Below are 57,671 nucleotides of genomic sequence, written 5' to 3'. Positions count from 1 at the left end.
AATATATTTTAGAAGTTATTCCAACGAGTAAGTTGCTTCGTATTATACGCACGAAAAAAATAGAAGTGAATCATGAACTGACGTTAGAGAATGAAAAAAAGATTATTACAACGCGTATTCCGATATTAAAAGAAGGTGGAGAGGTTCAAGGGGCATTTGCGATTTTTAAAGACATTACAGAAGTTGTAGATTTAGCGGAAGAAGTTACAGACTTAAAAGAAATTCAAACGCTACTTGAGGCGATTATTAACTCATCTGAGGAAGCAATTTCGGTTGTTGATGAGAAAGGAAGAGGACTAGTTATAAACCCTGCTTATACGAAGTTAACGGGTTTGACTGAAGAAGAAATTATTGGGAAGCCGGCTACAACTGATATTGTGGAAGGTGAAAGTATGCATATGAAAGTACTTCGGACGCGCCGAGCGGTCCGAGGAATACATATGAAGATTGGGCAAAAAAAGCGAGATGTAATTGTAAACGTAGCACCGGTTATTGTCGATGGGATATTGAAAGGGAGCGTCGGGGTAATTCGCGATGTATCAGAAATTCAAAAGTTAACAAATGAATTGAATAGGGCAAGACAAATTATTCGAACGTTAGAAGCAAAATATTCATTTGATGATATTGTTGGTGATTCAGATGAAACGACGGCAGCTATTGAACAAGCAAAACTTGGAGCGAATACACCAGCAACAGTATTGCTTAGAGGGGAATCTGGTACGGGGAAAGAGTTATTTGCACACGCTATTCATAACAGTAGTAATCGAAAATACAATAAGTTTGTACGAGTAAACTGTGCTGCTATTTCTGAGACCTTATTAGAAAGTGAATTATTCGGTTATGAGGAAGGCGCGTTTTCTGGAGCGAAAAGAGGCGGGAAACGAGGATTCTTTGAAGAAGCGAATAATGGAAGTGTTTTTTTAGATGAAATCGGAGAGTTATCTGCAAATACGCAAGCGAAGCTCCTTCGTGTGCTACAAGAAAAAGAAATTGTGAAAGTAGGGGGAACGAAAGCGATACCTATTAATGTCCGGGTAATTGCAGCAACACATGTGAATTTAGAAAAGGGCATTCTAGAAGGAGAGTTCAGAGAGGACTTATATTATCGTTTAAATAAAATCCCGATTCAAATTCCTTCCCTTCGTCAGCGTAAAGGAGATATACCGGCGATTGCAGAAAGGTTAATTCAAAAAATTAATCAAGATTATGGTCGTAATGTAGAAGGACTCACCGATTCAGCCGTTTCGTATTTACAATCATATGAATGGCCAGGGAATGTTAGGGAACTTGAAAATATTTTAGGACGAGCTATTATCTTTATGAATTATAACGAAATATATATTGATGTACATCATTTACCGCCTTTACATAAAGAAGAACAAGTAGAGACGAAACGAAATAATTTATTACCTGAATTAGAAGAGAAGGCCCTTGAACACCTAGTGACAGAATTTGAGGGGAATATTATCCGTGAATATTTAGAGAAATTTGATGGGAACAAAACGAAGACTGCAAAAGCGTTAGGAATTTCAGTTCGAAACTTATATTACAAGCTAGAAAAGTATGACTGTGCAAAAAATAGCATGCAATAAATTGCGTACCGTGCAATTTATTGCGTGGTATACAAAAAGCGACAAAACGAGACAGAATATTTCGTCGTTTTCCAAAGTATTGATTTCACTGCATTTTGAATGCGTTTTCATTATTGGTAAGACCACTTTTGAAAGTTGGCACGGTATTTGCTTAATGAATAGACGAGGGACGACGGAAAGGGTTGATTACAAAATATGAAGTTAGAACACTTAATTGATCAAGCAGCAGGACAGCCTAAAAAAACTGTGGCTGTAGCAGTAGCTGAAGATCATGAAGTAATTGAAGCTGTAGCGAAAGCAATCAAGTTACAGCTAGCTCAATTTCGTCTATATGGAAATCAAGAGAAAATAATAGGGATGCTACAAGAGCATGGGTTACAAACTTCAGAACATATTGAAGTGATTGCAGCAGCGTCAAGTGCTGAGGCTGCAGAACTTTCTGTTAAATCTGTAAGCAATGGCGAAGCAGATGTGCTAATGAAGGGGAACATCCCAACAGCAAATATTTTGAAAGCTGTATTAAATAAAGAGTGGGGACTTCGTAAGGGCAGTGTGCTTTCACATGTTGCAGCGTTTGAAGTTCCAAATTACGATCGTCTTATTTTTGTTACAGACGCAGCGATGAACATTGCACCTGATGTAACACAAAAAGCTGCTATTATACAAAATACTGTAGAAGTTGCCCAGGCAATAGGAATTGATTTGCCAAAGGTAGCGCCAATTGCAGCGGTAGAGGTTGTTAATCCTGCGATGCAAGCGACAATTGATGCAGCGATGTTAACTCAAATGAATCGCCGCGGACAAATTAAAAATTGTGTCGTTGATGGACCACTTGCTTTAGATAATGCAGTATCACAAATTGCAGCAGAACATAAAGGCATAGTAAGTGATGTAGCAGGTAAGGCAGACATTTTACTCGTCCCAACGATTGAAGCTGGAAATGTGCTATATAAATCACTCGTCTATTTTGCAAATGCAAAGGTAGGAGCGATGGTTGCTGGCGCTAAAGCACCGATTGTTTTAACATCACGTGCTGATTCAGCAGAAACAAAAGTATATTCATTAGCATTGGCAGTTGCGACTGCTTCAAAATAAACCAAATAGGGTAAAACAATTAGGGGGAAACGACAATGACATTAGAAATCTTCGAATACTTAGAAAAATATGATTATGAGCAAGTGGTATTTTGTCAAGATAAAGAATCTGGTTTAAAAGCAATCATTGCAATCCATGATACAACACTTGGACCAGCTCTTGGTGGAACAAGAATGTGGACATATGATTCTGAAGAAGCGGCGATTGAAGATGCATTGCGTCTTGCAAAAGGGATGACATACAAAAATGCAGCAGCTGGTTTAAATTTAGGTGGTGCAAAAACAGTAATTATCGGTGATCCACGTAAAGATAAAAGCGAAGCGATGTTCCGTGCATTAGGACGCTACATTCAAGGACTAAACGGACGTTACATTACAGCTGAAGATGTTGGTACAACAGTAGATGATATGGATATTATCCATGAGGAAACTGATTTTGTAACAGGGATTTCACCATCATTCGGTTCTTCTGGTAACCCATCTCCAGTAACTGCATACGGTGTTTACCGTGGTATGAAAGCAGCTGCAAAAGAAGCATTTGGTACAGATAACCTAGAAGGAAGAGTAATTTCTATTCAAGGTGTTGGTAATGTAGCATATCACCTATGCAAACATTTACACGCTGAAGGAGCAAAATTAATCGTTACAGATATTAATAAAGAAGCTGTACAACGTGCAGTAGAAGAATTCGGTGCAACAGCAGTTGAGCCAAATGAAATTTACGGTGTTGAATGTGATATTTACGCACCATGTGCATTAGGCGCAACAGTTAATGATGAAACTATTCCACAACTTAAAGCAAAAGTAATCGCTGGTTCTGCAAATAACCAATTAAAAGAAGATCGTCATGGCGACCTTATTCATGAAATGGGTATTGTATACGCACCAGACTATGTTATTAATGCAGGTGGCGTAATTAACGTAGCAGACGAATTATATGGATACAATAGAGAACGTGCATTAAAACGTGTTGAGTCTATTTATGACACAATTGCAAAAGTAATCGAAATTTCAAAACGCGATGGCATAGCAACTTATGTAGCAGCAGATCGTCTAGCTGAAGAGCGCATTGCAAGCTTGAAAAACTCTCGTAGCACATACTTACGCAACGGTCACGACATTATTAGCCGTCGCTAATCATTCATATATAACTTTTACAAAAGGTGTGGTTACCTCTTATGAGGTTTCCACTTCCTTTTAAATTTATTAGTGGAGGTAGCAACATTGTCTGTAAATCGAATTCTTGTTATTAACCCAGGTAGTACATCCACAAAGATTGGTGTTTTTGATAATGAAAGACCCGTTCTAGAAGAAACTATTCGTCATGACGTAGAACAGATTGGAAAATATAAGCGAATTATCGACCAATATGAGTTTCGTAAAGAAACGATTTTAGAAGTTCTACATTCTCATGGCATTAACATTTCAAAATTAAACGCTGTTTGTGGGCGTGGTGGATTACTTCGTCCAATCGAAGGCGGTACGTATACAGTAAACGATGCGATGTTAGAAGATTTAAAAAATGGGTTTAGCGGTCATCACGCTTCAAACCTTGGAGGCATTTTAGCATATGAAATTGCTTCTGGATTAAACATTCCTGCATTCATTGTGGATCCTGTCGTTGTAGATGAGATGGAGCCAATTGCTCGTATAAGTGGTATTGCTGGTATGGAACGCAAAAGTATCTTCCATGCATTAAATCAAAAAGCAGTTGCTCGTAAAGTGGCAGATGAATTAAATCACAAATATGAGGATTTAAATTTATTAGTTACACATATGGGCGGCGGTATTACAGTTGGTGCTCATAAAAAAGGAAAAGTTATCGATGTGAATAATGGCTTAAACGGAGAAGGACCATTTAGTCCAGAGCGTGCTGGTACAGTACCAGTAGGACAATTAGTTGAAATGTGTTTTTCTGGTGAGTATTACCGAGACGAAATGGTTAAAAAACTTGTCGGACAAGGTGGACTTGTAAGTCTTATAGGTACAAACGATGCAATTAAAGTAGAACAAATGGTTGAAAAAGGTGATCCTGAAGCAACTCTTATTTATAAAGCAATGGCGTATCAAGTTGCAAAAGAGATTGGCGGAGCTAGTGCTGTACTTCACGGGAAAATCGATGCAATCGTATTAACTGGTGGACTTGCGTACAGTAAAATTCTTGTCGATGAAATAAAAGAACGTGTTCACTGGATTGCAGATGTTATCGTACATCCAGGAGAAGATGAATTACAAGCGTTAGCAGAAGGAGCACTTCGTGTATTACGTGAAGAAGAAGCTCCAAAAGAATATATTGTACGAGAAAAACAAACAGTAGCTAGGGGTTGAGATAATGGCAAGAGAATATGATTTAGTCATCGTTGGCGGCGGTACTGGTGGATATGTTGCTGCTATTCGTGCATCACAACTAGGGTTAAAAACTGCACTTGTTGAAAAAGAAAATCTTGGTGGTACTTGTTTACACAAAGGATGTATTCCTAGTAAAGCTCTTTTACGTAGTGCGGAAGTATACGCAACTGCTAAAAAAGGAGAAGAGTTCGGAGTTATTGCAAGTAATGTAGAACTAAACTTTGCTAAAGTACAAGAGCGTAAAGAGAAGATTGTAACGCAGCTTCATAAAGGCGTTCAGCATTTAATGAAACAAGGTAAAATTGATGTGTTTGAAGGTATTGGCCGTATTCTTGGCCCATCTATTTTCTCTCCAATGCCAGGTACAATTTCAGTTGAACTTGCAAGTGGAGAAGAGAATGAAATGTTAATTCCAAAAAATGTGCTTGTTGCAACAGGTTCTCGTCCAAATTCATTACCAGGATTAGAGTTAGACGGAGAGTATGTAATGTCTTCGGATCATGCCCTAAAAATGGAAACGCTTCCTAGCTCAATCATTATCGTTGGTGGCGGTGTAATTGGTATTGAGTGGGCATCTATGCTTGCTGACTTCGGTGTAGAAGTTACTGTATTAGAATATGCGAAAAACATATTACCACTAGAAGATAATGACGTTTCAAAAGAAATGCAACGTCTATTCAAGAAAAAAGGTATTAAAGTGGTAACTGGTGCAAAAGTATTACCAGAAACATTGGTAAAAGATAATGGAGTAACAATTCAAGCTGAACATAACGGTGAGAACAAAGCATTTAAAGCAGAAAAAATGCTTGTATCTGTCGGAAGACAAGCGAATACGCAAAATATGGGCTTAGAGAACACAGATATTGTTGTGGAAAAAGGATACATTCAAACAAATGAGTTTTATCAAACGAAGGAATCTCATATTTACGCAATTGGAGATGTAATCGGTGGTTTGCAACTTGCTCACGTTGCTTCTCATGAAGGAATTGTTGCAGTAGAACATATCGCTGGTAAAGAAGTTACACCAATTGATTATTCTATGGTATCAAAATGCGTATATAGTAGTCCAGAAGTTGCTTCTGTCGGCTTAACAGAACGAGAAGCAAAAGAAAAAGGCTATAAGTTAAAAGTCGGTAAGTTCTCATTCCGTGCAATCGGAAAGGCACTTGTATACGGAGAATCAGACGGTTTTGTAAAACTTGTAGTTGATGAAGAAACAAATGACATTCTCGGTGTTCATATGATCGGACCACATGTAACAGATATGATTTCTGAAGCTGGTCTTGCAAGAGTACTTGATGCAACACCTTGGGAAGTAGCACATACAATTCATCCGCATCCATCATTATCTGAGGCGATTGGTGAAGCTGCACTTGCTGTAGATGGAAGAGCGTTACACGCATAAAAATGTGGATTTAGGAGGTTATGAAAAATGGCAGAAGTAAAAGAAAAGCGCCATGAAGAGCTTGGCTTAAGTGATGAGCAAGTATTAGAAATGTTCCGTACGATGTTACTTGCACGTAAAATTGACGAACGTATGTGGTTATTAAACCGTGCAGGTAAAATTCCATTCGTAATTTCTTGTCAAGGACAAGAGGCTGCACAAGTTGGAGCGGCGTTCGCTCTTGATAGAGAGAAAGATTATGCATTACCATACTACCGTGATATGGGTGTTGTACTAGCGTTTGGTATGACAGCTAAAGAGCTTATGTTGTCTGCTTTCGCAAAAGCTGGAGATCCAAACTCTGGTGGTCGTCAAATGCCTGGTCACTTCGGTCAAAAGAAAAATCGTATTGTTACAGGATCATCACCAGTAACAACGCAAGTACCACATGCAGTTGGTATTGCACTAGCTGGAAAAATGGAGAAGAAAGATTTAGTAACGTTCGTTACATTCGGAGAAGGCTCTTCAAACCAAGGTGACTTCCATGAAGGAGCAAACTTTGCTGGTGTACACAAACTACCTGTTATTTTCATGTGTGAAAATAATAAATACGCAATCTCTATTCCAGTTGAAAAACAATTAGCATGTAAAAACGTATCAGACCGTGCAATTGGTTACGGTATGCCTGGATATACAATAGACGGAAACGATCCGCTTGCAGTATATAAAGCTGTAAAAGAGGCAGCAGACCGCGGCCGTCGTGGTGAAGGCCCAACTTTAATTGAAACAGTATCATATCGTTTAACAGCACATTCTAGTGACGACGATGATCGTGTTTATCGTGATAAAGAAGAAGTAGAAGAAGCAAAGAAAAAAGATTCAATTATAACATTTGCAGCTTATTTAAAAGAAGCTGGCGTGTTAACTGAGGAATTTGAAAAACAAATGTTAGACGAAATTATGCATATCGTAAATGAAGCAACAGAATATGCAGAAAATGCTCCGTATGCAGCACCTGAAGATGCATTGAAGCACGTATACGCAGAATAGGGGGGAACGTTTCATGGCTGTAATGTCTTATATTGATGCTATTACATTAGCAATGCGCGAAGAAATGGAACGCGATGAGAAAGTATTTGTTTTAGGTGAAGATGTTGGTAAAAAAGGTGGCGTATTTAAAGCGACACACGGATTATATGATCAATTTGGTGAAGATCGTGCGCTTGATGCACCGCTTGCAGAATCTGCAATTGCTGGGGTAGCAATTGGTGCGGCAATGTATGGTATGCGTCCAATCGCTGAAATGCAGTTTGCTGATTTCATCATGCCAGCAGTAAACCAAATTGTTTCTGAGGCAGCAAAAATTCGTTATCGTTCTAATAACGATTGGACTTGTCCAGTTACAATTCGTGCGCCATTTGGCGGCGGTGTTCACGGTGCATTGTATCATTCACAATCTGTAGAAGCGATGTTTGCAAACCAACCAGGTTTAAAAATTGTTATCCCTTCTACACCATATGATGCAAAAGGCTTATTAAAAGCTGCAATTCGTGATGAAGATCCAGTATTATTCTTTGAGCATAAGCGTGCATATCGCTTAATTAAAGGTGAAGTGCCAGAAGATGACTATGTATTACCAATCGGAAAAGCAGATGTAAAACGCGAAGGTGATGATATTACTGTTATCACTTACGGATTATGTGTTCACTTTGCTCTTCAAGCAGCTGAGAAGTTAGCACAAGATGGAATCTCTGCACACATTCTTGATTTAAGAACGGTATATCCGTTAGATAAAGAAGCGATTATTGAAGCGGCTTCTAAAACAGGTAAAGTTCTTCTTGTAACAGAAGACAATAAAGAAGGAAGTATTATAAGTGAAGTGGCAGCAATTATTGCTGAAAACTGTCTGTTTGATTTAGATGCGCCAATCGCACGTCTTGCAGGTCCAGATGTTCCAGCAATGCCATATGCACCAACAATGGAAAAATTCTTTATGGTAAATCCAGATAAAGTTGAAAAAGCAATGCGTGAACTTGCGGAATTTTAATCGGGGGGACTATACATGGCTGTAGAAAATATCACAATGCCTCAGCTCGGGGAGAGCGTTACAGAGGGTACAATTAGTAAATGGCTCGTTAATGTTGGCGATCACGTAAACAAGTATGATCCGCTTGCAGAAGTAATGACTGATAAAGTAAATGCTGAAGTACCATCTTCTTTCACTGGTATTGTGAAAGAATTAATCGCTGGTGAAGGTGAGACGTTAGCTGTAGGTGAAGTAGTTTGTGTTATTCAAGTAGAAGGCGCAGATGAAGTAGCAGCGACAGCTGTTGAGGAAAAAACAAAAGAAGAACCAAAGGCAGAAGTAGCTACGTCTGAAAAAGCACCGAAAGCAAAACAACCAACTGATGGAAAACCACGTTTTTCACCAGCTGTTTTAAAACTTGCAGGTGAGCATAATGTTGATTTAGATTTAGTAGAAGGTACGGGAGCAAATGGCCGTATCACTCGTAAAGATATTTTAAAGCTAGTGGAATCTGGAAATATTCCGCAAGCAGGTGCCAAGAAAGAGGAAGTTGTTGCAGTAGCAGAGCGTCCAGAAGCACCAAAATCAGCGGCAGTAGCACCGGTAGCGCAAAAAGTAGAAGCTGCAAAACCAGTTTCTGTGCCGACAATGCCTGGCGATATCGAAATTCCAGTAACAGGTGTGCGTAAAGCAATTGCAGCGAACATGTTACGTAGTAAACACGAAGCGCCACATGCTTGGATGATGATTGAAGTAGATGTGACAAACCTTGTGTCATACCGTAATTCAATTAAAGGTGATTTCAAAAAGCGCGAAGGTTTTAATTTAACGTTCTTTGCTTTCTTCGTAAAAGCAGTAGCACAAGCGTTAAAAGAGTATCCTCAAATCAATTCAATGTGGGCTGGCGATAAGATCGTTCAGAAGAAAGATATTAACCTTTCTATCGCTGTTGCAACAGAGGATGAACTATTTGTACCAGTAATTAAACACGCGGACGAGAAGACGATTAAAGGTATCGCTCGTGAAATTACAGAGCTTGCAGGAAAAGTACGTACGAAATCGTTAAAAGCGGACGAAATGCAAGGCGGAACATTTACAATTAATAACACAGGATCATTCGGTTCTGTTCAATCTATGGGTATTATTAATTACCCACAAGCGGCTATTTTACAAGTTGAATCAATTGTAAAACGCCCAGTAATTATGGATAACGGTATGTTCGGTGCTCGCGACATGGTTAACTTATGTTTATCACTTGACCACCGTGTACTAGATGGCCTAATTTGTGGTAAGTTCTTAGGACGTGTAAAAGAAATTCTAGAAAATACGTCAGAAAATAATACATCTGTATATTAATAAAAAGCTCGCTTATGCGAGCTTTTTATCATCTTATTTCTTCATCTACATCCTACTATATGTATAATATCTTTCCCAGTAATCTTACAATGAACGATTATGTATTAGGAATTTATGAAAATACATTGCTGATATATGGTATATGGATATAAAATAAGAAAAGAATAATTTTTTTGGCAAATCTTACTGATGAAACTGTAGTATAATATATTGTATTGTATGAAAAAGAGAGTTATTCTATATAAGTGTTTTATAGATAATGTGTAATCAGTCGTCAAAACATGAAGAATGTTGACTCCTGGTTTTTTATTTTGCTGTAACAATGTTTCAGGAGGATGTCATGAAAAGAAGTACCGAGTTTCTAAAAAGTTTAGATGTAAAATTAATATTAATTTTGTTAGCATTATGTGTTACGAGTATAGCTGCTATATATAGCAGTCAGCAAACTGGCCAATATGGAGAGGCAAACTTTGCGATGAAACAGGGTTTGAACTACATAATTGGAGTTGTATTGTTATTGCTTGTTGCAAGCGTCGACTTAGATCAATTACAAAAATTGTCTTGGCCACTTTATATCGTCGGATTTGGTTCACTTATTCTTTTGAAAATACTACCGGTTTCCACTTTCACACCTGAAAAATTAGGTGCAAAAAGATGGTTTGTATTTCCGTTAGTTGGACAAATTCAACCATCTGAGTTTTTCAAAATTTCATTGCTTCTCGTAGTAGCAAGTATAGCAGTGAAACATAATGCACAGTATATGGCAAGGACATTCCAAACGGATTTACAATTAGTAGGTAAAATTGTGCTTGTATCCCTTCCGCCCATGGCTGTTGTATATAGCCAACCGGATACAGGGATGGTGTTCTTATATGCTGCTGCAATTGCATGTATTTTATTTATGTCAGGTATTCAGAAGAAATTGATAGCGTTATGTACAGTTATTCCAGTCACCATATTATCGGCGTTAATATTTATTTACGTAAGGTATGAGGATTTCTTCTTTAATAAGTTAGTTACGTTACTAAAACCTCACCAACAATCACGTATTTTAGGTTGGTTAGATCCATTTGAACATACAGATCAAGGTTATCAAACACAGCAATCGATTTTAGCTGTAGGTAGTGGTGGTATGGAAGGGAAAGGATTTGGCGAAGGGAACGTCTATATCCCTGAGAAGCATACTGACTTTATTTTCGCTACAATTGCCGAAGAAGGTGGATTTATCGTAGCCGCGTTAGTTGTGTTCTTGTTCCTATTACTGCTATATCGAACAATTATTATCGGTTATTCTGCTGATAATTTATTCGGTACATTATTATGTGCTGGGTCTATTGGTATATTAACAGTTCAAATATTCCAAAATATTGGTATGATCGTCGGATTAATGCCTGTAAAAGGGATTGCATTACCTTTCTTATCGTATGGGGGAAGTTCCTTATTCTCGAATATGATTATGATGGGGCTCATATTGTCCGTACGGAAAACGTATAAAAAATATATGTTTTCAGTTAAGTAAAAAAGCTAGTTCGTGTAAAAACGAACTAGCTTTTTTACATATATGCTCTTAAACGTTGCAAACTAAAACAAAGTAGCAGTTTGAGACGGGTAAGGAGTGCAAAGTGATGCATATGCATATTTTTGAAGGGGCACGGCATCTATCTAATAGTGAATGGGTTATTCGAGCTATCATAGCATACATATTTTTAATATTAGTTGCGAAAGCGATGGGACAAAGGTCCATCGCACAACTTCGTTTTTTAGATGTTGTATTAGTATTATTGCTTGGTGGGAATATTTCTAACGCATTATCTGATGAAAAAGTGGGGTTACTCGGCTCGATGATTACAACGTTCATACTCGTTGTACTTCACATTATAAGCTCAGTCTTAATGCTGAAATGGGATAGATGGAGACGCTTTTTAGAGCCAGCACCTATTATTCTTATACACGATGGCTCCATTGATTTTAGCAATTTGAAAAAAGCGAGAATTACGGTGGAATATTTATTTTCGGAACTTCGTATGCGAAATGTGAGCGATATTCAAACGATTAAATTAGCATTGTGGGAAGCGAATGGTGTTGTTTCTATATTCCGGTATCCAGAATATGAAGCAGTTTCGCGGCTTGATCTGAAAGTGGCGGGAAGAAGATCTCCAGTTTCTTTTGTATTAGTAAAGGATGGGAGGATTCAGCAAGATGTTCTAGCTTTAGTAGGAAAAACAGAAGAGTGGGCGAGAGAATTTCTAGAGAAGAGTGCAGAAGTCGAATCCATTATGTTAGCTACAGTAGATGAAGCGCATAAAATAAATATTTTGTTAAAAAAATGAAAAATATACGCATTTTGTCGTTTCATACATATGATACAATAGTGTGGACAACGAAAAAATGGGAGGTGTTTCCATGGGATATGTAGAGGAATTACGAAAAGTAGTTGGTCATCGCCCTTTAATTTTAGTTGGTGCTGTTGTACTCGTTATAAATGAAAGTGGATATGTATTATTACAGCAAAGAACAGAGCCTTACGGAAAATGGGGGTTGCCTGGCGGGCTAATGGAGCTTGGTGAATCACCAGAAGAAACAGCTTACCGTGAAGTATATGAAGAGACAGGAATAGAAGTAAAGAACCTCCGATTAATCAATGTATTTTCTGGAGCGAACTATTTTTCAAAATTAACAAACGGTGATGAGTTTCAATCCGTAACGACAGCCTATTATACCGATGAATACGAAGGGAATTTTGTTATGAATAAAGAAGAAGCGGTTCAGCTTACATTCTTCCCACTAACAGAACTACCTGACTATATTGTAGGATCGCATAAAAAAATGATTGGTGAATATATAAAAATTATGGGAACTAAGATATAATATATAATGAAAGAGATACAAAAACACAGTTCTGGTCGGTAGTCCAGACGCATGATTTCATGTCAGTAACCTTCCCCTCCGGGATGTCCAGTATTTCTAATTTTTTTAAAGGAGGGGCTGTCAATGGATTTGACAGTATATCACGATGGTCAATTTTTCGTAGGAATTATTACGCATAAAGAAAAAGGAAAATTGTATGGAGCAAGGTATATTTTTGGAATGGAACCTCCAGATGAAGAAGTACTTATATTTGTGAATGGTCCAATGTTAGCATATTTCCAGCACGTTGCAAAATGCGGTGTGGAAGTGAAAGAAAAACAGCGTCCCAAAAATATAAAACGTATCATACGACAAGCGGCAAAAGAAGTAAATGTAAAACGTTTTACTAAGGCACAAGAAGCGATTAGTTTATCTTATGAATTGTATAAACAAGAAAAGAAAGTGCAGTCTAAAGAGAAGCGAGAAGCTGAAAAACAAAGAAGACGTTTAATTAAAGTACAAAAAGCAAAGCAAAAGCATCGTGGCCATTAAAAAAAGGTGTTAGAGCAAGGGCTCTAATACCTTTTCTATGCCTAAATACAAGTAAACTTACTTGTATTTCATAAACATTAACTGGTAAGATACAAATAGGTAGAATTAGAGGAGGGAAAAGATTGATTAACTTTAACTTTTTTATGAATGATGTTGTCCGTCAAGCGCGTGAAGAGATTGTCTCTGCAGGATATACAGAATTGACGACATCAGAAGCAGTCGAAGAAGCATTTAAAAGAAATGGTACAACACTTGTAATGGTAAACTCTGTATGTGGTTGTGCAGGTGGCATTGCTCGTCCTGCTGCTGCACATTCCGTACATTATGATAAACGCCCTAACCACCTTGTAACGGTATTTGCGGGTCAAGATAAAGAAGCAACAGCAAGAGCTCGTGAATATTTTGAAGGATATCCACCTTCATCTCCATCATTTGCGTTATTGAAAGATGGAAAAATTGTAACGATGGTAGAACGTCATGAAATTGAAGGTCATGAACCAATGCAAGTAATTGCAAAACTACAATCTTATTTCGAAGATAATTGCGAAGAACTATAAGGAAGAGAAAAAGGCGGTACGTCCACAATCAAGTGGGTGTACCGCCTTTTTTATTTAGTTTTTAAAATAATTAAACATGCAGGAAGTTGTTATTTTATGCATGTTTTTATGCATTAACAACAGCTTTAATGCTGTTTTTATATTTATTTTTATTTTAAATATTGCATAAAAATGAAAGTACTGATACAATACAAACATCGAATAAATATTCTATTAAACTTTTAAATATACATTATTAGGGGGAAGAAAGATGAAGAAGTTATTATCAATATCATTTGCACTTATTTTAATTGTAAGTATGTTCAGTGCTTGTAGTAATGGGGAAGAAAAGGCGAATGGCGAAAATAAAAAAGTACTCGTTATGGGGACTTCAGCAGACTATAAACCGTATGAATACGTGGAAGCTTCAAAAAGTGATGAAATTATCGGCTTTGATGTTGATATTGCCAAATATATCGGAAAAGAACTTGGATACGAAGTGAAAGTGAAAGACATGGATTTCGGCGGATTATTAGCATCTCTTAATTCAGGAAAAGTTGATTTCGTTATGGCGGGTATGACGCCAACTGCAGAGCGTAAAAATAATGCTGATTTCACAGATATATATTTTGTTGCAAAAAATATGATTGTTTCAAAAAAGGGCTCTAATATTAAATCGTTAGAAGATTTAAAAGGGAAAAAAGTAGGAGTACAAACAGGATCAATTCAAGAAGAAAAGGCAAAAGAATTTCAGAAACAAGTCGATTTCAAAGCTGAGGGACGTGACCGTATACCAGAAATCGTACAAGAAATTAAAGCTGGTCGTTTTGACGCTGCAATTATAGAAGACACAGTTGCAAAAAATTATTTAGAAAAAATGAAAGAACTACAAGGAATTGAAATTCAAGAAGCACCAGAAGAAGTAGGTGCAGCAATTGCTCTTCCGAAAAATAGTGATAAAACAGAAGAATTTAATAAAGTAATTAAGAAAATGCAAGAAAATGGAGAAATGGATAAATTAGTGAAGAAATGGTTTGGCAGCGGAAAATAAGCTGCCTTTCACTTTTCTGTGAGGGGAATGAAAAGGATGAATCTAGATTTTTCGGCAATTACGCCTTCAATACCATATATATTAAAGGGATTAGAAGTTACATTGAAAATTGTAGCTGCATCAGCTGTGGTAGGATTTATTTTAGGAACGTTATTAGCACTTTGCAAAATTGCTAGAATACGAGTATTAAATATTGCAGCAGATATTTATACGTCAATATTTCGTGGCACACCGCTAGTATTACAATTAATGATTATTTATTTCGGTGTTCCGCAAATGATGGGTTATGAGATACCGGCCTTTTTGGCAGCTGTACTTGCATTTAGCTTAAATTCAGGTGCATATATGTCAGAAGTAATTCGTGCCGGCATTCAAGCAGTCGATAAAGGACAAACAGAAGCAGCAATGGCTTTAGGTATTCCGTACAGTAAAATGATGAGAAATATTATTTTTCCTCAAGCTTTAAAAAATATATTACCAGCACTTGTGAATGAGTTTGCGACACTTACGAAAGAGTCGGCTGTAGTAACCGTAATAGGAGCGACTGATTTAATGCGCCGTGCTTATATTGTAGGTGGTGAAACATTTAAATATCTTGAGCCATTACTTTTTGTTGGACTTATTTATTATATATTAGTAATTATTCTTACATTAGTTGGGAAAGCCATTGAAGGGAGAATGAAGAAAAGTGATTAAAATTGACAACCTTCATAAATCATTTGGGAAAAATGAAGTATTAAAAGGAATTACAACAACGATTGAGAAAGGAGAGGTTGTTGCAATTATTGGACCGTCTGGATCTGGAAAGTCAACGTTTTTACGCTGTATGAATGTATTGGAAGCGCCGACAGATGGTCACATTTGGATTGGAACGGAAGAAGTAACGAATCCGAAAACAAATATTATGCACGTTCGTGAAAATGTCGGAATGGTATTTCAACATTTTCACTTATTCCCTCATATGACTGTATTAGAAAATATTACGTATGCTCCTATCAATGTAAAAGAAGTAACGAAACAAGAAGCTGAAAAAAAAGCTGAGAAACTTCTAGAAAAAGTGGGGTTATTAGATAAGAAAGATGCATATCCAAATCGTCTTTCAGGAGGACAAAAGCAACGTGTAGCAATTGCAAGAGCGTTAGCGATGGAACCGGAAGTTATGTTATTTGATGAACCTACCTCTGCGCTAGATCCAGAAATGGTGAAAGAAGTGTTAGAAGTTATGAAATCATTAGTTACGACAGGAATGACGATGGCAATCGTTACACATGAAATGGGATTTGCAAAAGAAGTAGCAGACCGTGTTCTCTTTTTAGATGGTGGAAAGCTTGTAGAAGATAGTAATCCGGAAGAGTTTTTTACAGCACCGAAAAGTGACCGTGCAAAAGAATTTTTGCAAAAGATATTGTAATATGTGAAGGGTACGTGAATAATAGGTAGAAAAGGATGACATTGCGTCATCCTTTTTTTATACTAACTGTAAATACGTTTATACATATAGGGGTAATGATATGTTTAAAATTGGATATAGAACAGTGAAAACAGCGCTTGGAACGGGAGCGGCAGTTTTTATTGCTCAGTTATTAGGATTAGAATTTTATAGTTCAGCTGGTATTTTAGTCATTTTATGTGTGCAAAATACGAAACGAAAATCCGTTCAAGTATCGTTGCACCGTTTTTTAGCTTGTGTATTATCGATGGTATTTGCGTTTTGTATTTTTGAAACGATTGGTTATACACCACTTGCGATTAGCGTATTACTGCTTACCTTTATTCCAACTGCAGTTATGTGCAAAATTCAAGAAGGGATTGTCACGAGTTCGGTTATCGTTATGCATCTGTATTCATTAAAGCAAATTACATGGTCTATAGTTGGTAATGAAATTGCTATATTAACGATTGGAATTAGTGTCGCTTTATTAGTAAACATGTACATGCCAAGCAGTGAGAATAAACTGAAAGAGTATCAAGGAAAAATAGAAGAGCATTTCAGAACGATTTTGTTTGAAATGGTCGTTTATTTACGGAATCGAGATAGTAATTGGAGTGGGGCCGAATTAATTGAAACAGAAATGATGCTGAAAGAAGCGAAAGATTTATCATTTAAAAAACTTGAGAATGAATTTATGCGTGAAGATGACTATTATTATCGGTATTTTGATATGCGTATGCAACAATTTGAAATTTTGGAGCGTATGATACCATTAGCTGCATCACTATCTTGGACGTATGAACAAGCTGATATGATTGCAGACGTAATTGAAAATATAGGGAATTCTATTCGACCTGAAAGTACAGGGGTCATTTCGTTAAGACAACTTCAAGAAATGCGAGAAGTATTTAGAGAAATGCCTTTACCAGTCTCGCGAGAAGAATTTGAAATACGTGCAAAACTTGTTCAACTTGTTTATGAGATGGAGCAATATTTACTCATTAAAAGTCGTTTTAAGGGAAAGGATAATATAAAAGAACTTATTTAGAAGGTAGGAACTATATATGCCGTATCTTCTTTCTTTATTATTATGTCTTTCTCTATCACCGATCTGGCCTCTTGGTGATAACCCACGTGCTGGAGATCCTTTTATAATTGTAAATAAAGCAACGAATAAACTAGCTTACATCGATGATGGGAAGATCCAAAAGGTTTTTCCAGTAGCGACAGGGAAAACAAATGAATTAACCCCAGAAGGAACCTTTGACATTGTATTGAAGGCGAAGGATCCCTATTATATTGCGAAGGATATTCCTGGGGGCTCTCCCAAAAATCCACTTGGATCGAGATGGATGGGATTTAATGCAAGAGGCACGGATGGAAGTAAGTATGGGATACACGGGACAAACCAACCTAGTTCAATTGGAAAATATATTTCGCAAGGATGTATAAGAATGAAGAAACATGATGTGGAATATTTGTTTGATCGTATTCCAATTGGAACGAAAGTATCGATTGTGAAATCGAAAAAAACATTTCAGCAATTGGCGAAGGAAAAAGGGGCCATAGTATTTGGAAAAGTCAACGAAACGGTTGGCTTTTTCTTTTATTATAAGTTGTCTTGACATGTGTACATAACCATGCGTTAATGAGAATATATAAAGATAATTGAGTAAAGGGGTTGCTCATATGTATTTAAATCCAAAAATTTCTTACATGCAGTTTTGTGTTGGTTTTCTATTTGTTATTACATTCATATTGGCAACTTTTAATATATGTTCTTACGTTGTAGCGATCGTATTTATGGCATTACTCAATCTTACTTTTGTTATTGGGGCATTTCAGCAGAAACAATATACAAGTTTTGTAATAGCACTTGTAATGGCCTTTTCCTTTAGCATTGTAGCAATTGTAATATATATAAAATAAAATGTTCATTACAAGATAGACTATCTCGATTTCGAGATGGTCTATTTTGTATGTGTAAGCAGTAAAAAAAGGACGAGTGAATCGTCCTTTTTACCAAAACATACTTGCGCCAGTAAGTAATGTTGTTACAAGCATAGAAATTAGCATTATATAAACCATAATTTTTTGAGCTTTTTTATGCATCGTTAAACCTCCTTGCAAATCAGTACAATTTCATTGTAACGAGAAATGAAATTGTGGACAAGGGGAGAGAAAGGACAAAATTCGGGAAGGGGGTGCAAAATATTACAGGAAATTTGAGCATACGTAGAGAATATGTTAAAAGATAGATTATTAATTTTTTTTTATGCAAGCTGAAGAATGGAGATACAATGATGAAAATATACGAGACAGATCGTTTACATTTAAGAGAAATTGATGAGTCGTATGCGGAAAAAGTTCTTCAATATTACGACAAAAATCGTGAATTTTTAAAAGCGTGGGAAGAGTATAGACCGGAGGGGTTTTTCACGTTAGATTATCAAAAGAAAAAGTTACAAAAGGATAGAAAAGAGTTCGCGGAAGGCAAGATTATCAGGCTTTGGATTTTTAAAAAGGGTGATGATACAAAAATTATTGGATGTATTTCATTTAATCTAATTGTTCGTGGAATTTATCAATCTTGTGTACTCGGTTATAAATTAGATAAGGAAGAATTGAATAAAGGTTACACAACAGAAGCGCTTAGAAAAGCAATTCAAGTTACCTTTGAAGAATTTCATTTACATCGTATAGAAGCACCAATTATGCCACGAAATTTAGCATCTATACAAGTAGTGACGAAGATAGGATTTCAATATGAAGGTGTATCTCGAAAAATGCTAATGGTAAATGGCATCTGGGAAGATCATATGCGCTGGGTATTGTTAAACGAGTAATAGAAGGCAGATGGGTATCTAGATGTGTTAACCATCTGTTTTTTGTCTTGTATTTCGAAACTTTTGCGAAATTCTGTTATAATTAATGTTGTTACATACATAATGGTAGTGCAGGAGGCGCAGTCTTATGATTAATCAAGAACGTTTAGTAAATGAATTTATGGAGTTAGTACAAGTAGATTCTGAAACAAAATTTGAAGCAGAAATTTGCAAAGTGTTAACAGAGAAATTTACTGCTTTAGGTGTAGAAGTATTTGAGGATGACACGATGGGTGTGACTGGTCATGGTGCAGGTAACTTAATTTGTACTTTACCAGCAACAAAAGACGGTGTTGATACAATTTATTTCACTTCTCATATGGATACAGTAGTTCCTGGTAATGGAATTAAGCCTTCTATTAAAGATGGATATATCGTATCAGATGGTACTACAATTTTAGGAGCCGATGACAAAGCTGGATTAGCATCTATGTTTGAAGCAATTCGTGTCTTAAAAGAGAAAAACATTCCTCATGGTAAAATTGAATTTATTATTACAGTTGGAGAAGAATCTGGTCTTATTGGCGCAAAAGCGTTAGATCGCGAGCGCATTACAGCAAAATATGGTTATGCATTAGATAGTGATGGAAAAGTTGGTGAAATTGTAGTTGCAGCGCCAACACAAGCGAAAGTGAATGCGATTATTCGCGGGAAAACAGCTCATGCTGGCGTAGCACCAGAAAAAGGTGTATCTGCAATTACTATCGCAGCAAAAGCAATCGCAAAGATGCCACTTGGTCGTATCGATTCTGAAACAACTGCAAATATTGGACGTTTTGAAGGTGGTACACAAACAAATATCGTTTGCGATCATGTTCAAATCTTTGCAGAAGCTCGTTCTTTAATAAATGAGAAAATGGAAGCACAAGTTGCAAAAATGAAAGAAGCATTTGAAACAACTGCAAAAGAAATGGGTGGTCATGCAGACGTTGAAGTAAACGTTATGTATCCAGGATTTAAGTTTGCTGCTGGCGATCACGTTGTAGAAGTTGCGAAACGTGCAGCTGAAAACATTGGTCGTACGCCTTCTCTTCACCAAAGTGGTGGCGGAAGTGATGCGAACGTAATCGCAGGACATGGTATCCCAACAGTTAACTTAGCAGTTGGTTATGAAGAAATTCATACAACAAATGAAAAAATTCCTGTTGAAGAATTAGCGAAAACAGCAGAATTAGTTGTAGCTATTATTGAAGAAGTAGCGAAGTAAGTAATAAAAAAAGACGCGTGAACCAATTATGGTTTACACGTCTTTTTTTATTTTGATTCAATTGCTTTCACAAGGCGGATAAGCCAATATAAGAAGACCCACGGAAGTACATAAGTTGTTGTAAAACGTATGAAATGAGAGAAGATTCCTAAAGCGTAAATGTTAATGTTAAAAAGGGGAAGTAACAAATAATTAATCGCAAGGATTACTATAATAATAATAAATACATAATTGAGTTTATTATGTTGTTTCATAACGATTCATCTCCTTTACAATAATATCCATTTGTTACGTACAGTATAACAAAAAATAGATAGAGAAAAGCCAATAATTATTATAAAGTGTAAAGAAATTTGATATAATGAAGGAACAAATGTTCTTTGAGGGGTGAGTAGTATGCGAGAAATGTATCCGAAAAATGGTCGTGTCATTTTACATGTAGATATGAATTGCTTTTTCGCATCTGTTGAAATTGCTCATGACCCATCATTACAAGGGAAGCCATTAGCGATTGCGGGGAATGAAAAAGAGAGAAAAGGGATTATCATAACATGTAGTTATGAGGCGAGAGAATATGGAATACGTACGACGATGCCTCTATGGGAAGCGAAGCGATTATGCCCGCAATTAGTTGTGAGGCACCCTAATTTTACATTATATCGAGAAGCCTCATTTCAAATGTTTCAAATTCTTTCCCGTTTTACAGAAAAAATACAACCGTTTTCTATAGATGAAGGGTATTTAGATATTACAGATTGCTATGCGCTCGGTTCGCCTCTTGAAATAGCGAAGATGATTCAACAAGCGTTACTAACAGAGTTACAGCTTCCATGTAGCATTGGGATTGCCCCAAACCTTTTCCTAGCAAAGACTGCTTCAGATATGAAAAAACCTCTTGGAATTACAGTGCTTCGAAAACGTGATATCCCAGAAATTATTTGGCCACGATCAGTTGCAGAGATGCATGGAATCGGAGAGAAAACTGCTGAAAAACTAAAAGACATTCATATACATACAATTGAACAGTTAGCAAAAGGAGACGAGCATATCATTCGCGCTAAAATTGGAAAGCACGGTGTTGATTTACAAAAACGTGCAAAAGGTATGGATGACAGGGAAGTTGATCCGAATCAAATGGGACAACATAAAAGCGTTGGAAATTCGATGACTTTCTCAAAGGATATGGACGAAGAAAAAGAATTACTTGATATGTTAGAAAGATTATCGAAATCAGTAAGCAAAAGGCTACAAAAACGAACTCTCGTTAGTTATAACATTCAAATTATGATTAAATACCATGATCGTCGCACGGTAACACGGAGTAAACAATTGAAAAATGCAATATGGGAAGAACGGGTTATTTTCCAATCAGCATCACGTTTATGGAAGCAACACTGGGATGGTGATTCTGTTCGTCTGTTAGGTGTTACAGCTACTGAATTAGAGTGGAAGACAGAATCAGTGAAACAGTTAGATTTGTTTTCATTCGAAGAAGATGCGAAAGAAGAGCCGTTACTTGCTGTTATTGATCAAATTAATGAAAAGTATGGAACACCTCTTTTACAGAGAGGTAGTCAATTATTGCGTAAGCAAGAAAAGTCGTTTCAGCAAAAATTAGAAAATAAGTTTATGTAGAAGGTTTTAGAGATTTAAACCCTTCTTTTTTAGCCCCGTACTAAGTTGAAACAAAAAGATTGAATGAGTATGGATTACTTTTAGTCATTCCTAGCAGTTGCTAATAACTTGAAAATAAAACAGAAGGTGTCATGAATATTAAACCTTCTGTTTTATTCATGACACCTTTATGATTTAACTTGCTTCTAAGTCTAGTGTTGTCTTCCACCCCGCGGCAGTAACACCAGATTCTAAAAGCATTCTACTTACTATTTTTTCAATTAAGACAGCTGCATTTGTATTGCAATGTAATGTAGCTTGTATACATACTTTTTGGTTAGAATCAACGTCTTCACTGTACAATTCTTTTAAACCGATACCTTCAGAACTTACCATGTGCATGAGAAGAAAACGAATATGTGCTTCATTTTCTTCTGAACAAGTAAGAGAAAGTAAGTAGTTTGTTTGCTCGGGTAAATCTTCTTTTGATTTATTATTCATAAATAGAGCGATTGGGCGTAGTAGTATATTTGCTAGTAAGACGCCGGCTGCACCTAGCATAGCTGCAACGAGGAAGCCAGCACCTGTAAGAGTACCAACAGCAGCTGCACACCATAAAGTTGCCGCTGTATTTAACCCTCTAATACTAAAACCGTCACGAATAATAACACCGCCTCCTAAAAAGCCAATACCACTAACAACTTGAGCGGCGATGCGTGATGGACTAGCATCATGATCAAGCATGACGGATAATAAAACAAATATACAGGCGCCAAGTGATACGAGAGCATTTGTCCGCAAACCAGCCATTCGATGTCTCCATTGTCTTTCCATTCCGATGCAAGCTCCTACAATAATTGCTATAAATAACCTTAATACGATGTCATACCATATCATCATGGTCACCTCCATACATATAAGTACATGTTATATTTTTTGAGAATGAGTGAGAAATACCCACTCATTCTCATTTTTACAACCAGCCATGGAATTTTTTAATATAAAGCTTTTTCAGGAATTGTGTTAAGAAAGCATAGCCTAATAATATTCCTATGAGCCACGGGAAATAGCTTAGTGGTAATGCTTGTAAACCAATTGCTGCACCAAGTGGTGAGAATGGAATGTAAATTCCGATTGCCATAATACAAGCGGTTAATACAAGAACTGGTATTGATGCTGCACTTTGAATAAACGGAATTTTCTGCGTTCTAATCATATGGACAATTAATGTTTGAGTTAGTAACCCGACGACAAACCAACCAGATTGGAATAGTGATTGTTCTCCAGGTGTATTTGCACCGAATACATTCCACATGACAACGAATGTGATAATATCGAATATAGAGCTAATTGGACCGATGCAAATAATGAAGTTACGCAAGTTTGCAGTATCCCATTTTCTAGGCTTCTCTAGAAATTCCTTATCCATTTTATCCCATGGAATTGAAAGCTGTGAAATATCATAAAGTAAGTTTTGAATTAAGAGATGAATTGCAAGCATCGGTAAAAATGGAATGAAAGCACTTGCTATTAATACACTAAATACATTTCCGAAGTTAGAGCTCGCCGTCATTTTGATATATTTTAAAATATTGCCGAACGTAGTACGTCCCTCTAAAATACCTGCTTCTAATATAGTTAAACTTTTTTCGAGTAAAATAATATCAGAAGATTCTTTTGCGATATCGGTAGCGGTATCAACAGATATTCCAACGTCAGCTTCACGTAATGCCACGGCATCGTTAATGCCATCGCCCATGTAACCTACAGTATGACCATTACCTTGTAATACGTGAATAATACGAGATTTTTGCATTGGATTTAGTTTTGCGAACACTGTTGTTTCTTCTGCCAGTTTTGCTAATGCTTTATCTGGTAAAGAATCGATTTCGTAACCGAGGACAGGCTCTCCTATATTTAATCCAACGTCTTTACAAACCTTTCTTGTAACAATTTCGTTATCACCAGTTAAGATTTTCACTTGTACGCCGTGTTTTTGCAATGCTTGAATTGCAGAAGCAGCAGATGGTTTTGGTGGATCTAAAAAGCCGATATATCCAGTAAGGATCATAGCGGATTCATCTTGTACTGCATAAGCTTTATGATAAGGTTTGTTATCTTTCTTGTATGCTACAGCGATGACACGCATTCCTTCACTATTTAAAGTTTCGCTAAGATGTTTTACATTTGCTCTCATTTCTTCAGTGAGAGGGACAATTTGCCCATCAACTTCAGTGTAATTACAGATTGATAAAATTTCTTCTACGGCACCTTTACAAACCATTGTATGTTCACCTGAAATATCTTTCACGATGACAGACATACGACGACGAGCAAAATCGAATGGAATTTCATCTAGCTTTTGAAAAGCTGATGGATCAAATTTATGGTTTTCCTCTGTATGTTCAATAACAGCTTTATCTATTAAATTTTTCAATCCCGTTTGATAGAAGCTATTTAAATAGGCAAAGTGTAATACACGATCGCATTCATTTCCGTTAGGATCTAAATGACGAACTAGGACAACTTTATCTTCTGTTAAAGTTCCAGTTTTATCTGTGCAAAGAATGTTCATAGCACCTAAGTTTTGAATAGAGTTGAGCTGTTTTACAATTACTTTTTGTTTAGACATGTTAACGGCACCTTTAGCTAAATTAGCAGTTACAATCATTGGCAGCATTTCAGGTGTAAGACCAACTGCAACAGCAATAGCAAAGAAGAAAGCTTCTTGCCAATCTCCTTTTGTGAATCCATTAATGAGAAGGACAATGGGTGCCATAATAAGCATGAATGTGATTAAGAGCCAACTTACTTTGTTTACGCCTTTATCAAAGCTTGTTTCTGCACGTTTTCCGATAACCTTTTTTGCTAAAGAGCCGAAATACGTATCCGTACTAGTTGAAACAACAACAGCTTTTGCGCTACCGCTAACAATATTTGTACCCATAAAGCAAAGGTTTTCCATATCGAGGGGATTGTAATTTTTTTTCATGTTTTTCGGTAATATATGTTTATTTTCCGTATGGTAGCAGTTTTCGTATTTTTCTACAGGAAGTGCTTCCCCGGTTAAAGAAGACTGATTAACAAATAAATCTTTTGCGGATAAAATACGCACATCAGCTGGCACGATATCACCAGCTGAAAGTGAAATAATATCGCCAGGTACAAGTTCTTCAATTGGAATTTCTGTTGTGTAATTTCGATTTAAATTTGTTACGTTTTTTGTTTCGTGTACAAATCCATCTATTCTAAAGACACTCGCAGTTGTTCGAACCATAGCCTTTAACTTATCCGCCGCTTTCTGAGAGCGGAATTCTTGTAAAAAGCGAATCGTTGCACTTAGCAGTACCATTACAGATACGACAATTGTTCCTTGTATATCATCTGTGAAAAAAGAGAGTGCTCCAAGAGCTAACAAAACAAAAATAAATGGATTTTTAAATGCCAGCAGAAATTGAATATACCATGGCAATGTTTTATTATGAGCAATTTCGTTCGGACCGTATAAAGAAAGTCTACGAGACGCTTCTTGTTTAGAGAGACCATCTTGTGTTGTTTCTAAGAGTTTTAACGCAGAGTTTACATCCTGTGTTGCAACTTCCACTAATAATTCGTTATTTGCTTTCATGCTATCTTGATCGTAAGCATGCTTTGTTTCTTGTCTTTGTAAATTTAACATTGGTAGTTCCTCCTCTTTCATGAAGGAGGAAACAATCTGTTACTCGACTATTTAAAATTGGGAGGAACAGCTTCTTTCCTACCTACATGGTGAAATATTAACGTAAAACATATGGGTATCTGGGCCGAATCATCACTTGCCACTGTTCCTCACCTCCGTACAATTAGTAGTTTCTGAATATGCTATGTTTGTTTCATAGTAAGGTGCATAAAGACATAAAAAAGACCTTTACTCAAAACGAGTAAAGGTCTGAATTCGTAGTCAAAAAGAGTCAACAACAAAGACTGTTATTAAACATAGATAAAAACAGTTTTTGTGTATGACAAAACATACGCACCTCTCCCTCGTTGAGTTTTAGCACTGTATAGCATAGGTACTGAAACCAGCTACGTTAAGAAAGGCCTTCATTCCGACCTTTCCTGTTGACCCATTGGCGTCTCTCGACATTTTTGGGCAGCAGCGTTTCTCTATACAGGAGCCTCACCTAACAGAGACCATATTCAATTACAAGTTGAATGTTAGCACTGTAAAATCGTAGTGTCAATATCTTTTTAATCTGTTTTTTTGAAAAATCAAATAGATTTATGATGGCTATATAGTAGGAAATAAGCGGAGTTTTTGAAATAAGGCGGGAAAATAAATACTTTAATGAACATAAATAAAAAGCACTGTAACCAGTGCTTTTTTATTATAGATTATGAGATTGTAGGATTTTCAAAAATAACAATTTCTGAGTTACTTGTTGTTGAAACGCGTTGTGCGTAATATGTTAAAGCTGAAGAAATATATGTTGGTAACGTCTCATTTGTATGTGATGTTGTATATTCATGGATTAATTCTTTTAAAGTCGTCCATTCTAATTGTGCTGGGTGATCAGAAACGAAAGAACTTACCCAGCGATCAAATGAAGATGAAAAATCAGTTTGTAAACGAAATACTTCTTTCATAATAAAACGCTCCCTTAAAATGTAGTACAATCATTTTACCACAAAATACGAACGATAGCTAAATTTTTTAAGTATAATGTTCGTGTTATATAGTTGTCTAGATGATTGGTTATACAAATTCAATTTGCCATTTGAAATAACATTCCGTAAGATGAAAGATAGATTATATAAAGAGCTGGAGGAAAGAAAGTGGAATTTGTATTTTTAGGGACTGGTGCAGGTGTTCCTTCAAAAGGAAGGAATGTTTCAGCAATTGCTTTGCAGTTGTTAGAAGAACGAGGACAGACTTGGTTATTTGACTGTGGCGAGGCGACGCAACATCAAATACTACATACGTCTGTACGTCCACGCCGCATTGAAAAAATATTTATTACGCATTTACATGGCGATCATATTTTTGGATTGCCGGGTTTATTGGGTAGCCGTTCGTTTCAAGGTGGAACAACAAAATTAACAGTGTACGGACCAAAAGGAATTAAACAATTTATTGAAGTGGCATTATTAGTAAGTACGACACACGTTAAATATCCACTTGAAATCGTTGAGATTACGGAAGAAGGTATTGTGTTTGAGGATAATGAATTTTGTGTAGAAACAAAAAGGTTATCACATGGAATTGAATGCTTCGGATATCGAATTGTAGAGAAAGATATACAGGGAGCTCTTTTAGTGGATAAGTTACTGGGAATGGGTGTGAAACCTGGTCCAGTTTTTAAACGCTTAAAAGATGGTGAAGTAGTTGAATTAGAGAATGGCACAGTGTTAGATGGAAAAGATTTTATTGGCCCACCTCAAAAAGGAAGAGTTATTACAATTTTAGGCGATACACGATATTGCGAAGCGAGTAGAGAGCTTGCGCAAGATGCTGACGTACTTGTTCATGAAGCGACTTTTGCGGCAGAAGATGAACAACAAGCGTATGATTATTTTCATTCCACATCTAAGCAAGCTGCGAGTATTGCACTTCAGGCAAATGCAAAACGCTTAATATTGACTCATATTAGTTCTCGTTATCAAGGAGATACATATAAGGAATTATTGAAAGAGGCAAGAGAGCTATTTTCTAATACAGAAATAGCTACGGATTTAAAATCATTTCCAGTAGAAAGATAATAATGTTGTGAAAAAATGGTGACGATAGGTTGCCATTTTTTTTATTTCTAAAAAAAATTAAAAATAAAACTGTTATCATTTTATTTTTATATAGGATGACACAGAAAGTTTTAATGATGTGAAGATATAGGATAAAAATACATAATACCGATTATTTAGAAAAACTGTTATATAAGTCAGACGACATACGAGTGGTACAAATAGCAAAAATGGATTTTTATTCAGAACTTTTAAAATTCATTAAAAGTAAGCGTTTTATTAAAAACAAGCTATAATGAGGGCAGATTATAATTTATTGTAGGCTACATGCGTTTTAGCCATTTGTCATAACAAGTGAAGTTGACTAAATCGTGAGAGAGCAACATGGAAATTATAATAGGAAGGATATTACTATTATTTGTACTAAGTCTTTTTTCCCTTTTTAGCTTTAAAATATCAAAAGGTATGAAAGCAATGGGAGTTTCACTTGTTTATGCTATGCTTGTAAGGGGTTCTGTGTTAAACTTTGGATTGCTACCAGACTTTATTGTGGACTATCTTATATTATTTTTAAATGCAGGTAATGCTAAGTTTCTTATTTATTATTATAACTGGTATTATTTCAGGATATATTGCTTCATTGTTATTCAAAAACTATCCAATTCTTACAGCGGAACAAATTCGTGGTACGACTGGAACAGCAACCGATTCGGTAGCTTAATAGAATAGTAAATAATTTTTTCATAGAGGTTTAGGGGGAGTTATGATGAAGTATCGCTCAGTGTTTGATATTATTGGTCCGGTTATGATTGGTCCATCAAGTTCACATACAGCAGGCGCGGCAAGAATGGGGCAAGTTGCTCGTCAGCTGTTTCGTCATGAACCAGAGAGAGTTAGCATTTCATTATATGGTTCATTTGCAAAAACATACCGTGGTCACGGTACGGATGTAGCGCTAATCGGTGGAATACTAGGATTTGAAACAGATGATTTACGTATTCCAAGTGCGTTAGATATTGCAAAAGAACGCGGGATTGAAGTGGAATTCATTGAAGAAGATGCAAATGCTCCGCATCCAAATACAGCGAAAATTCGTCTGTATAAAGGTGAAGAGGAAATTGAAGTTGTTGCTTGCTCAATTGGTGGCGGTAAAATTGAAGTTGTAGAATTAAACGGATTCGATCTTCAATTAACAGGCACGAGTCCAGCACTACTTATTGTAAATAACGATCGCTTTGGTGCTATCGCAGCTGTAGCTTCAATCCTTGCTAAGCATGAGATTAACATAAGTACAATGAGTGTTTCTCGTAAAGAAAAAGGAAGAAGAGCGCTTATGGTCATTGAAACAGATGAATTATTAGCAGATGAAGTAATTGCGGAAATAAATGGGCAACAAAATATTTGTCAAGTAACTATTATGGATTAATTGCAGGGGGGACACACCATGTTTCGGAACGCAGCGGAACTAGTGGCGCAAGCTAAAGAGCAAAATGTAAAAATCGCAGAAATTATGATTCAATGTGAAATGCAAACAAGAAATATCTCACGTGAAGAAGTAATTGCTGGAATGGAAAAGAACTTAGTCGTGATGGAACAAGCAGTAGAACGCGGTATTCGTGGTGTAAAATCACCGACTGGTTTAACTGGCGGGGATGCTGTGAAAGTCCAAGCGTATATGCAGAGTGGAAAAGGCTTATCTGGAGATACGATTTTGGACGCAGTGAGTAAAGCTGTTGCGACAAATGAAGTAAATGCGGCGATGGGAATTATTTGTGCAACACCAACAGCAGGATCTGCTGGAACAGTGCCAGGTGTACTGTTTGCACTGCAAGAAAAATTACAGCCGACACGCGAAGAAATGATTGAATTTTTATTTACAGCAGGAGCTTTCGGTATGGTTGTTGCGAATAATGCTTGTATTTCTGGCGCGGCAGGAGGTTGCCAAGCTGAAGTAGGTTCAGCAAGTGGAATGGCAGCTGCAGCAGCAGTTGAGATGGCTGGTGGAACACAAGATCAAGCAGCTACAGCGATGGCGATTTCATTAAAGAATATGCTTGGTTTAGTATGTGATCCTGTTGCAGGGCTTGTAGAAGTACCTTGTGTAAAACGTAATGCAGCAGGAGCTGCGAATGCCATGATTTCAGCTGATTTATCATTAGCTGGTGTAACTAGTACAATTCCATGTGATGAAGTCATTGAGGCGATGTTTAGAATTGGACAAACGATGCCAGTAGCACTTCGTGAAACAGCAGAAGGTGGCCTTGCAGCAACACCGACAGGTCGTCGTTTGCAAGAAGAGATTTTTGGTAAGAGTAATAACTAAAAGCATATCATATGATTAAAGTAAAAACGGAGCTCAAATAAAGTTGAGCTCCGTTTTTTATTTTTCTTTTGCTATTTCTTCTAATGTTTTTCCAAGATCGTGTGATCGTTTCGTTGCTTGTGTAATACATGAGATTAATGCTTGTTGAAAATTATGCTCCTTTAATACTTCAATACCTGCTTCAGTTGTTCCGCCAGGAGAAGTAATTTCTTTTCGCAAAATAGAAGGGTGTTTTTCGCTTGCTTTTAGCATTTCAGCAGAACCAATCATCGTCTGAAGAATAAGAGATTTTGCAACATCTTCTTTTAAACCAATTTTTTTTGCTGCCTCTTCCAGTGCCTCTACCACGTAATAAATATAAGCTGGTCCACTTCCAGATAATGCAGTGATAGCATGCATATCTTCTTCTTCTACAACAGAGACGAGACCAATCGTTTCAAATAAAGATGTTGCAGTGCGAATATGTTCCTCCGTTGTGTGTTCTGAAGGTGAGATAGCGGTAGCGGATTTTAAAATGGTTGCAGATGTATTTGGCATTGCACGAATAATCGGAACGTCTTTTTGAAGTAGGTTTCTAATTGAATGAGTAGAAACACCTGCTAATAATGAAATAATAAGCAAGTCATTATTTATGTATTCTTTAAGAGGAATAACCGCTTCTGCGACATCTTTTGGCTTCATAGCTAGAAAAAGAATATTTGCATCAGCAAGTAATTCCTTTTTATTATGTGTACCTTTGACACCGTATTTTTTATGTAACTCCTGTAATCTTGTCTCGTTAGAACGATTACTTACAGTGACGTGTTCTCCCTTAACAACATTTGCGTTTAATAAGCCACCAATAATCGCTTCGGCAATAGAGCCTGCACCGAGAAAGGAAATGTTTTGCATAGACATGATGTGCCTCCTTTAAATTTGGTTAGAAATACTTATAAATGTACATACATTCGTTTTTTTATGGAAAAGACCTCTTTTTATCTGAAAATAATGACAAATTTATAGGGAAGTTGTAAACTGAAGAGGTATTCATTTTTGAACCGGAAAAAGACAGGGGGGGCTAAGCATGACGGCGATTCATCGAATGGAGATTCCTGTTCCATTTGCAGTTGAGACAGTGAATGTGTTTTTAGTTGAGGGAGAAACATTAACGTTAATTGATACAGGGACAAATACAGAAGAAGCAAAGAAAGCACTAGAAAGTCAATTAGGTGCATTAGGATATAAGATAGAAGATATTGAAACGGTAGTGATTACGCATCACCATGCGGATCATTGCGGACTTTTAAATACATTTTCTGAAAAAGTAAAGATTATCGGACATCCTTGGAATGAACCGTGGATTACACAGAATGCTGAATTTTTAAAGAGGTATCATGAATTTTTTAAAGAGACAGCCTTGCAGTTCGGCGTTCCAGCAGTATTTCTGAATGGTGAGGCGTTATTGACGACGAAGACACTTAAATATTCTTGTAATAGATCGTTAACACATACCGTGAGAGAGGGAGATCGTATAGATTCCTTACCTGGATTTACAGTGATTGAAACCCCGGGTCATGCTTCCACTCATATTTCATTATATAGAGAATCTGATGGAATATTAATTGGTGGGGATGCTCTCATTAGTCATATTTCTTCAAATCCAATATTAGAACCACCATATGAAGGGCAAACAGAAAGAGCGCATCCTTTATTGCAGTACAATCAAACGTTAAAACGTTTAAGTGAAATGAATATTTCACGGATTTTATCAGGGCATGGGGAAGATGTTCTGAATGTGAAACAACTTATTGAAACAAGATTACAAAAGCAAGAGACACGTGCTTTTAAAGTGCTTGAACTATTAAAGGAAAAGCCAATGACAGCATTTGAGGTGTGTGTAAAACTATTTCCGGTATTATATAAAGAGCAATTACCACTTACTATCTCAGAAACTGTTGGACAATTAGACTTTTTAGCATATAATCAACAGGTGATGATTGATGAATCTTCACAACAATTGATTTATTATGCAAAGTAGGTGACAGCAATGACGGGACGTTTACAAGAAAAAGTAATCGTCATTACAGGTGCTTCTAGTGGAATTGGAGAGCAAGTGGCAATGCAGGTTGCAGAGCAAGGGGCGACGCCGGTATTAATGGCTCGAACAGAAGAGAAGCTACAAGCATTAGCAGACAAAATTAAAGTAACTTATAATACGCCTTGCTATTACTATGTATTAGATGTAAGTGAAGAAACGAAAGTACAATCTGTTTTTTCAAAGGTATTACAAGAAGTAGGACGTATTGATATATTGGTAAATAATGCTGGGTTTGGTATTTTTAAAACGTTTGAAGATGCTTCAATGGATGAAGTAAAGGATATGTTTCAAGTAAATGTATTTGGATTAGTAGCTTGTACGAAAGCGGTATTACCTAATATGGTAAAAAGGAACGAAGGACAAATTATTAATATTGCTTCATTGGCTGGAAAAATTGCAACTCCGAAGTCGAGTGCTTATGCAGCAACAAAACACGCTGTATTAGGATTTACGAATAGTTTACGTATGGAGTTATCTAACACAAATGTATATGTAACAGCAATCAACCCAGGACCGATAGATACGAACTTTTTTGAAATAGCCGATCAATCAGGTACATATGTGAAAAATATGGGACGTTACATGTTAAAACCAACATATGTAGCAGAACAAATCGTAAAGGCGATGCAAACGAAAAAACGTGAAGTAAACTTGCCGAAGTGGATGGGAATGGGGCCAAAGCTCTACGCATTATTCCCAGGTTTATTTGAACGCGTTGCAGGAAAATCATTAAGTAAAAAATAGGAGATTTCCATATGGAAATCTCCTATTTTTTATTTTCCAGTCACATAATCGTAAACGATATCCTCAACAGCCTCGTATACATCAATTTCAGTATTTAAATGAATTATCATTTGAATATGTTTAATTAGCATTTCCTGATCCTCTTTTGAAACAGGATTACATTGATATTGCCGAAAACTTTTTATAATCATTTTCTCAATTAATTTTTTATTCATGTTTTTCCCCGCCTGTATGTATACATGTATTGTTTTATTGTACTTGAAGTGAAATGAAAATACTACTATGCACTAATTTTGCATAAAAATCCACTTGTGTATATTGCTTTTATAGCGATATTAATATTTTGAAGTTTTTTAAAATTATAAATATTTAATTGACTTTATAATTATGCAATATTATAATCAAACTTAATTTAAAGAATAGATATGAGGAGGAGCTTATGAAAGTCGCAATTATTGGAGCAACTGGATATGGAGGTATTGAGTTAATTCGGTTATTAGAGCAACATCCATATTTTTCGATAGCATCTCTCCATTCTTTTTCACAAGTTGGTGAATTTATAACAAATGTATACCCGCATTTTCGAAATGTTCTTGTCCATACGTTACAAGAAATTGATGCGGAGAAAATAGAGAAGGAAGCTGAAATTGTATTTTTAGCAACCCCAGCGGGAGTATCGGCAGAGTTAACACCAAAATTATTGGCAGTAGGTTTAAAAGTAATTGACCTATCTGGAGACTTTCGTATGATAGATCCCTCGTCATATGAATTGTGGTATAAAAGGCCAGCTGCACAGGAAGAACTTCTTAGGAAAGCAGTATATGGATTAAGTGAATGGAAAAGGCCTGAGATCCAAAATGCAAATTTAATTGCAAACCCAGGATGTTTTGCTACAGCTGCATTATTAGCGGTAGCGCCGTTAGTACGTAGCGGCATAATTGAAGAAGCTTCGATTATTATTGATGCGAAATCAGGAGTATCTGGAGCGGGCAAAACGCCAACAACAATGACTCACTTTCCTGAGTTATACGATAACTTACACATTTATAAAGTTAATCAACATCAGCACGTTCCTGAGATTGAGCAAATGCTTACAGAGTGGAATCGTGAAACGAAGCCAATCACGTTTAGTACACATTTAATACCGATATCACGAGGGATTATGATTACACTTTATGCGAAAGTGAAAGAGGAAATGAAAATAGAGCAACTTCAAAAGTTGTATGAAGAAACGTATGAATACTCAGCTTTCGTTCGAGTTCGCTCGCAAGGAGAATTTCCAAGTCCGAAAGAAGTAAGGGGCTCAAATTATTGTGATATTGGGATAGCTTACGATGAAAGAACAGAAAGAGTTACGGTCGTTTCTGTTATAGACAATATGATGAAAGGTGCGGCAGGGCAAGCAGTTCAAAATGCAAATTTATTAGCGGGACTAGAAGAGACAACGGGTTTACAGCATATGCCGCTTTATCCATAAGGGGGAAATTATGATTAAAGCATCGTCTATTACAAAATTAACAAATGGTTCAATTGTTACACCAAAAGGCTTTTTGGCAATCGGTACTGCAAATGGTCTGAAAAAGGTGAAAAAGGATTTGGGTGCAATCGTTTGTGAGGTGCCAGCATCATGTGCCGCTGTGTATACAACAAATCAAATACAAGCAGCGCCGTTGCAAGTAACGAAGGAGAGCATAGCAGCAGAAGGGAAATTACAAGTAATTGTTGTAAATAGCGGCAATGCAAATGCTTGTACGGGGATGAAAGGATTGCAAGATGCTTATGAGATGCGAACATTAGGAGCGGAACACTTTGGAGTAAAAGAAAAGTACGTCGCAGTCGCTTCAACAGGTGTAATTGGAGTACCTTTACCGATGGATATCATTCGAAAGGGAATTGAATCTCTTGTGCCAACAAAGGAAGTAAGTGAAGCTTATTCTTTTTGTGAAGCAATTTTAACGACAGATCTTATAACGAAAGAAACTTGCTATGAGATGATAATTGATGGGGAAGCAGTGATCATTGCTGGGGTCGCAAAAGGTTCAGGGATGATCAAACCGAATATGGCAACGATGCTTAGTTTTATTACAACAGACGCCAATATAGAGCATGAAGTATTGCAAACAGCATTATCACAAATTACGAATCATACGTTTAATCAAATTACGGTGGACGGAGATACTTCTACAAATGATATGGTCATCGTTATGGCAAGTGGATTATCAGAAACGAAAACGATGAATATGGAACATGAAGACTGGGAAACTTTCGTAGTTGCTTTACAAAAGGTATGTGAAGATTTAGCGAAAAAAATTGCACAAGATGGTGAAGGTGCTACGAAGTTAATAGAAGTAAATGTGCTAGGAGCTCTAACAAATGAAGAGGCAAAGAAAATTGCAAAGCAAATAGTCGGTTCGAGTCTTGTGAAAACAGCGATATATGGTGAAGACCCAAATTGGGGGCGAATTATTAGCAGTATTGGACAAAGTGAAGTAGAGATTAATCCGAATACAATTGATATTACTCTTCAATCTATCGCTGTGTTAAAAAATAGTGAACCTCAAATGTTTTCTGAAGAGGAAATGAAAAAGAGATTACAAGAACATGAAATTATTATTGATGTGTATTTACATTTAGGAGAAGAGAACGGATCAGCTTGGGGCTGTGACTTAAGCTATGAATATGTGAAAATAAACGCTTGTTATCGTACATAAGGAGAGGGAAGATGAGCGATTATATTGTAGTGAAATGCGGCGGTAGTATGTTGGATCAATTAAATGATGTGTTTTTTGATTGTATAAAGAAATTGCAACAAAAGTATAAGGTAGTGATTGTTCATGGTGGTGGTCCAGAAATTGATGCCAAATTAAAAGATTGTAACATCAAAGTAGAGAAAAGAGATGGGTTACGAGTAACACCAAGAGAAGTTATGGATATTGTTCAAATGGTGCTATGTGGAAGTACGAATAAAAAACTCGTAATGAATTTACAAAAGCATAATTTACTTGCGGTAGGTTGTTCAGGATGTGACGGCAATTTACTTCAAGTTCAACCTGTCAGCAAGGAGATAGGATATGTGGGAGAAGTAAGTTATGTCGAAACAGCCTTACTAAAAGGGTTAATAAATATGAATTATATTCCTGTTATTGCTCCAATCGGGATAAATGAAAATGAGATTTATAACATAAATGCAGATAATGCTGCAGCTGGAATTGCGGCAGCATTATCTGCAAAGGAACTCATTTTTATTACAGATGTAGATGGAATATTACATGAAGGAAAATTAGTAAAGAAAACGGACGAATTTGAAATTGATACTTTTATTGAAAAAGGGGTTATTACAGGCGGGATGATTCCGAAAGTACAGGCGGCACTAGCGTCATTAAAAATGGGAGTGCAAAAGGTAAGTGTCGTGAATGGTACAAAAGACTTTGCTGAAGTTACCGGAGAGTGTATTGGAACGACGGTAACGAAAGGAGTGAGTATCGTATGACAAGCCATCTTTTTCAAACATATGGAAGAAGAGAAATTGAATTTCTAAAGGGCAATGGGGCGAAAGTTATTGATAAAAGTGGTGAGCAATATTTAGATTTCACTTCTGGTATTGGAGTATGTAACTTAGGACATTGTCATCCTACGGTTGTAAAGGCGGTAGAAAAGCAACTTAGAAATATATGGCATATATCTAACTTATTTACGAACTCCTTACAAGAAGAGGTCGCATCATTATTAACAGAAGATACAGTATTAGATCATGTGTTTTTTTGTAATAGCGGGGCGGAGGCAAATGAAGCGGCTTTAAAGCTAGCACGTAAGCATACTGGAAAATCTCTCGTAGTAACATGTGAGCAATCTTTCCACGGGAGAACATTTGGAACGATGAGTGCAACAGGGCAAGATAAAGTGAAAGAAGGATTCGGTCCATTACTTCCGTCTTTTTTACATATACCATTTAACGACATACGAGCATTAGAGGGAGTAATGAATGAAGAAGTTGCGGCGGTAATGGTAGAAGTTATTCAAGGAGAAGGAGGAGTAATATTAGCTGATCCATCCTTTTTGAAGGAAATTGAAAAACTATGTAATCAGTACAATGCTCTTTTTATTATAGACGAAGTACAAACGGGGATAGGAAGAACAGGAACACTATTCGCTTACGAACAAATGGGAATAAAACCTGATATCGTTACCGTTGCAAAGGCACTAGGAAATGGTATTCCTGTTGGAGCGATGATTGGTCGGAAAGAGCTCGGAACGTCGTTCACTGCAGGATCACACGGTTCAACTTTTGGCGGGAATTATATTGCGATGGCTGCAGCGAAAGAAGTATTACAAGTAAGTAAAAGACCATCGTTTTTAAAAGAAGTACAAGAAAAGGGCGAGTACGTATTAAAGAAATTGCAAGAAGAATTACGACACGTTGAATGTGTTCAAAATATTCGTGGTAAGGGACTTATGATTGGAATCGAATGTAAGCATGAGGTTGCAAATGTCATAGAACAACTAGAAAAAGCAGGACTTCTCGTATTACAAGCAGGGCCTAATGTTATAAGACTATTACCACCACTTATTGTAACGAATGAAGAGCTAGAACAGGCAATATATATGATAAAAAGAGTGGTTTGTACAAAAAATGCATCAATAATATAAGGGGGAAATTTCATGTCAACTGTACAAGTACCGAAATTAAATACGAAAGATCTTTTAACGTTAGAAGAATTGACGCAAGAAGAAATCATTTCTTTAATTGAGTTCGCTATATATTTAAAAAAGAATAAGCAGGAGCCTTTATTACAAGGAAAAATATTAGGGCTCATTTTTGATAAACATTCAACTCGTACTCGCGTATCTTTTGAAGCAGGAATGGTACAGCTCGGAGGGCATGGCATGTTTTTAAGTGGGAAAGAGATGCAAATTGGAAGAGGGGAGAGCGTTTCAGATACTGCGAAAGTGTTATCTCATTACATTGACGGGATTATGATACGTACATTTTCACATGCGGATGTAGAAGAGCTTGCAAAAGAATCGAGCATACCTGTAATTAATGGATTAACGGATGATCATCATCCATGTCAAGCGTTGGCAGATTTAATGACGATTTATGAAGAAGTGAAGACATTTAAAGGAATTAAATTGGCTTACGTAGGTGATGGGAATAACGTATGTCATTCATTGTTGTTAGCGAGTGCGAAAGTCGGAATGAATATGACTGTTGCAACGCCTGTAGGGTATGAACCGAATGAAGAAATTGTTAAAAAAGCATTAGCGATTGCTGATGAAACAGGGGCTGAAATTGAGATTTTGCATAACCCTGAACTAGCGGTGAGTGAAGCGGATTTCATTTATACTGACGTTTGGATGAGCATGGGGCAAGAAGGAGAAGCAGAAAAATATACTTTATTCCAGCCTTTCCAAGTAAATAAAGAGCTTGTTATACATGCAAAGCAAACATATCGTTTCCTGCACTGCCTGCCTGCTCATCGTGAAGAAGAAGTAACTGGAGAGATTATAGATGGGCCACAGTCTATCGTATTTGAGCAAGCTGGTAATCGATTACATGCGCAAAAAGCATTATTAGTAAGTTTATTTAAAAATGTAGAAGAGCCTTCCTAAATGATGTGCACCCCAATTGTTAGACACGAATAACAATTGGAGGTATATTTTTTTATGGTTAAATTCTTACTAGAAGAAAAAGTAAATGAAATAAAAACATATTCCCTTCAGTATACACTGAATGTACTTAGTTATATGGATAGACGAGGGATATCCATTAGAGAAATAGCTACTTAATTTTTTATCTAACCTTTTGGGCCCTGTTCACCTGGAAGGCTCTTTCCTTTACTTCACATACACATAGGCTTCATTTGTTGTTAAGCAGGTTTTATGTTATATAAAGACTTTTGGTTAGCCTGAAGTTTCAGTATTTACATTTTTTTCTTTTTATCTCATAATTTTAATTGGGAGAGGGAGGAAAAAAATGGTTCAAATTAAAGTAACACCTGAAATGCTAGAAGAAGTTGCTAATCGTGCAAGTAATACTCGAATCGCATTAGAATCTATACATAATAAATTATGTAATGAAATAGATCAATTGTGTTTTCAGTGGATTGGTGCCTCCAATCAACAGTTCATTCAAATGTTCAATGATGCGCGACCAAAAGCTTTTACATCTATTCATTCACTTGTAAAAGTAGAAGAAGATTTGAAACGAATTGCTGAGAAATTCCGCAATACAGATAATCAAGATGTTACAATGGAAAAAGGTGCAATGTGTGGACCACTATCATCAGAAAAAGAGGGTTTTGATGGTAAAAAACTAGCTAGGGATATAGCGGGTGAAATAAGTGGGGAGTATGATGTTCGTCGTGTTTGGGATGGTATTGATCCATCTACTGGCGAAAAACTTTCGGGGTGGGAACGTGCTGGGGCAGGTGTCATGGCTGTAGCCGGCCTTACACCCTTTGGAAAGATAGCTAAAGTAGGAAAAGGAGTTAAAATGACTGCTAAGGCTACTGAGGCTGTGAATAAAGCTAAAAAAGTACCTGTGGAGAAAGTCAATGGAGTTAATGGTGCGGATAAAGCTCTATTGACTAATGAAGGAAAAGTTGGAACCTATAAACAACTTGTGAAACAAGGAACTGCTTTTGATAATATTACTCCACATCATATGCCTTCTGCACAGAAAATGAAACAAGCTGGTATAAAAAGGAATGATGGTGTGAGTATGAATATGGAACAACCTCATCCTGGAACTGGTGGGAGACATCGTGAAACATATACATATGGTCTATCAGGAGAAAAATCGCAGGCGTATTTAAACCTTAGCTTTCGTGAGGCCTTATCTCATGATATCTTGGATGCTCGAAAAATTTATATAAAAGATGGTTTATATACTGCTGAGATAAGAGAAGGTTTAAGAGAAGTTATTAAAAGAAACAAAGAGCTGTATCCGCATTTATTTGATAAATAAAACATGGAAAGGATGATTACCTTTGGATATTAAGAGTCATTTAAAAAGACTATATGATAATCGTTTATTAGAAAATGAAAATGAGATACGAGATTTTAATGAGTCATTAATGGAAGTAATAGAGTACAATGACGTCTCTGTTATTACAGATTTATGTTTAGTTCTGGATGATGAGACTGAGCAATTTGAGGTTATGTTTGGTTTGATTCATGGAATAGAGAGCTTATATAAAAATAACATAGAAGAAGGACTTGTATGTATTGTTAAAGCTTTTCCAAAGATGATTAACTCAGCTAAAGAATGGGTAGAAATTTTACATTATAGAATTCTTAATCACCCTCAAGTAAGATTAGCATATGGAAAAGTACTTTCGGGATTTGATCCATCAATTACGATTAGTATTAAAGAATTATTGATTGATATAAAAAATGAAGACCCTGATATGTTTAGTGAATCTGTTAATGAGGTAATTAAGAGCATCTAACCATCTAATGTTTAAAGTTGAAACGATATATAAGCACATAAGGCAAGCTAACAGAAAAGAATTTATTATTGGAGTGGAAAGAATAAGAATAAGCTATTAAAAAGTACATACTCCATGATGGTTGTACCATCATGGAGTACTGTGTGCAATGATAGAATAGAAAAACGAAGTACGAGCTTAGGCGAGATGACATTTTACTGGATGATGAATATAAACACATGGAATGGACATAAAACTAATGAACTCGTACAAACTCGTAAGTTTTAACGTAGTAGTTGTCACAACATATAAAGGCTGTCAAACTGTTACTACAAAACTTAGAAATCTATGCTACTTAAAAACAGATGAACTTAAAGCACTGGGTTGTCGATTAAAGGCAACAAGTGCTTTTTTCGTCTTGATATAAAAATAAATGACATGGGACAAACATTAGGAGAATAAATAAGAAAAAAGCCGTCCAACTAAAGTGCACCTCAAATTTTTAGACACGAATAACAATTAGAGGTGTGCTTTTTTATATTGAAATGTCGTATGTATATTTGGTTAACCATCTCTATATCATTTATAATAAAAAGAGTAAACTACATTTGTTTTTCATATCATGTAAGGACATACTAGATAGAAAAAATATAGTTAAAGAGATGATGAATTTGAAAACAACTAAGAAAACATATTCGTTTTTTCAGCGGATGTGGAGAATATTAAAGTTTCAATATTATAAGTTGCTTCGATCACCAGAAGGAGCAAAGAAAGTGTCGTTAGGTTTTGCGATTGGATTTGGTTTAGAAATGTTGGTAATTTATACGGCATCGCTCGTATATTTAATATTTTATCCAATTGTCAGGTTAGCAAAAGGATCTTTTCCAGCCGCAGTCATTGGTAATATTATTGGGAAAATATCGTTTCTCCCAGTATTTTTATTTCCATTTGCTTATGCGCTAGGAAAAATGATTTACCCATTTCATGTACAGAAAATACATCATGAACCATTTACGATATCAGATTTGTTTTCGAGCCATATTTTTACGATGTTAAAGAGCTTATTACAGAGTGAAGTATATGTATTAATTGGTATGACGATAATAGGAATTGTGTTTGGGGTAATTTCATATTTCGTTGTGCATTATTTATATGAAAAGAATCGTAAGTTACGTTTGAAGAAAAGAAAGAAACAAGTGAGAGAACCACTTGTTCAAATATAAAGAATGTCACATTCATTTTCTCCTTTGAATATGTTTAAGAAAAAGGGGGAGAGAATGAATGTATTATTACTATGTACCTCAAGTATATCCATATACAAATTATTATCCTGTAACTGGAGTGAGACAGCAATTCGGAGTATATCCGCAGCAACAAATACAGCAAATGCAGCAAATGCAGCAAATGCAGCAAATGCAACAGCCTGAGCAGCAACTTGTTCAAGAACGAAAACCGTATTTAATGACATGGCCGTATTCAAATGTATACTATGGTAATTATTACGAATCATAAAGCTGCTTCTATTTAGAAGCAGCTTTATGCGTTTGTTTTCAAAATTAAATTTTGAATGGTTTTAAGAGAATAAATGAGCTTTTCACGCTCTTCCTCAGATAATGTTTGAAAATTTTCTTTTAGTTTTCCTAAAATGAATTGCTGATACTGACTTACTAACATTTTCCCTTCAGTTGTTAGGGAAATTAAAATGACCCTTCGATCTTTTTCGCTATAATGACGCTCTATTAGCTCTTCTTGAATAAGTTTGTTTAATAGAGGGGTCATGTTAGGCCGTGAAATCGCTAGCCGCTTGCCAATTTCTGAAACTGCTAATGTACCATTTTCATGTAAAAGCAGTAGCACTTGCGTATGTGATGGCGGCATATGTCTTTGAGAAGAAAACTCTCCAGGAAGCATAAATTTGCGATAAAAAAGAGGCACTAGCGAAAGAAGATGATCAACAATACGTTCCCACTCGCGTGATTCCATATAACGGCCCCCTTCCACTATCATTGTAACAAAAAAGACAAGGTATAAAAATAGAATTGTTTCATGGTAGCCTTAATATTTGTAGGATAACACTTGCTTTGTAAATGTATTGGCAATAATCGTATAACCGTTATCATTTGGGTGTACTTGGTCAAATAGTAAATCTTTTTTATCCTTCGATATTAATTTGCGAATTGGTAAAACAATCGACGGTTGATGTGCTTTTGAAATAGAATAAATAGAATCATTCCAACCATCTAAAAACATATCTGCATAACTTGCGATGGAGTCATCTAGTTGTAAAGGGTTATAGAGTTCAGATAGAATGAGTAAAGCATTCGGATTTTGATCTCGAACGGTCTTTACAATGTTTTTTACATCCGTTTCAAAACGGGCTTTTTCTTTATTTAACATTTTAATACCATCTATAACACCTACATCACGATTTAAGCGGAATAAATTATTTGCTCCAATATTAATAGTAATTATATTTGCTTCCCTAATTTTTTGTTGAACTTCTTCTGACTGGACTTTTTTAACGAGACGATCTGTAGTGAGACCATTTACACCGAGGTTTTCTACCCTAATTGGTTTATGAATTTGTCCTTCTAATTGTTTAGAAGCTAATTCGGCAAATCCCCCTTGTGTAGATCCATATCCTTTTGCAAGTGAATCACCTAATACGAGATGATAAAAGGAGTCGTTCGTTTGCTTATCAATCCAACTCGGAGCAGATGTTTTTTCTGCTTTTCCTTCAGTTTCTTTTTGTTTTGTCTCATCGTTCTTTTCAAAATTAGAATAAGAAATGATTAGAAGGAGGAGACAAACAATTGTTAAGATGACTTTTCTCATAAATTCATCCTCCTTGTAATTGGTAATTGTATCATATTCAGCAGTATTAGCAATGTAAGGGCATATTATATGTTTATGAAAAGTTTATAATAACTTTACAGAAAATTTGTTGAAGTTTGTCAAAAAATATTGACGATACGAAAGAACTTTATATATGATAATGTCAGATAAGGTGAAATTCTACTTAGTGGGAGCTTTATCTCCCGTTAATTGTTAGTTTTCATCAATCGGGCGTTTAAGGGGACTACTCGTTAGCGCAAGATGAAATGAAAATCGTGTCTCTAATAGAGGAAAAAAGGTATGTGGTTAGAGACAGATAGGGGTTCATTTCATTATTTCTGGTAATTGTATAAGGGGGATTTTTTGTGAAAAAGTCAAAAAAAATGCTAGCTGGAGCAACTCTTGCTATTGGTGTTATAGCGCCACAAGTGTTGCCAACAACAGCTCATGCAGAGGAAAAAGCTGGGGAGAGTACAGTTAACTTACGAATTTTAGAAACATCAGATATTCACGTTAACTTAATGAATTACGATTATTATCAAACGAAAACAGATAATAAAGTAGGTCTCGTGCAAACTGCAACACTTGTTAATAAAGCACGTGAAGAAGCGAAGAACTCTGTCTTATTTGATGATGGGGATGCATTACAAGGGACACCACTGGGGGATTATGTAGCGAATAAAATAAAGGATCCGAATAATCCTGTTGATCCAAGTTATGTACATCCATTATATCGTGTAATGAATTTAATGAAGTATGACGTCATCTCTCTTGGGAATCATGAATTTAACTACGGTTTAGATTATTTAAACAAAGTAATTGAAAAAACGGATTTCCCGGTTATTAACTCGAATGTCTACATAGATGACCTCGATAATGATGATACGAACGATAAACATTACTTTGAACCATATCATATTTTTGAAAAAGAAGTAGAGGATGAATCTGGTCAAAAACAAAAAGTGAAAATTGGTGTAATAGGATTTGTTCCACCTCAAGTTATGAACTGGGATAAGGCAAATTTAGAAGGAAAAGTAAAAGCGAAAGATATTGTCGAAACAGCGAAGAAATTAGTACCGAAACTGAAAAATGAGGAGCATGCAGATATTGTCGTTGCACTAGCTCATTCAGGTGTTGATAAGAGTGGATACAACGTTGACATGGAAAACGCATCGTATTATTTAACAGAGGTTCCTGGTGTAGATGCAGTATTAATGGGACATTCACATACTGAAGTGAAGGATGTATTTAATGGTGTTCCAGTTGTAATGCCTGGCGTTTTTGGCAGTAACTTAGGTATTATTGATATGCAATTGAAGAAGGTAAACGGAAAATGGGAAGTACAAAAAGAGCAATCTAAGCCACAACTTCGTCCGATTGTTAATGATAAAGGTAATGTAGGACCTGATCAAACATTAGTTAATGAGATTAAAGATGAGCATGAAAAGACAGTCGAATATGTAAATACACCTGTAGGTAAAACGACAGCACCAATTAATAGTTATTTTTCACTAGTACAAGATGATCCTTCTGTACAACTTGTGACGAATGCGCAAAAATGGTACGTAGAAGAAGAACTTAAAAAACCAGAGTACGAAAAGTTTAAAGGTATTCCGGTTTTATCTGCAGGGGCACCATTTAAAGCAGGTGGCCGAAACGGTGCTACATATTATACGGATATTCCAGCAGGAACCTTAGCAATTAAAAACGTAGCGGATTTATATGTATATCCAAATACGTTATATGCTGTAAAAGTAAGTGGGGCACAAGTAAAAGAATGGCTTGAAATGTCTGCTGGTCAATTTAATCAAATTGATTCAAAGAAAACAGAAGAACAGCCACTAGTAAATATAGGTTATCCTACATATAATTTTGATGTTTTAGATGGCTTAAAATACGAAATTGACGTAACGCAACCAGCGAAATACGATAAAGATGGCAAAGTTGTAAATGAAACTACGAATCGTATTGTAAATATGACGTATGAAGGTAAGCCTGTAGCTGACACTCAAGAGTTCATCGTCGCTACAAATAATTATCGTGGCAGCAGTAAAACGTTCCCTGGTGTAAGTAAAGGCGAAGTTGTATACCAATCGCAAGATGAAACACGTCAAATTATTGTGAAGTATATGCAAGAAACACCAGTTATTGATCCAGCAGCAGATCAAAATTGGGCGTTTAAACCGATTATTGCAGATAAATTAAATACAACATTTGATTCTTCACCAAATGCACAAAAATATATAAAGAAAGATGGAAAAATATCATATGTTGGACCATCTGAAAATGAATTTGCTAAGTATGCAATTGATATAACGAAGAAGAATGATGATAAGGAAACTGGTGGAGAGAATCCAACGACACCGCCAACAGGTGAAGGTAATAACGGAGAAAATCCAACGACACCACCAACAGGTGAAGGCAATAATGGAGAGAATCCAACGACACCACCAACAGGTGAAGGCAATAATGGAGAGAATCCAACGGCACCGCCAACAGGTGAAGGCAATAACGGAGGAAATCCAACGACACCACCAACAGGTGAAGGCAATAATGGAAATGAACCAAAACAAGATGGAAATAATACAGGATCTGGACAAACTACAACGGATAATCAAAACTCAAAAGAAACAACAACTGTAAGTGAAAATAAAGAAGAACGTGATTTACCGAAAACAGGTACAAGTGTTGCTTCTACAATTGGAGCAGGTCTGGCGTTTGTTGGAGCGGGATTACTTATGTTATTTAGAAGAAAGAAAGCGAATAGATAGCGGAGAAATATAAAAAGGATTACCGATTAAGGTAATCCTTTTTATTATATTATGAAACTGGTACTGCTTTTTCTTTCTTCCATGAAAGGCCAAATCCAGTAAAGCCGACGATAATCGTTAAGACTGGGCAAGCTAAACAGAAGATTGCGTATGGAAGGTAATCGAATGTTGGAACGCCAAGGACGTTTGTTAAGAATACGCCACTTACACCCCATGGTACGAGCGGGTTAATGACTGTACCTGCATCTTCTAATACGCGTGATAAATTACGACGTTCTAAACCGACTTCATCGTATTTATTAGCGAATGCTTGTCCTGTTAAAACGATGGATAAGTACTGCTCACCAAGTAAGAAGTTTACACCAATTGCAGTTGAAGCAGTAGAAATAATTAAGCGTGTGCTATTTTTTACGAAGCTAGAGATAATATTCATCAGCTGCGCTATAATACCCATTCCTTGTAATAATCCTCCCATACAAAGAGCTAGGAAAATAAGAGCAATCGACATCATCATACTTTGTAGACCACCGCGAGATAGTAAGCTATCAATGTCTTTAATACCAGTTTTAGAAACGTAGCCGTCTTGCATAATTTTCATTAAATCAGCTAAAGAAGTGCTAGGTTTAAAAATAAAGAGAATAATAATTCCTACCACAATTCCTGCAAGCAATGTTGGAACTGCTGGAACTTTTTTAAATGCGAATAGGAACAGTAATAAAATTGGAATAAGTGTAACGATAGAAATCGTTGTGTTTTTTTCTAACGTGCTAATAAAGTTTGTGAAGTCAACGTCTCCACTAGTACCGCTTCCTAAAATGAAAAATGCGATAAAAGCAATAATGAAAGCAGGAACTGTTGTCCAAAGCATGTTGCGAATATGCTCAAATAAATCTACACCTGTTACAGCAGGAGCTAAGTTTGTTGTATCAGATAAAGGAGACATTTTATCTCCAAAGAATGCACCAGAAATAATTGCACCAGCGATCAGAGCGGGATCGTACCCGAGAGCACTACCCATTCCCATAAAGGCAAGTCCTACAGTTGCGGCAGTTGTAAAGGCACTACCGATACTCGTTCCAACAATTGCACAAACAACAAAAACAGTAGGAACGAAAATTTTTGGAGATACAAGTTGGAATCCGTATACCATTAAAGTTGGAATTGTTCCAGCTGCGATCCAAACACTAATTAATACGCCTACAAGTAAGAAAATAAAAATAGATGGAATACCAGCTGAAACACTACTTATCATTCCTTTTTCCATAGTAGACCAAGAAATTTTTTTCATAAATCCAAATGCTAATAAAAGAACGATACCAAATAAAATTGGGATGTGTGGTGAAACTTCTAATTTGATAACACTAAAGCCAATACAGAAAAAAATAAAAATTGTTAAAAGAACAGATTCAATTTTTGAAACCATTGTTTTCCCCTCCTAAGTAATTTAAAATAGCTCTTTTTTATATAAAATTCGCCAATATTGTATATTTCCTTCTAAAATTTAGAATTTTGTGACAAATTACCGGTAATTGTCAACATCTCAATATGATACGGAAATGATTGGATAAAAAAACGTCCCTGCATATAATTATGCAGGGACGAAGAAATCGCGGTACCACCCTAGCTTGTGAAAGGAGTGTATCACAAAATAAAGGGTCATATGATATGCGCTCATAAAATAAAAACGCCCCTGCAATATATGCAGGGACGAAAAATTCGCGGTACCACCCTAAATTGTGAAACAGTTTCATTTCACCACTCTTTAGACATAACGGTCTAAACCGTCTTTCACTACTCCTCACGTTTCGTAAAAGAAGCTCCAGGGGGTAATTCATAAATCGCTCTGTACTGGTTCGCACCGACCACCAGCTCTCTGAAATCAGAAAACGAAATACTACTAAATCCTATCAACGCCGATTCATATGATGTTAGTTAAATTTTTATCATATATTCATCATACATGTCAATAAAAACATTCGATATTTTTTTAGGGAAATAAAGGAGAAATGTTTTTCATACTGTAAAAATGTGCGTTATAATGAATTTGAAAGGGGAGGAAAGAGTGAAGAAAAAAATAATTCTTTTTACCACCTTACTAGTCGTTGGCGGAAGTGCTGGAATTTACACAGCTTTTGCAGCTGAATCAGAGCAGTCGAAACAAAAGCAAATACAGCAGTCAGAAGTGAAGAAAGTGAAAGAAACTGAAGAGAAGAAATCGATGGAAAAAGCAGCTACTAAACTAGGAGTTTCTACTGAGGGGAAAACAAAAGAAGAGGTTACAAAAGAAGTAGATACCGCTAGATTTGAGCAGCGCCATGATTTGTTAATTGAGCATGCTAAGCAACTTGGAATTGATACAGAAGGAAAAAAAGATGAAGAGATTATTTTAGAAATTGGAAAGATACAACATGGAAAGTAGAACAACTTATCATATGATAAGTTGTTCTTTTTTGAGAACTATTTGATTTAAAAATAATTGACAGTCATTTGTTTTTAATGTTAACTATATTTATAAATAAGTTAACAATAGGGGTGACAATTGTGGCTGTTAATAGTAACACGAGTGAAAAATCGTCTTATACATATGAAGAATTATCGAAGAAGAATAAAAATTACGTATGGCACCCATTTACACAAATGAAAGATTATTTAGAAGAAGATCCTGTCATTATTGAACGTGGAGAGGGAAGAAAGCTATACGATGTAAATGGAAATGAATATTGGGACGGTGTTTCATCTATTTGGTTAAATGTTCATGGGCATCAAGTACCAGAACTAGATGAGGCAATTCGCGAGCAATTAAATAAAATTGCTCATTCTACTATGCTAGGACTTGCTAACGTTCCATCTATTTTATTAGCAGAAAAAATAATTGAAGTTGTACCAGAAGGTTTGAAGAAAGTATTCTATTCAGACTCTGGTTCTAGTGCCGTTGAAATTGCAATTAAGATGGCCTTTCAATATTGGCAGCATAAAGGAAAACCGAAAAAACAAAGATTTGTTACATTAAAAGAAGCATATCACGGTGATACGATAGGTGCTGTTTCAGTAGGAGCAATAGACTTGTTTCACCAAGTGTATAGTTCACTATTATTTGAGGCAATTAAAATGCCGTATCCATATACATATCGTTCTCCTTATGGAGATAATAAGGAACAAATTGTAAAGAAACATTTAGAAGAAATGGAAGAAATGCTACAAGAAAAACATGAAGAAGTAGCAGCTATTATTGTGGAGCCATTAATGCAAGGTGCTGGTGGGATGATTACAATGCCAAAAGGATACTTAAAAGGGCTTCGCGATTTATGTACAAAATACAATGTATTATTTATTACAGATGAGGTAGCGACTGGATTTGGGCGTACCGGGAAAATGTTTGCATGTGAACACGAGGATGTAACGCCAGACATTTTAACAGCCGGAAAAGGTTTAACAGGTGGTTATTTACCAGTGGCAATTACGGTAACGATAGATGAAATTTATAATGCCTTTTTAGGAGGCTATGAAGAACAAAAAACGTTTTTCCATGGTCATAGTTATACAGGGAATCCGTTAGGGTGTGCCGTAGCAATTGCAAATTTAGAACTATATGAAAAAACTAATTTAATAGAAGATGTTGCGTATAAAGCAGAATATGTAGCGGCACAATTAGAAGCTCTTAATGAATATAAGCACGTAGGAGATATTCGTCAGTGTGGGCTAATGGTTGGTATTGAACTTGTGAAGAATAAGGAAATGAAAGAATCGTTTGAATGGACAGAAAGAGTCGGCGTTCAAGTATGTAAACGTTCAAGAGAGCTGGGCATGATTTTGCGACCACTCGGTAATACGATTGTATTTATGCCTCCGCTTGCATCTACGGTGGCTGAGATTGATGAGATGTTACGCATTTTATATAAAGCAATCTCGGATGTTACGGAGGGAGAGTAATGAGTGGTTTCTTTATAACAGCAACGGATACAGAAGTTGGCAAAACGGTAGTGACAGGAGCATTGGCAGGTATATTTCGAGAGCGTGGACATAATGTTGGTGTATATAAACCGTTGCAAAGTGGACATGTTGCATCAAATCCTGAGGGTGATGCAGCAAGGTTAAAAGCATTATCGGGTGTACCGACAGAAGAGGATGAAATTTGTCCTTATTCCATTGACGAACCACTTGCTCCGAGACTTGCCATGAAAAGAGCTGGAAGGACAGTAACGTTAAAAGAAATTACTGATCACTATAATGAACTACTAAAAAAGTTTAATAGCCTATTTGTAGAAGGAGCTGGTGGGCTTGCAGTTCCATATACAGAAGATGCTTTAGTGATTGATTTTGCAAAAGAATTACAGCTTCCTCTTATTGTAGTAGCGCGTCCTACGCTTGGGACAGTTAATCATACTATTTTAACAATTTCTTATGCAAAAGCACATGGATTAAAAGTAGCAGGTGTAATTTTATCTGGATGTAAAGGATATGAAAAAGAAAGAGTGCAAGAAAATAAAATAATGATTGAGGAGTTAAGTGGCGTGCCGGTTTTAGGGTTATTACCATTCCTTGAAGGTGAGTTTACAAGGGAAGAATTATTGGAATCGGCAAAAGAACATATTATGATTTCAAAATTAGAGGAGCTCATCCAAAATGAATCAAATGTGGCGCACGCATCTTCAATCTAAAGTAGAACAATTAAAGGAGCAAGGGCAGTATCGTAATTTACATGTAACAGAGAAAGCGGAAGAGACATGGCTTATTCGAAATGAGAAAAGGATGCTAAATTTAGCATCGAATAATTATTTAGGATTAGCTGGAGATGAAAGGTTGAAAGAAGCTGCTATTGCCTGCACGAGAAAATATGGAACTGGAGTGACAGCATCTCGTCTCGTTGTAGGAAATTATCCACTGTATGAAGAGGTTGAGAGAAGTATATGTGATTGGAAAGGTACTGAAAGAGCATTAATCGTAAATAGCGGGTATACAGCAAATGTAGGTGCTATATCTGCTTTAGCCTGTCGTCACGATATGGTTTTTAGTGATAAATTAAATCACGCAAGTATTGTTGATGGAATTATATTAAGCGGAGCAGAGCATAAAAGATATCGTCATAATGATTTGGATCATTTAGAAAAGATGTTGCAAATAGCGTCACCAGAAAAGAGAAAATTAATCGTAACAGATACGGTTTTTAGTATGGATGGAGATATTGCATATTTGAGAGGCTTAGTTCAGCTGAAAGAGAAATACGGGGCGATCATTATAGTTGATGAAGCACATGCAAGTGGAATATATGGAATCGGTGGAGCAGGATTATCTCATGTAGAAAAAGATATTGCTCAAAAAATTGATATACATATGGGGACGTTTAGTAAGGCTTTAGGGTGTTATGGTGCGTATTTAACGGGTGATTCCATTTATATAGAGTATTTACAAAATATGATGAGAAGCTTGATTTTTACTACAGCGTTACCACCAGGAACATTAGGGGCGATCCGGAAAGCAATTGAAATTGTGAAAGAAGATAACGAAAGAAGAGAGCGACTTATAGAGAATGGTGCATATTTCAGGACGCATTTACAAGAAGCTGGTTTTGATATTGGGAATAGCTCAACTCATATTGTACCGATTGTAGTTGGGTCAAATGAAAATACTTTACGGTTTAGTGAAAGGTTACAAGAGGTAGGTATCGCAGCCATTGCAATTCGTCCGCCGACTGTTCCAGTTGGTAGTTCTCGAGTCCGTTTTGCAGTTACGTCACAACATACAATAGCCGATTTAAAATGGGCTATTCAGCATATTATACGCATTGGCAAAGAAGAGGGGTTTTTAGTATGAAAGAGCTAAAGCTTATTTTTATTCCAGGATGGGGAATGGAAGAAGGTGTTTGGACTTTGGTTCTGCCGTATTTTAAAGGATATTCTGTTCAATGTATAGATTGGCGTAACGTGAAAGAACAAAGTGAATTTGCGGGGCGAATAATAGATGTAGCGCAGGATGAAAATGTAATTTTAGTTGGATGGTCACTAGGAGCGTTAGCGGCAGTACAAGCTTATAAAAAGATTAAGACCCAAGGTATGGTACTAATTGGTGGTACCGCTAAATTTACCAATACAAGTGACTATACAAGTGGATGGAATTCCTTGCATGTAGAACGTATGAAAAAGAATTTAACGAGAAAAAAAGAAGATACTTTGAAGCGTTTCTATGAAAATATGTTTACAAAAAGTGAGCTGAGGGAGAATACGAGTTTTGAAGAGATTGCGCAGAAGTTTAAAGGAGACTCGATTCAGTCTTTACAATTAGGCTTAGAGTATTTAATAGAAACAGATATGAGAAATGAAGTAATAGATATGAAAGCCCCGCTGTTACTCCTTCATGGAGAGCAGGATGTAATATGTCCATTGTCTGCAGCCCATAGTATGACGAATAATACGAATGCCAATCTAAAAGTAGTAAGCGGTGCTGGGCATGCATTATGTGTAACGAATTTTGAATATTGCGCAAATGAAATTATTCAATTTGTAGAGGGGATACGACATGATCAACAAAACGTTACTGCAAAAACGGTTTAACGGGGCGGCTGTATCCTACGATCAATATGCAAATGTACAAAAAAAGATGGCGTATTCGTTACTTTCTACATTGAAGGAACGATATAGTGAAACATCATCGATACGTATTTTAGAACTTGGATGCGGGACAGGATATGTAACAGAGCAATTATCAAATTTATTTCCGAAAGCTCATATTACAGCTGTGGATTTTGCTGATGAGATGATTGCAGTCGCGAAAACTAGAAAAAGTTTGGAAAATGTGATGTTTCGATGTGAAGATATTGAACAATTAAAATTAGAAAATTCATATGATGTCATCATTTCAAATGCTACATTTCAATGGCTTAATGATTTAAAAGAGACAGTGAAAAATTTATTTAACTATTTGTCTGAAGAAGGAATATTATTATTTTCCACGTTTGGTAATACGACTTTTCAAGAATTGCATACGTCTTTTCAGCGTGCTAAGAAAGAAAAGGGGATACACAATTGTACTTCAATAGGACAACGATTCGTTTCGACAGAACAGTTAGTAAATATATGTGAAATGCCATTAGGAAATGTACATGTTTCTGAAACATGTTACATAGAAAGATTTGCAGAAGTTAGGGAGTTTCTACATTCTATTCGAAAAGTAGGAGCGACCAATAGTAATGAAGAGTCTTATTGTCAAAGCCCTTCACTCTTTCGTACGATGCTTCGTATATACGAAAGAGACTTCACGGAAAAAGAAGGGATAGTAGCAACATATCATGCTTTATTTACGTATATAACAAAAGAGGGGAAGAGATGAAATGAAACAAGTACAAATAAAAAGGGATTGGAAAAAACTTGCATACGACGTAGTAGAAGAGAAAATGATTGCGAAAGAAGATGCAATTGCAATATTAGAAGCTGATGATACAGAGGTTTTAGAAATTATGAATGCAGCTTACATCATTCGCCATCATCATTTTGGTAAGAAAGTAAAGTTGAACATGATTATAAATACGAAATCTGGATTATGCCCTGAAGATTGCGGGTATTGTTCACAGTCTATTATTTCAGAAGCACCGATTGATAAGTATGCATGGTTAACACAAGAGAAAATTGTTGAAGGAGCGCACGAAGCAATTCGTCGTAAAGCAGGTACATATTGTATTGTTGCATCTGGTCGTCGTCCGACGAATAAAGAAGTAAATCACGTTATTGGAGCAGTTAAGGAAATTCGTGAAACGACAGATTTAAAAATTTGCTGTTGTTTAGGATTTTTAAATGAAGATCAAGCAGGTCAGTTAGCAGAAGCTGGTGTGCATCGTTATAATCACAATTTAAATACGCATGCCAACAATTATGATAGCATTTGTTCAACACATACGTATGACGATCGTGTTGATACAGTCCAAAAAGCGAAGCAAGCCGGTATTTCTCCATGCTCTGGAGCAATTTTCGGAATGGGAGAAGCGATTGAACAGCGCGCTGAAATTGCATTTGAATTACAACGTTTAGATGCGGATTCTATTCCATGTAATTTCCTTGTTGCTGTAAAGGGTACTCCGCTTGAAGGACAAAAAGAATTAACACCTGTAGAATGTTTAAAAGTGCTGGCGATGATGCGTTTTGTAAATCCAACAAAAGAAATTCGTATTTCAGGTGGTCGAGAACTTAATTTACGTTCTGTACAGCCACTTGGTTTATTTGCAGCAAACTCTATCTTTGTCGGGGACTATTTAACAACTGCTGGACAAGAGCCGACTGCGGACTGGGGTATGATTGAAGATTTAGGATTTGAGATTGAAGAATGTGCGCTATAAGATAGATGAAAAGCAAACTCTTTAAAGGGTTTGCTTTTTTTGTAAATAAAATGTAATAAAAGTCCATTAACACTTGATAGTAGTCACTTTTGGACGAGAAAAATAATTTTGTGGACGAATTTTCCAAGCCCTAATTGTACATAGTAAAAATGTAATTTATATCGGGTTGGAGGATTTTACATGTACAAATACATATTAACTATTATGACCTGTCTGATTTTAATAAAAGCGATAAGTGCTGATCCAGTTAAGGTGGCTGAAAATCCTGAACAAAAAGAAATGCAACAAAGAATTGAACAGCATTTTCGAACGAAAGCTGAACATTTTGGGCTTGAAACAGAAGGAAAAGATTTAAAAGAAGTGAGGAAGGAAATTTCTATTATAGAAGAAGCGGAAAAGAGAGAAAATGTGTGGAGAACAGCACAAGCTCTTCGTATAAAAACAGAAGGAAAAACGATGGATGAATTAATAGAAGATGTACGAAAAAAGGTGAGAAAATAAAAAAAGAGGCCGTAGCCTCTTTTTTAAGCCCATTGTTTTGATAAATGAGCCATTTCGATCGCAGCAACTGCCGATTCATATCCTTTATTACCAGCTTTTGTACCTGCACGTTCAATCGCTTGTTCAATTGTTTCTGTCGTTAATACACCGAAAATAACTGGAATGTCCGTTTGTAGTGATAAAGACGCAACACCTTTTGCTACTTCATTACAAACGTAATCGTAATGTGTTGTAGCACCGCGAATTACTGTACCTAATGTAATAACAGCATCATATTTTCCGCTATTGGCCATCTTTTTAGCGATTAAAGGAATTTCAAATGCACCAGGAACCCATGCAACATCAATATCATTCTCTTCTACACCGTGACGCTTTAATCCATCTAAAGCTCCGCCAAGTAACTTACTTGTAATAAACTCATTAAAACGTCCAACAACAACCCCAACTTTTAATCCTGTACCAACTAAATGACCTTCGAATACCATAATGTATCTCTCCTTTAATTATAAAGTGAAACTATAATCAGTGGGGGGATTCATCCCCCGCTGATTATTAGTTGAACCAATCGGGCCTTTACGGGCAGTTGATCTCCCACCTAACTTCTTTGCTCCAGCCGAATTTTGAGGTGGGAGTTTTACTGCCCGTTAATGCGGGATAAGTTTAGTAAATGTCCTAATTTGCTTGCTTTCGTTTGTAAATACGTTTTATTTTCTTCTTTTATTGGCATTTGCAACGGTACACGCTCGGTTACTTCTAAATCGTAACCTTGTAAGCCAGCAATTTTTCGTGGATTATTCGTTAATAATCGTAAACTTTGTAAGCCTAAATCTTTTAAAATTTGAGCACCAATACCGTAATCACGAAGATCAGCTGGGAACCCAAGTTTTTCATTTGCTTCTACAGTATCTAACCCTTCTTCTTGTAACTTATAAGCGCGAAGCTTATTCAGAAGGCCAATGCCTCGTCCTTCTTGTCTCATATAGAGAAGAACACCTTTTCCTTCACGCTCAATTTGAGCAAGTGCAGCATGTAACTGTGGTCCGCAATCACAGCGGCACGAACCAAATACATCTCCTGTTAAGCATTCTGAATGAACGCGTACAAGTACAGGTTCGCCTGTTGAAATATCACCTTTTACGAGCGCGATATGTTCTTTCATATCTAATGAGTTAGAATAGCCAATTGCATGGAAAGTACCGAAATCTGTAGGTAATGTAATTTCCACTTCTCTCGTCACAAGTGTTTCGTGATGGCGGCGATAAGCAATTAAATCTTCTATTGTAATCATTTTTATATCAAATTGTTTTGCGCACTCTAGTAAATCAGGTACACGTGCCATCGTACCGTCCTCATTTATAATTTCGCAAATGACTCCAGCTGGTTCTGCCCCGCAAAGTTTGGCTAAATCGACAGCGGCTTCTGTATGACCAGCACGGCGCAGGACACCGCCTTCTTTCGCAATTAATGGAAAGATATGTCCAGGGCGATTGAAATCAGAGCCTTTTGATGCAGGGTTTAACAATTCTTGTATCGTAGTTGCACGTTCATGAGCACTAATCCCTGTTGTTGTAGAAACATGATCAATGCTCACTGTAAACGCAGTGTGATGTGAATCTGTATTATGAGATACCATTGGTTCTAACTGTAGACGTTCTGCGTACTCCTCCGTAATCGGTACACAAACGAGACCACGACCGTGTGTAATCATAAAATTAATCGTTTCTGGTGTAATGTACTCTGCTAAAGCAATAAAATCGCCTTCATTTTCTCGGTTTTCATCATCACATACGATAACGACTTTTCCTTGTTTTAAATCTTCTAGAGCATCTTCAATACGATGAAACATTGTGCTTCCCCCTTATAGAAATCCGTTTTCTTGTAAAAAGTTTTCGGTCATTGACCCTGTTCTTTTTACTGGCTTTGAAATAAAGCGTTCAATATATTTTCCAATCATGTCACACTCAATGTTTACGATGTCCCCGGCTTTTTTTTCTCCGATTATAGACTCGCTTACTGTGTGAGGGATGAGTGAAATTGTAATTGAAGATTCGTCTATATCAAATATTGTTAAGCTAGTGCCATCAACAGCAACGGATCCTTTATGCAAACAATAGCGTAGTAATTCATCAGAAATTGCTATTTTGTAATAGATGGCATTGTAATGTTGTTTTTTAGTTAAAATCGTACCGATGCCATCGATATGTCCGGTGACGAAATGTCCACCGAATCGTCCGTTTGCAGCCATCGCCCGTTCTAAATTCACTTTGGCACTTGGCTTTAGCATACGAAGTGATGTTGCTTTCATTGTTTCAGGCATTGCGTCGACAGTGAATGAAGTAGTCGTAAAAGTAGTTACTGTTAAGCAAATGCCGTTAACTGCGATACTATCACCTAATTTGACATCCGATAAAATTTGCTTTGCGCTAATAGTTAGCTTCATTGCTTCACCACTTTGAGTCATGCTTGATATCGTTCCTAACTCTTCTACGATTCCTGTAAACATTCCGTCACCTCGCTTTTTAAGGTTGCAACAATTTTTATATCATTACCGATTTGTTTCATCTCTTGAATTGTTAAGGAAAGTGCATCTTGTAACTTCGAAAAACCAGCTCCGCCAAATAAGGTGGGTGCATCTTTTCCGCCAATTAATTTCGGGCTTATATAGGTCACGATTTCATTAAAACTATTTGTTTTTAAGAAGTTTGCATGCACCGTTTGACCACCTTCAACGAACAGAGAAAGAATTTGTTTCTCACCGAGCAAGGATAGGACATCTTGTATTTCAATTTGCTGTGTTTTCATTTGGAATACAGCTATATTGTTAGATTCATAAGACGCTATTTTCTCTTTGTTTACATCCTTACCGACAATAATCCATGTCGGAGTTAAGCCATCTGTTATGACATGAGAAGATGGCGGCGTTCGTAAGTGGGTATCTAAAATAACGCGTATAGGATGTTTACCTCCGTTTGAAATTCGTGTTGTTAAGTGTGGATTATCAGTTAGAACTGTATTCACACCGAC

General features: G+C 36.4%; 60 protein-coding genes, 1 riboswitch and 1 other annotated feature (2 of these 62 cut by a window edge). Of the genes, 46 read left to right on the top strand and 14 right to left on the bottom strand.

The window, feature by feature from the left end; genetic code table 11:
* The 19 genes from MR066_RS10710 to MR066_RS10620 all read left to right on the top strand — a co-directional run.
* Positions 1 to 1,592 carry the 3' portion of a sigma-54 interaction domain-containing protein gene (locus tag MR066_RS10710; RefSeq protein WP_242247107.1) on the top strand. 481 nt of this gene lie to the left of the window's left edge, so the window shows 1,592 of its 2,073 coding nt (coding positions 482-2,073); the start codon falls outside the window, past its left edge; the stop codon is at positions 1,590 to 1,592.
* Between the two features lie 195 nt (positions 1,593 to 1,787).
* Positions 1,788 to 2,687 (top strand): phosphate butyryltransferase, encoded by a 900-nt coding sequence (gene yqiS / locus MR066_RS10705; RefSeq protein ID WP_242247105.1) that lies wholly within the window; start codon positions 1,788 to 1,790, stop codon positions 2,685 to 2,687.
* A 35-nt stretch (positions 2,688 to 2,722) separates the two neighbouring features.
* Complete coding sequence (locus MR066_RS10700) at positions 2,723 to 3,823, top strand: leucine dehydrogenase (protein ID WP_002015088.1); 1,101 nt, start codon at positions 2,723 to 2,725, stop codon at positions 3,821 to 3,823.
* An 87-nt stretch (positions 3,824 to 3,910) separates the two neighbouring features.
* Complete coding sequence (gene buk, locus MR066_RS10695) at positions 3,911 to 5,014, top strand: butyrate kinase (RefSeq protein WP_002088555.1); 1,104 nt, start codon at positions 3,911 to 3,913, stop codon at positions 5,012 to 5,014.
* 4 nt (positions 5,015 to 5,018) lie between these two features.
* On the top strand, positions 5,019 to 6,440 hold the full coding sequence (gene lpdA, locus MR066_RS10690; RefSeq protein ID WP_002111728.1) for a dihydrolipoyl dehydrogenase: 1,422 nt from the start codon (positions 5,019 to 5,021) through the stop codon (positions 6,438 to 6,440).
* Positions 6,441 to 6,467: 27 nt separating this feature from the next.
* On the top strand, positions 6,468 to 7,469 hold the full coding sequence (gene bfmBAA, locus MR066_RS10685) for a 3-methyl-2-oxobutanoate dehydrogenase subunit alpha (protein WP_000852549.1): 1,002 nt from the start codon (positions 6,468 to 6,470) through the stop codon (positions 7,467 to 7,469).
* A 13-nt stretch (positions 7,470 to 7,482) separates the two neighbouring features.
* A complete protein-coding gene (bfmBAB, locus tag MR066_RS10680; protein ID WP_000290070.1) occupies positions 7,483 to 8,466 on the top strand; it encodes a 3-methyl-2-oxobutanoate dehydrogenase subunit beta in 984 nt (327 codons plus the stop codon).
* Between the two features lie 15 nt (positions 8,467 to 8,481).
* Positions 8,482 to 9,801 carry a dihydrolipoamide acetyltransferase family protein gene (locus MR066_RS10675; RefSeq protein ID WP_242247096.1) on the top strand — a complete coding sequence of 440 codons (1,320 nt, stop codon included), beginning with the start codon at positions 8,482 to 8,484 and terminating at the stop codon, positions 9,799 to 9,801.
* A gap of 340 nt (positions 9,802 to 10,141) precedes the next feature.
* Positions 10,142 to 11,320, top strand: a complete 1,179-nt coding sequence (locus MR066_RS10670) for an FtsW/RodA/SpoVE family cell cycle protein (protein ID WP_242247094.1) — start codon at positions 10,142 to 10,144, stop codon at positions 11,318 to 11,320.
* Between the two features lie 106 nt (positions 11,321 to 11,426).
* Positions 11,427 to 12,131, top strand: coding sequence for a DUF421 domain-containing protein (locus MR066_RS10665; RefSeq protein WP_098635959.1), 705 nt, complete (start codon positions 11,427 to 11,429; stop codon positions 12,129 to 12,131).
* 73 nt (positions 12,132 to 12,204) lie between these two features.
* Complete coding sequence (locus MR066_RS10660) at positions 12,205 to 12,669, top strand: NUDIX hydrolase (RefSeq protein WP_242247092.1); 465 nt, start codon at positions 12,205 to 12,207, stop codon at positions 12,667 to 12,669.
* Between the two features lie 123 nt (positions 12,670 to 12,792).
* Complete coding sequence (locus tag MR066_RS10655; RefSeq protein WP_088040115.1) at positions 12,793 to 13,200, top strand: YjdF family protein; 408 nt, start codon at positions 12,793 to 12,795, stop codon at positions 13,198 to 13,200.
* 143 nt (positions 13,201 to 13,343) lie between these two features.
* Positions 13,344 to 13,757, top strand: coding sequence for a BrxA/BrxB family bacilliredoxin (locus MR066_RS10650; protein WP_242247274.1), 414 nt, complete (start codon positions 13,344 to 13,346; stop codon positions 13,755 to 13,757).
* 250 nt (positions 13,758 to 14,007) lie between these two features.
* Positions 14,008 to 14,787 (top strand): transporter substrate-binding domain-containing protein, encoded by a 780-nt coding sequence (locus MR066_RS10645; protein WP_002033967.1) that lies wholly within the window; start codon positions 14,008 to 14,010, stop codon positions 14,785 to 14,787.
* 36 nt (positions 14,788 to 14,823) lie between these two features.
* Positions 14,824 to 15,483: an amino acid ABC transporter permease gene (locus MR066_RS10640; protein ID WP_002067073.1), complete on the top strand. Its 660-nt coding sequence runs from the start codon at positions 14,824 to 14,826 to the stop codon at positions 15,481 to 15,483.
* Positions 15,476 to 16,198: an amino acid ABC transporter ATP-binding protein gene (locus MR066_RS10635; RefSeq protein WP_002088545.1), complete on the top strand. Its 723-nt coding sequence runs from the start codon at positions 15,476 to 15,478 to the stop codon at positions 16,196 to 16,198. The genes MR066_RS10640 and MR066_RS10635 overlap by 8 nt, the downstream gene beginning before the upstream one ends.
* A 100-nt stretch (positions 16,199 to 16,298) precedes the next feature.
* Entirely contained in the window at positions 16,299 to 17,267 is a 969-nt protein-coding gene (locus MR066_RS10630) for an aromatic acid exporter family protein (protein ID WP_002033971.1), read from the top strand.
* Between the two features lie 16 nt (positions 17,268 to 17,283).
* Entirely contained in the window at positions 17,284 to 17,844 is a 561-nt protein-coding gene (locus MR066_RS10625) for a L,D-transpeptidase (protein ID WP_002015103.1), read from the top strand.
* Between the two features lie 64 nt (positions 17,845 to 17,908).
* Positions 17,909 to 18,148, top strand: a complete 240-nt coding sequence (locus MR066_RS10620) for a DUF3894 domain-containing protein (RefSeq protein ID WP_002088543.1) — start codon at positions 17,909 to 17,911, stop codon at positions 18,146 to 18,148.
* 90 nt (positions 18,149 to 18,238) lie between these two features.
* On the opposite strand, the gene prli42 is transcribed toward MR066_RS10620, so the two are convergent.
* Entirely contained in the window at positions 18,239 to 18,331 is a 93-nt protein-coding gene (prli42, locus tag MR066_RS10615; RefSeq protein ID WP_000549036.1) for a stressosome-associated protein Prli42, read from the bottom strand.
* A 188-nt stretch (positions 18,332 to 18,519) separates the two neighbouring features.
* Here prli42 and MR066_RS10610 point away from each other — a divergent pair, with 188 nt between their 5' ends.
* Positions 18,520 to 19,065: a GNAT family N-acetyltransferase gene (locus tag MR066_RS10610; RefSeq protein ID WP_002015105.1), complete on the top strand. Its 546-nt coding sequence runs from the start codon at positions 18,520 to 18,522 to the stop codon at positions 19,063 to 19,065.
* A gap of 127 nt (positions 19,066 to 19,192) precedes the next feature.
* The gene (locus MR066_RS10605; RefSeq protein ID WP_002015107.1) at positions 19,193 to 20,311 is read left to right on the top strand and encodes a tripeptidase T; all 1,119 of its coding nucleotides are present in this window, start codon (positions 19,193 to 19,195) and stop codon (positions 20,309 to 20,311) included.
* Between the two features lie 47 nt (positions 20,312 to 20,358).
* Here MR066_RS10605 and MR066_RS10600 read toward each other — a convergent pair whose 3' ends face one another.
* Positions 20,359 to 20,565, bottom strand: coding sequence for a hypothetical protein (locus tag MR066_RS10600; protein ID WP_000809197.1), 207 nt, complete (start codon positions 20,563 to 20,565; stop codon positions 20,359 to 20,361).
* Positions 20,566 to 20,707: 142 nt separating this feature from the next.
* On the opposite strand from MR066_RS10600, the gene MR066_RS10595 reads away from it, so the two are divergent.
* The gene (locus MR066_RS10595) at positions 20,708 to 21,946 is read left to right on the top strand and encodes a DNA polymerase IV (protein WP_219303511.1); all 1,239 of its coding nucleotides are present in this window, start codon (positions 20,708 to 20,710) and stop codon (positions 21,944 to 21,946) included.
* Positions 21,947 to 22,120: 174 nt separating this feature from the next.
* Here the strand turns inward: MR066_RS10595 and MR066_RS10590 are convergent, their stop codons facing one another.
* The 3 genes from MR066_RS10590 to MR066_RS10580 form a co-directional block, all read right to left on the bottom strand.
* Positions 22,121 to 22,822, bottom strand: a complete 702-nt coding sequence (locus MR066_RS10590) for an MgtC/SapB family protein (RefSeq protein ID WP_016096135.1) — start codon at positions 22,820 to 22,822, stop codon at positions 22,121 to 22,123.
* 76 nt (positions 22,823 to 22,898) lie between these two features.
* Positions 22,899 to 25,604 carry a magnesium-translocating P-type ATPase gene (mgtA, locus tag MR066_RS10585; protein ID WP_242247090.1) on the bottom strand — a complete coding sequence of 902 codons (2,706 nt, stop codon included), beginning with the start codon at positions 25,602 to 25,604 and terminating at the stop codon, positions 22,899 to 22,901.
* Positions 25,605 to 25,935: 331 nt separating this feature from the next.
* Positions 25,936 to 26,103: riboswitch (M-box (ykoK) riboswitch) on the bottom strand.
* 196 nt (positions 26,104 to 26,299) lie between these two features.
* Positions 26,300 to 26,551, bottom strand: a complete 252-nt coding sequence (locus tag MR066_RS10580) for a DUF3932 family protein (protein ID WP_000665712.1) — start codon at positions 26,549 to 26,551, stop codon at positions 26,300 to 26,302.
* Positions 26,552 to 26,740: 189 nt separating this feature from the next.
* Between MR066_RS10580 and rnz the strand changes: the two genes are divergently transcribed.
* The 4 genes from rnz (at position 26,741) to sdaAA (ending at position 29,966) form a co-directional block, all read left to right on the top strand.
* The gene (gene rnz, locus MR066_RS10575) at positions 26,741 to 27,664 is read left to right on the top strand and encodes a ribonuclease Z (RefSeq protein ID WP_002014952.1); all 924 of its coding nucleotides are present in this window, start codon (positions 26,741 to 26,743) and stop codon (positions 27,662 to 27,664) included.
* 562 nt (positions 27,665 to 28,226) lie between these two features.
* A complete protein-coding gene (locus MR066_RS10570; protein ID WP_002066987.1) occupies positions 28,227 to 28,364 on the top strand; it encodes a hypothetical protein in 138 nt (45 codons plus the stop codon).
* A gap of 45 nt (positions 28,365 to 28,409) precedes the next feature.
* Complete coding sequence (gene sdaAB, locus MR066_RS10565) at positions 28,410 to 29,069, top strand: L-serine ammonia-lyase, iron-sulfur-dependent subunit beta (protein ID WP_002088527.1); 660 nt, start codon at positions 28,410 to 28,412, stop codon at positions 29,067 to 29,069.
* An 18-nt stretch (positions 29,070 to 29,087) separates the two neighbouring features.
* A complete protein-coding gene (sdaAA, locus tag MR066_RS10560) occupies positions 29,088 to 29,966 on the top strand; it encodes an L-serine ammonia-lyase, iron-sulfur-dependent, subunit alpha (protein WP_002033842.1) in 879 nt (292 codons plus the stop codon).
* A 57-nt stretch (positions 29,967 to 30,023) separates the two neighbouring features.
* Here sdaAA and proI read toward each other — a convergent pair whose 3' ends face one another.
* Positions 30,024 to 30,863, bottom strand: coding sequence for a pyrroline-5-carboxylate reductase ProI (proI, locus tag MR066_RS10555; protein WP_002033843.1), 840 nt, complete (start codon positions 30,861 to 30,863; stop codon positions 30,024 to 30,026).
* Positions 30,864 to 31,029: 166 nt separating this feature from the next.
* On the opposite strand from proI, the gene MR066_RS10550 reads away from it, so the two are divergent.
* Both MR066_RS10550 and MR066_RS10545 read left to right on the top strand, forming a co-directional pair.
* Complete coding sequence (locus MR066_RS10550) at positions 31,030 to 31,983, top strand: MBL fold metallo-hydrolase (RefSeq protein WP_002014957.1); 954 nt, start codon at positions 31,030 to 31,032, stop codon at positions 31,981 to 31,983.
* A 9-nt stretch (positions 31,984 to 31,992) separates the two neighbouring features.
* On the top strand, positions 31,993 to 32,787 hold the full coding sequence (locus tag MR066_RS10545) for an SDR family oxidoreductase (protein WP_002143077.1): 795 nt from the start codon (positions 31,993 to 31,995) through the stop codon (positions 32,785 to 32,787).
* 29 nt (positions 32,788 to 32,816) lie between these two features.
* Here the strand turns inward: MR066_RS10545 and MR066_RS10540 are convergent, their stop codons facing one another.
* Positions 32,817 to 33,002 (bottom strand): YqzH family protein, encoded by a 186-nt coding sequence (locus MR066_RS10540; protein WP_002033845.1) that lies wholly within the window; start codon positions 33,000 to 33,002, stop codon positions 32,817 to 32,819.
* 224 nt (positions 33,003 to 33,226) lie between these two features.
* Here MR066_RS10540 and argC point away from each other — a divergent pair, with 224 nt between their 5' ends.
* From argC to MR066_RS10495, 9 genes are all read left to right on the top strand, one after another.
* The gene (gene argC / locus MR066_RS10535) at positions 33,227 to 34,264 is read left to right on the top strand and encodes an N-acetyl-gamma-glutamyl-phosphate reductase (protein WP_012261679.1); all 1,038 of its coding nucleotides are present in this window, start codon (positions 33,227 to 33,229) and stop codon (positions 34,262 to 34,264) included.
* Positions 34,265 to 34,274: 10 nt separating this feature from the next.
* Positions 34,275 to 35,498: a bifunctional glutamate N-acetyltransferase/amino-acid acetyltransferase ArgJ gene (argJ, locus tag MR066_RS10530; protein ID WP_242247075.1), complete on the top strand. Its 1,224-nt coding sequence runs from the start codon at positions 34,275 to 34,277 to the stop codon at positions 35,496 to 35,498.
* A gap of 11 nt (positions 35,499 to 35,509) precedes the next feature.
* Positions 35,510 to 36,277 (top strand): acetylglutamate kinase, encoded by a 768-nt coding sequence (gene argB / locus MR066_RS10525; protein ID WP_001286776.1) that lies wholly within the window; start codon positions 35,510 to 35,512, stop codon positions 36,275 to 36,277.
* Positions 36,274 to 37,434, top strand: coding sequence for an acetylornithine transaminase (locus MR066_RS10520; protein ID WP_242247074.1), 1,161 nt, complete (start codon positions 36,274 to 36,276; stop codon positions 37,432 to 37,434). The genes argB and MR066_RS10520 overlap by 4 nt, the downstream gene beginning before the upstream one ends.
* 12 nt (positions 37,435 to 37,446) lie before the next feature.
* Positions 37,447 to 38,397, top strand: a complete 951-nt coding sequence (gene argF / locus MR066_RS10515) for an ornithine carbamoyltransferase (protein ID WP_242247072.1) — start codon at positions 37,447 to 37,449, stop codon at positions 38,395 to 38,397.
* A gap of 364 nt (positions 38,398 to 38,761) precedes the next feature.
* Positions 38,762 to 39,754 (top strand): WXG100 family type VII secretion target, encoded by a 993-nt coding sequence (locus MR066_RS10510; RefSeq protein ID WP_061689288.1) that lies wholly within the window; start codon positions 38,762 to 38,764, stop codon positions 39,752 to 39,754.
* Between the two features lie 22 nt (positions 39,755 to 39,776).
* A complete protein-coding gene (locus tag MR066_RS10505) occupies positions 39,777 to 40,238 on the top strand; it encodes an Imm30 family immunity protein (RefSeq protein WP_002190613.1) in 462 nt (153 codons plus the stop codon).
* A gap of 650 nt (positions 40,239 to 40,888) precedes the next feature.
* Positions 40,889 to 41,440 carry a DUF2062 domain-containing protein gene (locus tag MR066_RS10500; RefSeq protein WP_033728147.1) on the top strand — a complete coding sequence of 184 codons (552 nt, stop codon included), beginning with the start codon at positions 40,889 to 40,891 and terminating at the stop codon, positions 41,438 to 41,440.
* 58 nt (positions 41,441 to 41,498) lie between these two features.
* On the top strand, positions 41,499 to 41,729 hold the full coding sequence (locus MR066_RS10495) for a hypothetical protein (protein WP_242247070.1): 231 nt from the start codon (positions 41,499 to 41,501) through the stop codon (positions 41,727 to 41,729).
* A gap of 24 nt (positions 41,730 to 41,753) precedes the next feature.
* Here MR066_RS10495 and MR066_RS10490 read toward each other — a convergent pair whose 3' ends face one another.
* Together MR066_RS10490 and MR066_RS10485 are read right to left on the bottom strand one after the other, a co-directional pair.
* Positions 41,754 to 42,200 (bottom strand): MarR family winged helix-turn-helix transcriptional regulator, encoded by a 447-nt coding sequence (locus MR066_RS10490; RefSeq protein ID WP_002088507.1) that lies wholly within the window; start codon positions 42,198 to 42,200, stop codon positions 41,754 to 41,756.
* A gap of 72 nt (positions 42,201 to 42,272) precedes the next feature.
* Positions 42,273 to 43,052 (bottom strand): GDSL-type esterase/lipase family protein, encoded by a 780-nt coding sequence (locus MR066_RS10485; protein ID WP_242247062.1) that lies wholly within the window; start codon positions 43,050 to 43,052, stop codon positions 42,273 to 42,275.
* A gap of 365 nt (positions 43,053 to 43,417) precedes the next feature.
* Here MR066_RS10485 and cpdB point away from each other — a divergent pair, with 365 nt between their 5' ends.
* On the top strand, positions 43,418 to 45,823 hold the full coding sequence (gene cpdB / locus MR066_RS10480; protein WP_242247061.1) for a bifunctional 2',3'-cyclic-nucleotide 2'-phosphodiesterase/3'-nucleotidase: 2,406 nt from the start codon (positions 43,418 to 43,420) through the stop codon (positions 45,821 to 45,823).
* 49 nt (positions 45,824 to 45,872) lie between these two features.
* On the opposite strand, the gene nhaC is transcribed toward cpdB, so the two are convergent.
* A complete protein-coding gene (nhaC, locus tag MR066_RS10475) occupies positions 45,873 to 47,246 on the bottom strand; it encodes a Na+/H+ antiporter NhaC (protein WP_002143067.1) in 1,374 nt (457 codons plus the stop codon).
* Positions 47,247 to 47,523: 277 nt separating this feature from the next.
* Positions 47,524 to 47,743 (bottom strand) — a binding site (T-box leader).
* 142 nt (positions 47,744 to 47,885) lie between these two features.
* Here nhaC and MR066_RS10470 point away from each other — a divergent pair.
* The 8 genes from MR066_RS10470 (at position 47,886) to MR066_RS10435 (ending at position 54,647) form a co-directional block, all read left to right on the top strand.
* Complete coding sequence (locus tag MR066_RS10470; protein WP_002128995.1) at positions 47,886 to 48,242, top strand: hypothetical protein; 357 nt, start codon at positions 47,886 to 47,888, stop codon at positions 48,240 to 48,242.
* A gap of 77 nt (positions 48,243 to 48,319) precedes the next feature.
* Positions 48,320 to 49,753 carry an adenosylmethionine--8-amino-7-oxononanoate transaminase gene (gene bioA / locus MR066_RS10465; RefSeq protein ID WP_242247058.1) on the top strand — a complete coding sequence of 478 codons (1,434 nt, stop codon included), beginning with the start codon at positions 48,320 to 48,322 and terminating at the stop codon, positions 49,751 to 49,753.
* Positions 49,753 to 50,481, top strand: coding sequence for a dethiobiotin synthase (gene bioD / locus MR066_RS10460; protein WP_242247048.1), 729 nt, complete (start codon positions 49,753 to 49,755; stop codon positions 50,479 to 50,481). Before bioA ends, bioD begins: the two co-directional genes overlap by 1 nt.
* Positions 50,447 to 51,634, top strand: a complete 1,188-nt coding sequence (bioF, locus tag MR066_RS10455) for an 8-amino-7-oxononanoate synthase (protein ID WP_242247046.1) — start codon at positions 50,447 to 50,449, stop codon at positions 51,632 to 51,634. Before bioD ends, bioF begins: the two co-directional genes overlap by 35 nt.
* Positions 51,631 to 52,371 carry an alpha/beta fold hydrolase gene (locus MR066_RS10450; protein WP_242247044.1) on the top strand — a complete coding sequence of 247 codons (741 nt, stop codon included), beginning with the start codon at positions 51,631 to 51,633 and terminating at the stop codon, positions 52,369 to 52,371. The genes bioF and MR066_RS10450 overlap by 4 nt, the downstream gene beginning before the upstream one ends.
* Positions 52,337 to 53,146, top strand: coding sequence for a malonyl-ACP O-methyltransferase BioC (gene bioC, locus MR066_RS10445; protein WP_113937120.1), 810 nt, complete (start codon positions 52,337 to 52,339; stop codon positions 53,144 to 53,146). The genes MR066_RS10450 and bioC overlap by 35 nt, the downstream gene beginning before the upstream one ends.
* 1 nt (position 53,147) lies before the next feature.
* The gene (gene bioB / locus MR066_RS10440; RefSeq protein WP_242247036.1) at positions 53,148 to 54,146 is read left to right on the top strand and encodes a biotin synthase; all 999 of its coding nucleotides are present in this window, start codon (positions 53,148 to 53,150) and stop codon (positions 54,144 to 54,146) included.
* Positions 54,147 to 54,326: 180 nt separating this feature from the next.
* Complete coding sequence (locus tag MR066_RS10435) at positions 54,327 to 54,647, top strand: hypothetical protein (RefSeq protein WP_242247034.1); 321 nt, start codon at positions 54,327 to 54,329, stop codon at positions 54,645 to 54,647.
* 23 nt (positions 54,648 to 54,670) lie between these two features.
* On the opposite strand, the gene ribH is transcribed toward MR066_RS10435, so the two are convergent.
* From ribH to ribD, 4 genes are all read right to left on the bottom strand, one after another.
* On the bottom strand, positions 54,671 to 55,132 hold the full coding sequence (gene ribH, locus MR066_RS10430) for a 6,7-dimethyl-8-ribityllumazine synthase (protein ID WP_000230892.1): 462 nt from the start codon (positions 55,130 to 55,132) through the stop codon (positions 54,671 to 54,673).
* Positions 55,133 to 55,281: 149 nt separating this feature from the next.
* Complete coding sequence (gene ribBA, locus MR066_RS10425) at positions 55,282 to 56,493, bottom strand: bifunctional 3,4-dihydroxy-2-butanone 4-phosphate synthase/GTP cyclohydrolase II (protein WP_242247027.1); 1,212 nt, start codon at positions 56,491 to 56,493, stop codon at positions 55,282 to 55,284.
* Positions 56,494 to 56,505: 12 nt separating this feature from the next.
* On the bottom strand, positions 56,506 to 57,150 hold the full coding sequence (ribE, locus tag MR066_RS10420) for a riboflavin synthase (RefSeq protein ID WP_016100654.1): 645 nt from the start codon (positions 57,148 to 57,150) through the stop codon (positions 56,506 to 56,508).
* Positions 57,132 to 57,671, bottom strand: the 3' portion of a protein-coding gene (gene ribD, locus MR066_RS10415; RefSeq protein WP_242247025.1) for a bifunctional diaminohydroxyphosphoribosylaminopyrimidine deaminase/5-amino-6-(5-phosphoribosylamino)uracil reductase RibD. 573 nt of this gene lie beyond the right edge of the window; the window shows 540 of its 1,113 coding nt (coding positions 574-1,113); its start codon lies beyond the right edge, outside the window; it ends in the stop codon at positions 57,132 to 57,134. Before ribD ends, ribE begins: the two co-directional genes overlap by 19 nt.

Origin of the sequence: Bacillus cereus group sp. BfR-BA-01523 (assembly GCF_022662615.1) — a bacterium.
Taxonomy (GTDB): domain Bacteria; phylum Bacillota; class Bacilli; order Bacillales; family Bacillaceae_G; genus Bacillus_A; species Bacillus_A mycoides.
Note: the sequence above shows the minus strand (reverse complement) of the source record. Positions and strands in the feature narration are given on the sequence as shown.

Coding starts and splice junctions, on each gene's coding strand:
- bioB (WP_242247036.1), top strand. CDS start 53,148: ATGAAACAAGTACAAATAAAAAGGGATTGGAAAAAACTTGCATACGAC.
- argJ (WP_242247075.1), top strand. CDS start 34,275: ATGATTAAAGCATCGTCTATTACAAAATTAACAAATGGTTCAATTGTT.
- argC (WP_012261679.1), top strand. CDS start 33,227: ATGAAAGTCGCAATTATTGGAGCAACTGGATATGGAGGTATTGAGTTA.
- MR066_RS10590 (WP_016096135.1), bottom strand. CDS start 22,822: ATGATATGGTATGACATCGTATTAAGGTTATTTATAGCAATTATTGTA.
- MR066_RS10545 (WP_002143077.1), top strand. CDS start 31,993: ATGACGGGACGTTTACAAGAAAAAGTAATCGTCATTACAGGTGCTTCT.
- ribH (WP_000230892.1), bottom strand. CDS start 55,132: ATGGTATTCGAAGGTCATTTAGTTGGTACAGGATTAAAAGTTGGGGTT.
- bfmBAB (WP_000290070.1), top strand. CDS start 7,483: ATGGCTGTAATGTCTTATATTGATGCTATTACATTAGCAATGCGCGAA.
- ribE (WP_016100654.1), bottom strand. CDS start 57,150: ATGTTTACAGGAATCGTAGAAGAGTTAGGAACGATATCAAGCATGACT.
- MR066_RS10665 (WP_098635959.1), top strand. CDS start 11,427: ATGCATATGCATATTTTTGAAGGGGCACGGCATCTATCTAATAGTGAA.
- MR066_RS10570 (WP_002066987.1), top strand. CDS start 28,227: ATGCTAAGTTTCTTATTTATTATTATAACTGGTATTATTTCAGGATAT.
- MR066_RS10625 (WP_002015103.1), top strand. CDS start 17,284: ATGCCGTATCTTCTTTCTTTATTATTATGTCTTTCTCTATCACCGATC.
- MR066_RS10670 (WP_242247094.1), top strand. CDS start 10,142: ATGAAAAGAAGTACCGAGTTTCTAAAAAGTTTAGATGTAAAATTAATA.
- MR066_RS10660 (WP_242247092.1), top strand. CDS start 12,205: ATGGGATATGTAGAGGAATTACGAAAAGTAGTTGGTCATCGCCCTTTA.
- argB (WP_001286776.1), top strand. CDS start 35,510: ATGAGCGATTATATTGTAGTGAAATGCGGCGGTAGTATGTTGGATCAA.
- proI (WP_002033843.1), bottom strand. CDS start 30,863: ATGTCTATGCAAAACATTTCCTTTCTCGGTGCAGGCTCTATTGCCGAA.
- MR066_RS10520 (WP_242247074.1), top strand. CDS start 36,274: ATGACAAGCCATCTTTTTCAAACATATGGAAGAAGAGAAATTGAATTT.
- MR066_RS10620 (WP_002088543.1), top strand. CDS start 17,909: ATGTATTTAAATCCAAAAATTTCTTACATGCAGTTTTGTGTTGGTTTT.
- sdaAA (WP_002033842.1), top strand. CDS start 29,088: ATGTTTCGGAACGCAGCGGAACTAGTGGCGCAAGCTAAAGAGCAAAAT.
- MR066_RS10595 (WP_219303511.1), top strand. CDS start 20,708: ATGCGAGAAATGTATCCGAAAAATGGTCGTGTCATTTTACATGTAGAT.
- bioD (WP_242247048.1), top strand. CDS start 49,753: ATGAGTGGTTTCTTTATAACAGCAACGGATACAGAAGTTGGCAAAACG.
- bioA (WP_242247058.1), top strand. CDS start 48,320: ATGTTAACTATATTTATAAATAAGTTAACAATAGGGGTGACAATTGTG.
- mgtA (WP_242247090.1), bottom strand. CDS start 25,604: ATGTTAAATTTACAAAGACAAGAAACAAAGCATGCTTACGATCAAGAT.
- bioC (WP_113937120.1), top strand. CDS start 52,337: ATGATCAACAAAACGTTACTGCAAAAACGGTTTAACGGGGCGGCTGTA.
- MR066_RS10435 (WP_242247034.1), top strand. CDS start 54,327: ATGTACAAATACATATTAACTATTATGACCTGTCTGATTTTAATAAAA.
- MR066_RS10700 (WP_002015088.1), top strand. CDS start 2,723: ATGACATTAGAAATCTTCGAATACTTAGAAAAATATGATTATGAGCAA.
- argF (WP_242247072.1), top strand. CDS start 37,447: ATGTCAACTGTACAAGTACCGAAATTAAATACGAAAGATCTTTTAACG.
- MR066_RS10495 (WP_242247070.1), top strand. CDS start 41,499: ATGTATTATTACTATGTACCTCAAGTATATCCATATACAAATTATTAT.
- MR066_RS10450 (WP_242247044.1), top strand. CDS start 51,631: ATGAAAGAGCTAAAGCTTATTTTTATTCCAGGATGGGGAATGGAAGAA.
- MR066_RS10490 (WP_002088507.1), bottom strand. CDS start 42,200: ATGGAATCACGCGAGTGGGAACGTATTGTTGATCATCTTCTTTCGCTA.
- MR066_RS10655 (WP_088040115.1), top strand. CDS start 12,793: ATGGATTTGACAGTATATCACGATGGTCAATTTTTCGTAGGAATTATT.
- nhaC (WP_002143067.1), bottom strand. CDS start 47,246: ATGGTTTCAAAAATTGAATCTGTTCTTTTAACAATTTTTATTTTTTTC.
- bioF (WP_242247046.1), top strand. CDS start 50,447: ATGAATCAAATGTGGCGCACGCATCTTCAATCTAAAGTAGAACAATTA.
- MR066_RS10640 (WP_002067073.1), top strand. CDS start 14,824: ATGAATCTAGATTTTTCGGCAATTACGCCTTCAATACCATATATATTA.
- yqiS (WP_242247105.1), top strand. CDS start 1,788: ATGAAGTTAGAACACTTAATTGATCAAGCAGCAGGACAGCCTAAAAAA.
- MR066_RS10540 (WP_002033845.1), bottom strand. CDS start 33,002: ATGAATAAAAAATTAATTGAGAAAATGATTATAAAAAGTTTTCGGCAA.
- prli42 (WP_000549036.1), bottom strand. CDS start 18,331: ATGCATAAAAAAGCTCAAAAAATTATGGTTTATATAATGCTAATTTCT.
- lpdA (WP_002111728.1), top strand. CDS start 5,019: ATGGCAAGAGAATATGATTTAGTCATCGTTGGCGGCGGTACTGGTGGA.
- MR066_RS10510 (WP_061689288.1), top strand. CDS start 38,762: ATGGTTCAAATTAAAGTAACACCTGAAATGCTAGAAGAAGTTGCTAAT.
- sdaAB (WP_002088527.1), top strand. CDS start 28,410: ATGAAGTATCGCTCAGTGTTTGATATTATTGGTCCGGTTATGATTGGT.
- MR066_RS10550 (WP_002014957.1), top strand. CDS start 31,030: ATGACGGCGATTCATCGAATGGAGATTCCTGTTCCATTTGCAGTTGAG.
- MR066_RS10650 (WP_242247274.1), top strand. CDS start 13,344: ATGAATGATGTTGTCCGTCAAGCGCGTGAAGAGATTGTCTCTGCAGGA.
- MR066_RS10600 (WP_000809197.1), bottom strand. CDS start 20,565: ATGAAACAACATAATAAACTCAATTATGTATTTATTATTATTATAGTA.
- MR066_RS10610 (WP_002015105.1), top strand. CDS start 18,520: ATGATGAAAATATACGAGACAGATCGTTTACATTTAAGAGAAATTGAT.
- MR066_RS10485 (WP_242247062.1), bottom strand. CDS start 43,052: ATGAGAAAAGTCATCTTAACAATTGTTTGTCTCCTCCTTCTAATCATT.
- MR066_RS10675 (WP_242247096.1), top strand. CDS start 8,482: ATGGCTGTAGAAAATATCACAATGCCTCAGCTCGGGGAGAGCGTTACA.
- MR066_RS10605 (WP_002015107.1), top strand. CDS start 19,193: ATGATTAATCAAGAACGTTTAGTAAATGAATTTATGGAGTTAGTACAA.
- MR066_RS10645 (WP_002033967.1), top strand. CDS start 14,008: ATGAAGAAGTTATTATCAATATCATTTGCACTTATTTTAATTGTAAGT.
- bfmBAA (WP_000852549.1), top strand. CDS start 6,468: ATGGCAGAAGTAAAAGAAAAGCGCCATGAAGAGCTTGGCTTAAGTGAT.
- ribBA (WP_242247027.1), bottom strand. CDS start 56,493: ATGTTTCATCGTATTGAAGATGCTCTAGAAGATTTAAAACAAGGAAAA.
- MR066_RS10580 (WP_000665712.1), bottom strand. CDS start 26,551: ATGAAAGAAGTATTTCGTTTACAAACTGATTTTTCATCTTCATTTGAT.
- MR066_RS10630 (WP_002033971.1), top strand. CDS start 16,299: ATGTTTAAAATTGGATATAGAACAGTGAAAACAGCGCTTGGAACGGGA.